Origin of the sequence: Shewanella sp. H8 (genome assembly GCF_040285065.1) — a bacterium.
Taxonomy (GTDB): domain Bacteria; phylum Pseudomonadota; class Gammaproteobacteria; order Enterobacterales; family Shewanellaceae; genus Shewanella; species Shewanella polaris.
The window spans coordinates 1,499,457-1,557,127 of record NZ_CP157213.1 but is presented as its reverse complement, the minus strand read 5'-3'; the positions used below and the strand labels follow the sequence as shown (position 1 = coordinate 1,557,127).

Genomic DNA, 57,671 nt, shown 5'->3' with positions numbered 1-57,671 from the left:
CCGATGACTTATTATTGAGTTTAGCCATGGCGCTCAGCCAAAATCCGATCACCCTAGCCTATGCCATTGCTAAACGTTTTCCGGTAGCATTAATTGATGAGTTCCAAGACACCGACCCATTGCAATTTACTATTTTTAATCAGGTGTATCAGCAACCACTGGCATCACAGCTGGACCTAACCGCAGATACAAGGGTGAATAGCCCAGATGACATTAGTAATGACAACAACGATGATGACGCTAACAAGGGTCGCTTAAGCTTATTAATGATTGGCGATCCTAAACAGGCGATTTATGCCTTCCGTGGTGCCGATATTTATACCTATATTGCTGCGCGCCAACAAACACAGGCCCATTATAATCTTGATACCAATTACCGTTCATCAACCCAGTTGGTTAATGGGGTTAATCAGTTATTTAGTCAACACCAAGATCCGTTTATTAGCCAAGCTATACCCTATGATATTGTCAAAACGCCGTCATCGGCTGCGAATAAATATCTCAGCGAAGCTAAGCCAAACCCTGCTGCACTGCGGATCCGCCTATTAGCAGAAGACGATGAAAACGGCCTCAATAAAACTACCGCAAGACAACGCCTAGCCGTAGATGCTGCCAGTGAAATTAAGCGCTTACTCACCGAATCACAACAAGGGTTATGCCGAGTTAATACCAGCCTTGAGCAGGAAGCTAAACCGCTCATTGCCAAAGACATCGCCATATTAGTGCGCGATCGAAACGAAGCCGCGGTGATGAAAGCCGCGTTATCGGCCCGTAAAATTGGTGCGGTATTTTTAAGCCGAGACAGTGTATTTAACACCATTGAAGCCCGTGAAATGGCTATTTTATTGTATGCGTTAGCCACCCCTAAAAATGAACGTGCTATCCGCGCTGCACTCGCCACCGAGCTTGTCGGTTTTAATGCCCAGCGTATTCATCAATTTAACCAAGACGAAGAACAACGTCAGCTGGTATTAGATCAATTCACTCATTGGCATCAGTTATGGCAACAACGCGGCGTAATGCCAGCGCTGCTTAACTTTGCCAGCGAAACCCAATTAATCCACCGCTATTTGTCGCAATCTGTCACGACCGACATTAATAATGACAGCAGTTACAGCAGCAAGGGTGACAATAGCGTTAATGATGGTGATGATGACAACTCAGCAGATGCTAAAGCATCAGGCGAAAGACGCTTAACCGACTTTAGGCATTTAGCCGAATTACTACAGCAAAAAGCCACCGAACTTGATGGTAGCAGTGCATTAATTAACTGGTATGAGCAACAACTGATTGGTAATAGTGGCGGAGACGAGCAACAACTGCGCCTAGAAAGTGAACAAAACTTGGTGCAAATTGTCACTATTCATAAAAGTAAGGGCTTAGAATATCCGGTGTGTTTTGTGCCGTTCGTCAGCCTAGCCCGCGGCAATAAAAAACGCCCTGCACCTATGATGTACCATAAAAATGAACAACTTATTTGGGACATCGACGCCACCGACGAAGGCTGGGAACAACTCAAACAAGAAACCCTCGCTGAAGATTTACGCTTACTGTATGTGGCGTTAACGCGACCGGTTTACGTGTGTTATTTGTATATTGCCAACCAAAGCCGTCAGTTAAAGACGGGGATCAGCAGCCAATTACATGAAACGGGTATCGGTTATTTGTTGGGCATTACCGACAAGAAAACGGACTTTGCCCTTATTCAAGCCAAAGTGAATGCAATTGCCACCTTGCCGGCGATGAGTGTGGAATGCTTAGGCAATGATATTGACGATTCTGTGCTCGCTGATATCCACGATAACAATGACCCACTAGCGGCCAAAATAGTGACTCGGGCAAAGAGCCTAGCTTGGCGAGTGGGCAGTTATTCAGGCTTAGTGAAACATTTACCCCACGAAAGAGTCGCGCCCGGTGCCGACGATGAAGATTTTAGTGATGAGTTAATCCAATTACAGTTACAAGATGAAGTTCTCACTGAACCGGTACTGGATCGTTTTAGTTTCGAGCGCGGCGCCAATGCCGGTAGTTTTATGCATTTAGTGTTAGAACTGTTTGATTTTACTCAAGCCGGCACCGAACTGCCACCAGCACTGGCCAAAGCCATGAAACAATATGGATTTGACGAAACCCTGTGGCAACAGCCGCTAATGGACTGGTATCAGCAAATATTGCTCACGCCACTGTTTATCGAGCCAGCGTCAGAGGACACATCACTGACATTCAGCCAATTAGGCATGCAGCAAAAAATGGTCGAAATGGAGTTTTATTTACCTATTTCTACCTTACAAGCGTCGCAATTAAACCATATTTTGCAGCAGCATGGTTATGTCGCAGGGCTCGACTTTGACACCTTAAAAGGCATGTTAAAAGGCTTTATCGATTTAACCTTCGAGCACCAAGGTCAATTCTTTATTGCCGATTATAAGTCCAATCATTTGGGTGATAAATATAGCGATTACACTCACTCGGCTATGGCCAAAGCCATTGATGCTCATCGCTATAATTTACAATACATCTTATATACCTTGGCATTGCATCGTTACTTGTCGCTTAGATTACCAAACTACAATTATCAGCAGCATATTGGCGGCTGCTATTATCTGTTTTTACGCGGTATGCATCCTGATCATCCTGGCGCGGGGGTGTTTTATGACAAACCGCCACAAACATTAATCGAACAACTCGACTACTTATTTTCAGGACAAACAGACAATCGTGCGCCGGAGACGTCATCATGCTAACACTCAGCCACCCGATCACGGAATTACTCCCGCTTTGGCAACAACAGCGACGCCTTACCGCACTCGATAGGCATTTTGCTTTAGAGCTGGCTAACATAGAAGCTATCGATAACAACCCAAACATCACCGAAGCACAATCGCAGCTTTTTTTACTGGTTTGCGCCTTGCTCAGTCAGCAATTGTCTAATCAGCACAGTTGTTTAGTCATCGAGCAAATTGATCTCACTAATCCCATGGCAGAAGACAGCCATCGTCACGCTGAGATCAATTGTTGTATCACACTCAATCATCAACAATTGATGGAGCAAATTTGTTTATTTGATGCTGTGGGTCAGCTGGGTGACAACACCCCGATGATTTTTGAACATGGTCGCCTATATTTAAATAAGTACCATTTTTTTGAAACTCAAGTCGCGAGTAAGTTAACCCATCTAGCCCATAAACCGCTTGAAAACGAGTTAACTCACAGTAATCTGCCGCAACTAATCGAGTGCTTATTTGCCGCAGAAAACAACAATAACAGTTCGTTTAACTGGCAAAAAATTGCCACTGCCACAGCCTTAGTAAAAGCATTAGCGGTAATTACTGGCGGCCCAGGAACCGGTAAAACCACCACAGTAACCAAGCTATTATTGTTACTGTTAACCCAATCGCCGCTAACCATTCGTTTAGTTGCGCCCACGGGAAAAGCGGCCGCTAGGTTAAGCGAATCGATTAAAGCATCCAAACAGCGCTTATTGAAAGAATTAAGCCAAATAGCTGAGCCTTCATTGAAGCTGATATTAAATAATGCACTGAACCAAATTCCTGAAGACGCTTCTACATTGCATCGACTGTTAGGCGTCATCCCCAATTCGCATCAATTTAGACACCATCAAGATAATCCACTGCGACTAGATTTACTGGTGGTCGATGAAGCCTCTATGGTCGACTTACCCATGATGTATAAATTACTTAGCGCCCTGCCGTCCCACGGTCGCTTGATATTATTAGGTGACCAAGACCAGTTAGCTTCAGTAGAAGCTGGTGCAGTACTGGCGGATATTTGTGTAGGCTTAAAACAAGTCAACCAGCATGAGGCGTCACCCTGGTCAATGCGCTACAGCGCCGCACAAGCTAAATTAATACAACGATTAACCCAACAGGATGTCAGCCAGTTTATTGATCCACAGCCCCAAATAGGTGACAGCTTGTGTATGTTGATGCACAGCCATCGCTTTAAAGGCGATGCGGGTATTGGGTTATTAGCCAGTGCGGTTAATCAATCTAATATCAGTGCCATTCGCCAAGTATGGCTGCACAAACATGCCGAATTAGACTGGTTTGAACATCAGCTTAATGCCCAAGGTGATAACAGCGGTAAACAAGCGTTATTGGCATTATCGGTACAGGCTTATGGTGAGTATCTGAGTTTAGTTCAAGAGAACCAACGGACGATTGTGGAGCAAGCTAGCTCGAAACAAACAGAGGTACAAGACAGCGCCATAACAATGCCGCATTCAGAACAAACCATCATCGACAGCTTTAACCACTATCGAGTGCTGTGTGCCATGCGCGCCGGCGAATTTGGGGTTGAGGGCATGAACATTGCCATCACCGACAGTCTTAAACACGCCAAACTGATTAATCCCCAAAATGAGTTCTATTTAGGCCGACCGATCATTATTCAAAGTAACGATTACAACCTAGGCTTATTTAATGGCGACATTGGGTTAATCTTACAAGACAGCACTAAGCCAAGTCGCTTAATGGCCCACTTTGTTATGGCCGATGGCAGCCTACTTAAAGTATTACCCGCACGCTTACCCAGCCACGACACCTGCTACGCCATGACCGTACATAAAAGCCAAGGCAGCGAGTTTGATAAAGTCAGCTTTGTATTGCCCCACAAACCCAGTCCCGCACAATGGCAGTTACTCAGTAAAGAACTGCTTTATACCGCCATCACTCGCGCCAAAAACCATTTTTATTGTTTAGGCACTAATATGGTATTTGAAAAAGCCAGCAAACAAGCCACATCGCGGGCGTCGGGGTTAGCGTGGAGATTGTGGGGCTGATTGTTGAGCTAATGGTGTGACTGATTGTGGGGTTGATTATAAAGATAGTAGTGAGCGCTATTTCAGGGTAAGCAAGTACTCAATAACAAACAGATAATGACGCAATAATATCGATGGGAAAGAGAAACTCATAGTGCAGATGATTAAGCGAGACGCTGGCGGTTGATTTTCAAAATCAGCCTCCATGTGAGCTTAGCCAAAACATCCATGTTTTGGATACTCGCTAACTCATCGGCATCTATTATTTTATTATCTTTGATTTGGCTTTTTGGATTTCTACAGGTAAAGCATTTAGGTGCTAGCAATAATTTTAAAAATTCAATATAGGGTTAGTTCATGGTTTTATTCGGGAAATAAGGTATCTAGAATCAGAATCGTTAACGTTTTTGTTGCGGGGTGGTGAAGCGTAGCGAGGAACAAGAGAAGTATAACCATCCCCCTAACTGATTGTTAGAGCGATTACTTGAAGCCTTGATGAACATTCCCAGTTACTTCAAATTGACTTTGCTGAAACTCTACCGACGGAATATCAACATGCTCTCCTAGCCAAGGCCACACTTCATTAGTTTTACCATTAGCCTGATGAGCTACATAGAAAAATGATATTACGGACTCTGTACAGTTGATAATGTTAAAAATCGAATCTTTAAAGTAGGTTTTATAAAATTCAGTCGCAGCAATAGATTTCTGATGGATTATCTCATTTCGGTACTCTTCAAGGATAACGAACTTTCCCCACCATTTTTGCTTTTCAACAGCTGTAGTTTCATACAAATCTGGAAGTATATATTTGATCTTTGTTTTTAAGCTAAGCCAACGTTCAATGGCTGCTTTATCATGTGACTCTGTAATACCTTTCGAGTTTTTCTTGGCTTGGTAAATATAACTCTGAGGTATACTAAGATTCGCAAATGCCTCTAACGCAGTATAAGCAAAGACGATTGCAGATTGAATTTCTTCTATGTAGTCGTAAACGTCTTTGGAAATAGCACCTATCGCTTTGCTTTTATTTCCACTTAGTTTGGTAATATCCAACTCATAACTGTTGCTTTTGAATTTTCGATCGAAAATTTCTTTTGCTCGACTTGATGCTTTGGTGCTTACACTCATCAATATTCCGATGTTATTTGGCACGAAGTAACTAATCTTTCTAGATCGATTGAGTTTGACTGTATCAATATCTTGAATCAACATCGAGCCGCTATTATCTTTAGCGAAATGAAACGTAGGTTTCGTCATTCTCAAGTCAAATATGTTGTATTCCTCAGGTGTCAAACCAACCACTAACGAACTTTTAAATTTATTGTCACTCTTCATTGCTCGCCTATCGTTATGAAAGATTAATCGTACCACCCATTTTATGATAATTAACATAACTTCTTTTAGCTTTAATTGCGATAATATTCTGTACGATTCATATGTATAAATTGAATAAGAATTATCAACAAACTGAGTACTAAATGGAAAATAGTGAGCAATACGGAAAGTTAACTATGCCACCCAATTTTATGATAGTTAACATAACTTCTTTTAGCTTTGATTGCGATAATATTCTGCACGATTCATATGTATAAATTGAATAAGAATTATCAACAAACTGAGCACTAAATGGAAAATAGTGAGCAATACTGCAAATCCAACACAGCACTAGTCGCTTGATTGATATCAAGCTGGAAAGGAGGTTATTATTTTGTTTTTGAGATTAAACCTTAAGCACACAACCAGCGCTGGCAGTTTGATGCGCCTTGTCGCCGCTTTCGCTCTAGGTGTTCACAATATTGTGTTAATGCAGGTAAAGCCCCTACCGCACCTTTGAATAATGCACCAAACTCTGTGGTGATTTTCAACCAGTTTTCAGCAGGAATATTTAATCTATTAAGAATGTCTTGGCTACTTGCGCTAATAGCGCCTCGCTTATCTTCTCGAATAATCCGACCGGTATCTTCGACTAGTACTATGTAATCTTTCACTCTGAACATTAGCCCGTTAGGCATGTTTAGTCGTTCATTACCCACAAACGGTAATAGTTCTGCTGGTTGCTCACCTTTAATCGCTGAATTTATACGTCGTTGAATACTGGTGTAGCCTGAGTTTTCAGGGGTGGTAGCAATTCTGGCACGAATAGGATTTAAATCGACATAGGCCATACAAGCTAACACTGCGGCTTCATCAAGCAAAGCTTGAGATTTAAACCGCCCTTCCCAGAAACGGCCAGTGCACTTATCTTCTTTATTGGCCTGTCTGGCAATCGGTTCATTCAAGGAGCGCATAAACCAACTTATATCGACTAAGCGTTGTCGGTATTGGCTGATACAGTCATTTACCGTCTTTAACTCAAATTCATTCAGTTCTTCACCTTTTACAAATCTATGTGTCAGTAAGGTACCTTTAAAACCTTTATGCCACTGTATCAGCACATCTTTATCTGACCAGTGTTTTGCTTTATCTGCATCGACTTTAACAACGACATGTAAGTGATTGCTCATCACTGCATACGCACAAATATCAATAGCAAAGATGGTAGCAAGTTCAAGTATACGAGAATCAACCCATTCACGCCGATGCTCAAAATTCTCGCCTGTCGAGTTATCGATACCACACAAAAAGGCTTTACGCACAACACGCGAACAACAATGATAAAAAGGAGTGTCTTCTAAGCTAACGATAGTTTGTCTTGGTCTGGCCATCATTCATTACCTACAAGTAAATAAAGATAACTAAAGACTAGACCAATGCTTAAATATTCGCCAACAAACTTGGGTGGCTATATAAATTCTTTTTATCTGACCAGTGTTTTGCTTTATCTGCATCGACTTTAATAACGACATGTAAGTGATTGCTCATCACTGCATAAGCACAAATATCAATAGCAAAGATGGTAGCAAGTTCAAGTATACGAGAATCAACCCATTCACGACGATGCTCAAAATTCTCGCCTGTCGAGTTATCGATACCACACAAAAAGGCTTTACGCACAACACGCGAACAACAATGATAAAAAGGAGTGTCTTCTAAGCTAACAATAGTTTGTCTTGGTCTGGCCATCATTCATTACCTACAAGTAAATAAAGATAACTAAAGACTAGACCAATGCTTAAATGTTCGCCAATAATCTTGGGTGGCCATATAAATTTGTTTTTGCTTCGTTTAGGTAGTCAGCCATCTTTTTAATATGGCCATCTCCCTCCTCACAGAACGCCATGACATATGCGCCCGACCAATTGTCCCAGCCTAATCCAAGCTTGAGACCAGACAGTTCTATTTCAGCTACAACTTCGCTTACAAATACAGTTGGCTCGCCCACAGGAGTAAAACCAAAATGTTTCCGTAGCAATTCGCCAAGCACGGACACAAATTTAGTATTAGCTCTTTCTATCTCGAAGCTAAGGTGACCATTTTTAGCGGTAATGGTATTACCTGATAAATATTTCATCTTACTCATAGCATGTAACGTTTTAGTATTTATGCGTTGCGCTGTTTGCAAATCAACCATGCCACCCATTTTTATTCTTGTTAGCTGCCAGTTACACTTTTTTCTGAAGATACAAAGAACAGCATAAATACACCAAGCATGATAGCGATGTCAGCAACATTAAAGATGCCTGTTCTTAACGAGCCTATACCTATATTTAAAAAATCAACGACAGCACCATTATTTACTACACGATCATAGAAATTGCTTAACCCACCTGAAAAGATTAAAGAAAGTGCAATTAATGATGATAAGTTCTGTTTAGAGTTCTGAATTAAATATGCAAGTAAGCCAAATAAAAAAGCACCAACTAAAACAACGAAAATCCAGAAGCGAGCACTATCTGATAAAGTGTTACCCAACCCAAGAAATGCACCTATATTTTCGGTATAACCAATTCTTAAAATATCATTAAGATAACTCGTCATTTGACCTTTTGGGAGATATTCTGAAGCTAATATTTTAGTGCCTTGGTCACAACCAACGCATGAAAATGTAACGACTAAGATAGTTAAAACTCTTTTCCAAACATCCATATTACGACTAACCCCTTTTTGGCTGCTAACGCCCGCTTAAGCGGACAAAAATTGTTGAAAAATCAACCATGCCAGCCATTTTTATTGCCGATAAACAGGATGGCTTGTTTAGCTTCAATTCTTGATCTGTTATTGACTCGCTCAAGAGTAGCATCTCAAGTATTGAGGCTCAAAACTTGAGATTAGGACGCGGCTTAACGCAGCCGCTCCTTATTAGTTAGACTTTTAAAATAACCAACCAGTAGGGTTCTCAATGGGTTTTTCCAGCTCAAGCGCTTTCATGCCCTTGAGTGAGCGGATTATTAGCCAGACAGCCCAAAATAAGAGTACAAACCACCCAATGATAACTAAGGATAAAATTGAGCCTAAGAAGATATAAATAGCACCAATCCAAAAAGTTCTAATTTGAAACTGATAATGGGTTTTTAACCACTCAGGAGCATCACCTTTATTGATGTAAGCCATTACTACACCGATGATACCTGTAATACCAAACAGTAAACCTACCATATAAAGTATGTAAACTATTTTGGCTTGATCCTTAGTCGCTGGTACATGTTCTACTTCTTCACTCATCTATTTTCTCCTTTGATTTTGATGAATTTTATAATTGATTCTTCAATCTTTACTTAACAAGAATCTATGCCACTCATTTTTAAGGCAATTAACATAACTGCTTTTAGGGTTGATTGCGATAGCTTTCTGATTATTCAAATGTAAAAATTGAACGAAAATCATCAACAAACTGAGTGGCATATGGAAAATGATGAGCAATACGGTAGAGTTAAAGCCGCACTCGCGGCTTGATTGATATCAAGCGGGAAAGGAGATGATTGTTTTAATGTTAGTTTTAGTGCTAGTTTCGAAGATTAAGCCTTAAGCACACAATCAACACAGGCTCAACGCAGGCAGTTTGAAGCACCTTTACATAATGAACCAAAACTACTTGGTACATAGCGTTTTTAATCCATTACATCAATGTTATAACCTGATAAAATATCTAGCTAAATTACTTAGTTAAAATACTTAAAAGGACTTATTTTGAAAAAAATATTGTTTATAGCCTGTGTGCTTTTGTCATCTAACAGCTTTGCTTTAGATCTCGCCAAATATCCGATAGAGCTGAGTTCTGGTGATGGTGTTAATGTGGTTATTGCACCAACAACAGACAAAAAACAGGCGTTAGTAAAAGTAACCGGCATTAATCACGAGATTGATGACATTACATTTTTGACCGATTTTAAACCTCACGGTAGTAACAACGCTTATAAATATAGTTATGATGGCTCTGAGCGCAGCCTCGTAAGTGTCGATGACGGATATGGTTGTTGCTCGTATACCCTCTATATACCTGAAACACGAGAAGGCACTTATTTATCAAAAAAAGAAGAGTCTAACCCTGCAATAGTTGCCGAGTTAAAAGCACAATACGAACAGCAATTAAGTAAAGGGATTCAAGCTAAACTAGCGGATTTTAATCGTGATAAACACTTAACTTACCAACAGAAAAAAATCTCTGCGGCCAATAGCGAAATTGATAAACAGTGTGGATTAAAAATAGAAACGATTGTCGATTGGAAAACTATTGATGATAAAACATTACAAAAATACGCAGTAGGTTCATTTTGCGCACAGGTCGCCAGCGAAATGGTTTCTATGTGTGAAAACGATCCAAGCTTTAAAAATAAAATCGCTCAAATTAATACTATTGAATGTCAATTTACCAATGAGTTAAAACTGCGTCAAAACAGTCAAACCCTAACATTTAAAACGGCACCTAAAGCGCCAAATCAACCTCAGTTCATTAAGTCTTATTTACTAAACTTATAATGCAGGTCTAACAACAAAAAAGCACCTTAAGGTGCTTTTTTGTTGTCGATATGAATCAAATACCATCAAACCTAATGAAATAATTAGCTCAAAAAATTATCAGACTAATTAACAGTAATGGTTTTCTCATAGTATTCAAGTTGTTATAAGCATTTATGGCTGTCCAATTTCAGTTTACGGCTGTCTAGCTTTAGTTTCGTTAGCCATTTAACTCTACTCTATATGGGACTCTTTTAAAGATGCCGATCTGCTTTCACTGTTTGCACAAATACATGATCATGATAAAAAGCTGCAATGACATTTACGCTTATGCATAAAATGCTAATTTATTTGTAACTACTGCAGTCTATCCCCAAATTAACCAAAAGCTAACCATTGCGATCCATTTTTATCGCCACATTATTGAACACCACTATATCAATAGGTTGAATTGGGAGTGCTCTCTGGATTCACCTCACCATAAATTTCTTCAGGATCAACATCATTAATCAATAATATTTCTCTAACAGTTTCAATATGATCTAATATTTTTTGGTAATTATCACCATACTCATATTTAGTCACTTCAATGGATTTAGGCATGTACGTAAACGCGATTTTTAATGCGTTTAATGCAGACTCACTCATTTTGTCACTCTTTACTTCATTATTTGCATCACTTATCTCTTTACTCATAACTTCCCCCATACAAACAGTCCTTATTTAATAGTCTGAATTGATAGCACTTTACTCAACTATTCTGCCACAAGACAGACTTGCAATTGATTGTATCAATAAGCACACAAGCGGTGCATGACTCCAACTATGCCGCTCTTTTTATCGCTAATCAACTTAACGGCTTCCGACTCAGATTACGATAGATTTTCACGATAGCGAACTAACAAAATATTCAATTTAATCATACACTTGAGCACAAACAACCGATGAGACATTTAAAAGTATAAAAGATAGAAAACTTTTCATTCTACAAAACCCCAATACTAGGACCATTATTAAATAACTGTAAAATCAACCGCTTGATAGGTATACACAAAACTGAAACCCATTTGTCAATAAATTGTAACCCTAGTGTTACCTAATGTTCATTGTAACCCACTATGTTATAGCCACGTTCTAAAATAACTTAACTACAACATAGGGTAATATGAATATGCTCAAACAAGGCTTATCAGTGGTTATCGCTAGTATATTGTCTTCGGCAACATACGCAGGAGCTGCAACCGCAGCGACAACGACTGACACACAACTCAATAATGCTTGGTATAAAGACGGCCAAGCAACCATCACAGAAAAATTACAACAATCAAGATCAACAAGAGCAAAAAATGTCATCTTGTTTGTTGGCGATGGTATGGGTATTTCTACACTTACCGCAGCTCGAATTTTAAAAGGACAATTAGCCGGTAATTCTGGTGAAGAAGGTTACTTAAGCTTTGAAACATTTCCTTATTCAGCACTGGTTAAAACTTACAATGTAGATGCACAAACACCAGACTCTGCAGGCACCATGACAGCCATGATGAGTGGCTTAAAATCAGACGCCGGTGTTCTAGGTGTTGATGAAGATGTTGTTCGTGGTACTTGTGCCTCAGTCAAAGGCAACGAAGTAGTAACAGCCTTAGAGTTAGCCGAAATAAAAGGCTTGTCGACAGGTGTGTTATCAACTGCGCGTATTACTCATGCAACGCCAGCCGCCACATATGCAAAATCAGCAGACCGTAACTGGGAAGATATCTCAGACATGGATATTGAAAATAATGCTGAACGTGCAGATTGTGAAGATATTGCATCACAACTGGTTAACTTTGAAAAAAATCTAGAACAACGTTACACCGGAGTTGATGTAGACGGCATTGATGTTGTTATGGGCGGCGGACGTCGTCATTTTTTACCTAAAGATGCCACATTTAATAGTGCCGATGCTGTAAGCGATATTGAAGGCGACCGTACAGATGGTCGTGATTTGACCGCAGAATGGAGTGCTATGTATCCAAATGGCCAATACGTTATTGACCAAACTGGATTTGATGCCATTGACACAGAAACCTCTGAACGTGTTTTTGCTTTATTCAATGAATCTCATATGCAATACGAAGCCGACCGAGCCAATGATATTGCTGGCGAACCAAGCCTTTCTCAAATGACAGAAAAGGCCATTAAAATACTTGATAACAATCCGAAAGGTTACTTTTTAACGGTTGAATCAGGACGAATTGACCATGGTCATCATGCTGGTAGCGCAAGCACAGCACTAAATGATGCGATTGAGTTTTCAAATGCAGTTCAAGCTGCATTAGATGCAACAAATGATGAAGAAACGCTAATCATTGTCACCGCCGATCACAGCCATGTGTTTACGATTGCTGGTTATCCAAAACGTGGTAACCCTATTTTGGGTAAAGTCGTTGGTATTGGTGCTACTGACCCTAGCGAAGATTCAGATGGTAATCCTTACACCACATTAGGTTACAGCAATGGACTTGGTTTCAGAGACTTAGGCACTGAAACAGATGGCGATGCATCTTATGCTTCTGAAGCCATCGCAGGCCGTCAAGACATCACTGCGATCGATACCACTACATCAGGCTATCACCAAGAAGTTACTGTTCCATTAAGTAGCGAAACTCACGCAGGAGAAGATGTTGCTATTCATACATCTGGTCCAGGAGCGCAATTAGTTCAAGGTACTGTTGAACAAAGTGTTGTATTCCATTTAATTAATCGCGCTCTTGGTTTAGTTGGTCAATAGACCCTATAAGGTTTTTATGATGAATAAATTTATACTATCAACAATAACAGTTTCTTTGGTTTGTGCATTATCAGCTTGTGGCGACGACGGTGACAATGGTACAGATGGAGTAAACGGTACTAATGGTACTAACGGAACCAACACATTAATCACACAAACACTTTTATCAGTAGGTAATGAAAATTGTATCAATGGCGGTATGCAAATTGACACAGGTATAGATACAAATGCTGATACTGTTTTAGATGCGTCTGAAATAACAGCAACTCAATATGTATGTTCACCTGCTGCGACCACAGTAAATGATACCGAACTATTAACCAGTTTGAATAATTCATGGTTTAGACAAGGCGCTGCCGAAATAGAAACGGCAGACGATATTTGGAACAAAATAGATAGCCAATTAGCAAACAATGCCAAGGTATCGATTGCAAAAGTATCTAGCACGGAAGAAATAACCGCACTTAAAGGCTCAGCTAAAAATGTGATTTTATTTGTTGGTGACGGTATGGGTGTTTCAACCGTAACCGCAGCACGTATTTTAGATGGCCAAAATAAAGGCATGCAGGGTGAAGAAAACCAATTAAGCTTTGATAAATTCCCATTTTCTGGTTTAGCAAAAACTTACAACGTTGATGCACAAACGCCTGATTCTGCTGGAACAATGACAGCCATGATGTCGGGAGTTAAAACAGATTCAGGCGTGTTAGGTGTTGACGAAAATGTGGTTAGAGGCAACTGTGCTAGTACTAAAGGCATTGAAATGATTACTGCACTAGAGTTAGCTGAGATTGCAGGAAAATCAACGGGTGTAATCTCAACCGCACGCATTACTCACGCGACACCTGCTGCGACTTATGCAAAGTCAGCAGAACGCAACTGGGAAGACATCTCAGATATGGATATTGCCAACAACCCTGAACGTGCCGATTGTGAAGATATTGCATTACAGTTAGTTAATTTTGAAGCCAACTTAGAAGCTAGATATGCCGGTGTAGATGTTGATGGCATTGAAGTTGTGATGGGTGGTGGCCGTCGTCACTTTTTACCTAAAGATGCAGCCTATAACAGCAATGATGCAGTCAGTACCATTGAAGGTGACCGTACTGATGGCCGTGACCTAACCGCAGAATGGCAAGCTCAATACGCAACAGGTGTTTATGTCGTTGACCAAGCTTCATTTAATGCTATAGACACTGAGGCTACACCACGCATATTTGGTTTATTTAACGAATCACACATGCAATATGAAGCTGACCGTGAAAATGATATTGCTGGTGAACCTAGCTTGTCAGAAATGACAGCCACTGCCATTAAGGTGCTTGATAATAACGACAAAGGTTTCTTCTTAACGGTAGAATCTGGTCGTATTGACCATGCTCACCATGCCGGAAATGCATACAATGCACTAAATGATGCCATCGAGCTTGCTAAAGCTGTACAAGTCGCAGTTGATGCAACAAGCGAAGAAGACACCTTAATTATTGTTACTGCAGATCACAGCCATGTATTTACCATTGCTGGCTACCCTAAACGTGGTAACCCAATATTAGGTAAAGTGGTTGGTATTGGTGCGACCGACCCAAGTTTAGCCTCAGACGACATGCCTTATACAACGGTAGGTTACACTAACGGCCTTGGCTTTAGAGATTTAGGGACCGAAACTGATGCCGATGCAAGTTATGCAGCGGCTGCGGTAACCGGCCGTGTTGACTTAACCGATGTTGATACATCTACAGCGGGTTTCCACCAAGAGTCATTAGTACCATTAGGCAGTGAAACTCATGCGGGTGAAGACGTTGGAGTTTTTGCAGTAGGACCTGGCGCTCACTTAATTACAGGGACTAATGAGCAAAGCTTAATATTCCATGTAATGGATTATGCTGGCAACCTTTCTGGCGCAGCCGAGTAAATACCGCTAAATAAGTCATCATTAAAGAATAGGGGTTCGCCCCTATTCTTTAACTTTTAGCCTCAATCTTGATACTTAATCAGCCAAAAAGACAAAACACATGAAAACTCTATTATTAATAACCGCTATCATTTTCCCGTTATTTGCATCAGCAAGTGACATTTGCCAATCAACTGCCCTTATGGCGACCTATAATATTGAACCAACGACTAATGACTTAGCACCAAACAAACAAAACCAACTGGTTTTATTAAGAGCCCAAAACTCTGTATTTCATATCAGCAATCACGAAGTAGCAACACAGTGGACAACACTGCCACATAATCACATGAAAAAAACCTCATACTTTATTGATGACAAACGTGCCATTGAATATGAAGCAACCAAAACGATATCTAATCAAGCATGGCAATATCATGCTCAATTACTGCACCCATTATTTCAACAGCAGTCAACACTCATTAAGACGACTGGACAAGGTTGCGATAAACTAGAACATTATCAACAACAAACAAATACAAAAACGGTTGATATATGGTGGTTTCCTGCAAAAAAATTAGTACAACGCATTAGTACTATATTGTCAGATAAAAGTGGACCTGCAGATAAAGCCATAAATTGGCAGTTATCCGAAATGACTTACGACAACAAAGTGATTCAACAACAGTTAGATACATTCTCTGCATACCAATCGACCGACTTTGCTGATATTGGCGATAATGAATCTGACCCGTTTTTTAGAAAAATGATCAACTTAGGTTTTATTGAGCACAGTGCATCAGGATTTTATGATAGTGAAGGTCATTCATTATCGTCAGCACATCAGCATTAACAGCGTACTGATGTGATGAGTGAGATTTATCGACACTCTACACTTATATCGCAAATGCAGAGAACGTCGTCCTGAGTTTGTAAATCTGTCATATCCTTTTTCATATCAATGTGAAAAGGGATAAGTTTGAGTCATTATTGAGGTCGGTGCGAATGGGGGTTTCTGTTATGAGTAAATCTTGCGATTAACACTACTTTTAACCTAAGCACTAAGCACTAAGCACTAAGCACTAAGCACTAAGCACTAAGCGATTATAACAGTTGATAAAAGTAGAAAAACAAGGTCATCACCTATCAATTATTCTTTGATTGAATACGCACTAGGTGATAAACATGATCCAGATAGATAGACGTATATTTTATTGTTCTTCAGCCTTATAACCAATTCTAAATCCGCCCCAATGCTTACCGTTAACGTATATAGGCGCCGAAAGGTCATGCATTACTTCACCGGTATCGCGCTTATAAGTTTGCAATAAAAAGCTTTCGGTATTACTACCACATCGTTTACCAGTTGGATCATCAAAAATACGTTTGGTGCGATTACCAGCAAGATCTTGTTCACGATCTCCGGTTAAAGCTTTGGTAAATTTAAGGTTATGAGTAGGGAAATACCCTCTTACATCAACAGCTCCCGCGTAGATGATATCAGAATGATTTTTTAGAATAGCTTCTTGAATACTCGGTAAATTGGAGTCTGTAAAACGGTCAAAACCGGTAGTGAATTTTTGAGGATCAGTTTTTGGAATCGGTTGGTAATTTGAGTCAAATAATTGTGCTTGTGTTAGCGAGCCATTGATAATGGCCTTTTCAAAAACAGTTCCAATCTCGGCAGCGGCATTAAGTGCGACATTAGCAATAACTGAATGTTTATCCGATAATTCAAAATGTTGCAGATGACGAAATATCTGTTCAGCAAAGCCACTTAGCTCAAGCACTCTATCTGAAGCTTCAATCAAATCGGTATCAACTTTGAGTATAGAAGCGCCAATGCCTTCAATATTTGCACCTATACCATTAGTGTTCTCTACGGTAAAACCTACCGTTTGATCCATTTGTAGCATTTCGCTTGCTGCACTGGCCATGCTCTCTTGGCTTGCTTTAGTGAGAATATAAATCTCATTCATACGCTTAGAAAGTTTTCCGCCCATATCACTAACTCGTTGCATGGCTTCAACAGAGTGAATGCTATTTTCGCCTATTTCTGTCAGTAATAACTCGATACCTTGCGTTGCTTCGGCCGTTTTATGTGCCAGATTACGAACCTCATCGGCAACCACTGCGAATCCTCTACCTTGCTCACCTGCTCTAGCAGCTTCAATAGCGGCATTGAGTGCCAACAGATTTGTTTGATCAGATAATTTGTTAATGGTATCGGTGATACTGCTAATGGCGTTTGCTTTATTTTTGAGTTCGATTAATAGCTCTGCAGTTGATTCAATTTCAGTAGACAGGCTACTTTGTTGTTCATCGACTTGTTTAATTTCGCTAGCATAACTTGACGCTTGTGTGTTTGCCTCCTCAACCAATATTCGTACTTTGGATGATTGGCCTAGAAGTTGTTGAGCACCTTGCTCTAAATGACCTGCTCGTTCTGATATTTCGCGAACATGCTGAACTTGTAACCCCATTGCATGTGCCAAGTTTTCAATAAAAAACGACACTTCCGCTCCGCCAATTGCAATCCGTGTGGCGGAGTTACTGATAGCATTAGCATCTTGTTCATCTTGTTTAGGTACATCCAGGGCTTCTGTGTTTATTTCTTGGTATTGGGTAAACCGTAATGTGACAATTGAGGCGACAGCGATGAAAAATGCAAATAACCAATTAGGTAGGGTTAAATAGCTCAGCAACAGTGCGATTGCAAATATCACTAACCCATTAATCAAACTCATTTTATTTAACATGAATAATCCAATCCTTTTTTTATTCAGGTTAGCACTCTCTATATCATTGTATGCTATCTACTTTGGTCTAATCTTGAACAGTTACCTCAACATATCTGATTTAGTTGTTGCCTAGTTATTTAGCTATGGTTAAAAGCTCACATAGCCTTTCTTCCCCATATGCAAAACACTCTTTAGGAGAGAAATAAGTTAACGTTTACTCTTTAAATTCATCCTTCACATTACAAGTATTATCAATACGCTCTGAAACACTCAAAAAAATTGAAGTCAGCCCACTCTAATTAAATGGCTAAAACCGGTATTCACTTCTTTAGGATATTGAGTAAAGATTGATTACAAGCATTTACTTTGATTTTCAAATAGTATAAATTCTATATTACTTGATAATCAAACTAAATTATTATGAAAAATATTGCCCCAAAATATATTCACCAACACAATTTCACATCAGTTAATGAGCAAAATGTAAGACGTACCTGGTATGTACTTGTGATAACCGTTATCACTATGGCCATAGAAGTTATAGCTGGTACTATTTATGGTTCTATGGCCTTGCTCGCTGATGGTTGGCATATGGGGACTCATGCAGCTGCTTTTTGTATCACACTATTCACTTATAGTTATGCAAAAAAGTATGCAGCTAGTGACAAATTCTCTTTTGGCGTGGGTAAAGTTGGGGTTCTCGGTGGATATACAAGTGCAATAGCATTGGGTATTGTCGCAATCATCATGTTAGCAGAATCAGTACATCGTTTATTATCACCCATCGAGATCCAATTTAATCAATCCATTCTAGTTGCTATTATCGGGCTAATCGTAAACATCGCCAGTATGTTTATACTTGGCCATGAACATCACGACCACAGTGATCACCATAGCCATGGACATGAACATGAACATGAACACCATGATAACGATCACGATCACCATGAGGAGCATCATAATCATGACCATCACAGTGGTCATGATCATAATCTCAAGGCGGCTTACTTCCACGTGCTAGCAGATGCATTAACTTCGGTTTTAGCCATTTGTGCACTGTTAGTCGGAAAATTTCTTGGATGGTATTGGTTAGATCCAATTATGGGCGTCGTGGGTGCGGTAATTATTACCAAATGGGCATTTGGTTTAATGAAGCAGACAAGCCCAATTCTTTTAGATGAAAACATCGACAAAAAATATCAATCAGAAATAATTAAAACGATTGAAAATGAACAAACAAAAGTCACTGATATCCATATCTGGAAAATTAGCGCTGATCATTATTCTGCTGCAATAGCTGTGTGCACAACAACAGATGCAAATGTCGAATCAGTTAAACACTCTCTGACTAAGTTTGATAAGCTAAGTCACTTAACTATCGAAGTGAATTACTGCTGAGGCCCTTTATGCATTCTTTGAATAACTTAATCATCGAGTTTTACGACAAACTGTCTTCTTGGGAGCAGTCTGTCGTTAAAGATACGGGATATTCACTAGCACAAGTGCACACTATAGAGGTGCTAGGTTCTCATGGGCCGATGAGAATGAAAGAGTTAGCTGACAGACTTGGAATTACCACTGGAACATTAACCGTTCAGGTAGAAAAGCTGGTTAAGTTTGGCTTAATTACCCGCTCTCCACATGAAGAAGATAGGCGTTCAATATTAGTTGGATTAACAAGCGAAGGGACTGAGCTTCATACACACCATAATCGCATGCACATACAACTGACAGAAGACATTACTCGCCATTTAGACCAAAGTTCAATTGATGTATTAACCCAATGTTTTGACAAAATGAACCGAGAATTTTGATTTTAAATTAAAAAAAGTGGTTATTGATAGGTGTAAAATCAGTGAGTTAATGTTATTTTGCTGCGAATAATGGATTTTTACCGTTTAAACAAAATAAATTAAAAGGATGTTACTCAGTATGAAAAACAAAATCATCGCATTATCACTGGCACTCGCTATTGCACCTTCGGTTTCTTATGCCCGCGACGATGTCGCCAGTTATTCGGTAGCAGATGCACTGAGTACAGAACATGCAAAAAATAAACTCGGCAGCAACGTAACCTTCTATTTTGGTGATCAAGCTTATTCTGAACCCGTTAAAATTATGGGTGAGTTTAGTTCTAACAAAAAGACCAATGCTTTGAATAAATCTGATATCGAAGCCTGTCACTGGGTATTTTTATCGGCAATGATCGCGCTTAAAGAACGAGCGGTTAAAGAAGGTGGCAACGCGGTCGTTGAAATCAAATCAAATTATAAAAATAATCTGACAAGCAGTAATGACACTTTCCGATGTGGTGCAGGTACCTTTGTTGCTGGCGTTGCATTAACCGGTAAAGTGGTTATGTTATAATTTTCAACAGCCAAGCGCTCATTGAGTTTGCTTGGCTTGTTCCAATCTCATGATTATTTGCACTAAGATAACGTCAACACCGCTAAATTACGGTATCCTTAGCCCAAATGTTCAACAGCAGCCCTCAAATGCCCACCAATATCATTACCATGTTCCCTGAGTCGTCCGACAAATCATCGACTACCACAACGATAAACTCTGTTGAGCAACCGGCTGTGACTTGTTCAAATTGCCAAGCTTGTTGTTGCCGCTTAGAAGTGATGTTAATAACCGAAACAGGTGTGCCTAAAGTGTATATAGCCAAAGATAATTGGGGCGGAGAAGTGATGCGCCGTCTTGATGATGGTTGGTGTGCTGCCCTAGACAGAGATACTATGATGTGTTCGATTTACGAACTTAGACCGCTGATTTGCCGTGAATTTGAAATGGCCGAATACGAATGCGTATCTGAACGCGAAGCCTTTGGCATTTAGCCATGGGAGTGATTGTTACGATAATCGTCTTAACATCGACAAACCGCTCAATAACCCCCCAATACACCAAAGACTACAATCGTTTAGTTTGATGACGAATAAAATGTTTCAGGCAGCGGCCAACTAATGACTTGTTGCTGCTCTTGCCAATTTTCAATAGTTAACCAAATTTTGTGCTCAGCACTAAAGGCTTCTGGCGCAATAGCATGAACTTCTTGTCCATGTTGGCTGCCATGTAAGATGCCTGCATCACCCAACTCTAGTGTTTCCAATGGCAAGGGCTCAGTGCCGATAGTTAAATATGCTTGGCGAATAGCATTAACCTGCCCTTTGCTAAACAATAATAAAAAGTCTTTCGTATAGGTACCATCATGAAGATATGGTGGCTCTAAATTATACGGTATCGGTGTTATTTCAAACGCACCAAGCTCTTGAGTAGGCAGTGCGTCAGGAAATTGTGGAAATAGTGACTGATATAAAAAATAACAAATTAGCACTAGCATCAAGCCATTTATTTTATACTTGTAACGATTCCAAATATTGTTTTGAATGCGGGCCATTAGTTACCTTCCTGCTCGACTAGCGGTGGGTTATAAATTGTCGACGTATCGTCTAGGTCAGTTCTAGCGGCTTTTACGGTTCGGCTTCCCCACATTAAAAATCCTGTTATAGACATACCTGTTAGAAAAACCCCGAAAATAAACCAAATAACTTTAGTCCATAACCCCCCTATTGTGCCGTAATGTAACGGGTCAGCAATATGCGATAGCGTTTGCAACGTCGTCATTTTCGCCGGCGATCTTTCACTTTCAATATTGCCGCTCCATGGGTTAACTGTCACACCATAAGCGTATTGGTCATAGAAAATATGATCGCCTTGACCATACACTTTGTATGTATCTCGCTGGTGCTCAGGAAGCATAATGTAGGTACTTTTAAAGTCAGGAAACTTTTCTTCAGCCACTTGTAGCGCATTAGATAATGTATACGGCCTAACGGGAACACCATTTAATGATGTAGGCACTTGGCTTGCTTCAATTAAGGGAGCATGGGGCTCTAAGTCTATGTGATTGTGCCACATAATAGCTTGAGCCAAATACCACAACCCAGTAATGCTCATTAACATTAAAAACCACATAGACCACACACCAGCTAAACGATGTAAATCAGCAAGCAGTGTTTTTTTACCTTGAGTGACACGTAATTTTGGCTGAGTAAAAGCGCGCCAAAACTTTTTATAAATAACCAGCCCAGATATAAGCGCCCCCAACATGACAATGGCCATACAACAGACAATATAATAACCAACGCTGTAGTTACTATGCCAAGGAAACAACAACCAACCATGCAAGGAACGCATAAAGTTAGTGAAAGTCATGCCAAGATTAATTTCTTGAATTTTGCCTGTGTATTGGTTGACGTAAGCAATGGCAAACGGGACATCTTTATCATTAAAAATAATGGCATTGACCAAATAAGATTCAAAGCTCATCACCGTTGTAATGCTTGCCGTTGGGTGCGCTTGCTGAACAATGTCTACGAGTTCTGACATCGATTTTTCAGCCAAATGTTGCGGATTACTAGCACGAGATTCAGGATTAGTGAGCCAGGTTAATTCGTGACTTATCACTGAAATAGTCCCTGTTAGGCACACAAAACAAAAAATTATCCATACGGGTAACGAAAACCAGCCATGAAGCTTAAACCAAAATTTATTACTAAGTTTTGCCATCAGTTTTCCAAATTTGTCCATTGTCTTTATAGAGATGAATATCTCGCACATGCTAATACGATTGATAACTAATCTCAATAACTATTGAGTGATAATTATTATCAATTGTAAATTTTGCGGTTATCTTCGCATTTTCATCAAAATGGCTACCTTATCGGTTGCTATTAATCATTATTAGCATTTGAAAAGCATCTGTCACACGTGTTGTCGCTTAGAAGATTATGAGAACCGAAGCCTGTGAAGCCAAAACTAACATTGCCAATTAATACAATCGCTTCGGGAGGTAATGGAGATGTGATAACTGTTTATTCTCTCGTTAAGGTTATTTAATTGAACTACATTCGATAATAAACCTAAATAGTTGAAATATTATTAACTCTTACTTGCACTGCATGGCTATGGGTCTTTATCATAAGCGTTACTTATTTAGGGCTAATATAATCCGATTTAGCTCATTTCATTGGTCTTTCAGGAGCAACCATGCCAAAAATTAATCTGCTGTTATTGTGCGGCGGAGGCAGTGCAGAACATGATATTTCGTTGATGTCTGCGCGTTTTTTTGAGTCATCACTGGCAAAGTCAGATAAATTTTCAATACTTAAATTAGTACTTGATCAACACGGGCACTACCATACAGAAGATGGTAAATTGTGCGATTTAACCAATCGTCGTGAAATCCGTTTTGAAGATGACAGCACACCCACTTGGCCTGTTGATTATGTTATTCCATGTATTCATGGATTTCCTGGTGAGACTGGTGATATCCAATCTTACTTTAACTTAATCCAACTGCCCTACTTTGGTTGTGAGTCGGAAGCATCGAGTAATTGCTTTAATAAAATCACTGCAAAAATGTGGTTTTCCGCTTTAGGTGTACCCAATACACCGTACATTTTTTTACACCAACTTGATGATGATGCAATTAAGCAAACTGAAGCCGCATTTGATAATTGGGGCTCGGTATTTGTTAAAGCTGCTTCACAGGGTTCATCTGTGGGATGTTATAAAGTCGATGTTAAGGCCAATATTGCTGAGGTGTTAAAAGATGCCTTTAGTTATGCGCCTTATGTGGTGGTTGAGCAAACTATTCATGCGCGTGAATTAGAAGTGGCTGTTTACCAATACCAAGGGGAAGTGATAGCAACCTTACCAGGTGAGATTATTTGCGACAGCAATACCTTTTATTCGTTTGACGAAAAGTATGCTAAAAATAGTAAGGCCCGTACTGATGTTGTTGCTAATAACCTTAGCCCTGAAATCAGTCAACGGATCCGTGATTACGCGGTAAAAGCCTTTAAAGGGATGAAGTTACGTCACTTATCGCGTATCGATTTCTTTTTAACCGAAGATAATGAAATCCTATTGAATGAAATCAATACCTTCCCTGGGTTAACACCTATTTCAATGTTCCCAAAGATGTTGCAAAACCATGGACATGATTTCACTGAGTATTTAATTGATGTGATTGGTCAACAAGTTGATTTAACCTAAACTGCTTCAATTCGAAATGCATAAAAACAAAAGGCCAGCAAATTTGCTGGCCTTTTCTATACGCTTACAATATAAAATTGCCTAGAACCCTTCTACACCCGCCATATCAGGTAAATGATGTGCAATCCCTTTATGACAGTCGATACAGGTTTTATCTCCACTAGCCAGAGACGTTGAATGCATTTGTGCTGCACGCGTAGACTGACGAGTGAAATCCATATAATCAAAGTTATGACAATTTCGACACTCTAGAGAATCATTGGATTTAAGACGCTTCCATTCATGCTCAGCCAATTCGCGACGCTTAGCTTCAAACTTTTCGCGAGTATTAATAGTGCCAAAAATTTTGCCCCACACTTCCTTAGACGCTTGCATTTTACGGGCAATTTTGTCAGTCCAGTTATGTGGTACATGACAGTCTGAACACGTTGCGCGTACTCCGCTGCGGTTAGTAAAGTGAATCGTACTTTGTAACTCTTGATAAACGTTACTTTCCATTTCATGGCAACTAATACAGAATTTTTCACTGTTACCAAGTTCTAGAGCAGTGTTAAATCCACCCCAAAAAATAATTCCAGCGATAAAGCCGCCAATAGTTAAGAAGCCAAGACTGTAATGGACACTCGGACGACGCAGTACTTTCCACACTAGCTTTAGTTGCTCAAACAGTTTTGCAAACATAATTGCTCCTAGTGCTTCTTAACTGCGGCTTTCGCCTTCATTAAATGATCAATATCGACAAAGTCATTTTCGACTAGTAACTTGGCATCTAATTGCGGTGCATGACATTGAGTACAGAAATAACGACGTGGTGATAACTCAGCCAAGAAATTATTGTCACGATCCATATAGTGAGTCACGCTCACCATTGGAGCCTGTGAATGTCCTGTACTAGTACGTGCATGGCACTGGAGACACTTATTTGCCTTTAGATCAATTTGATAACCATCAATCTTATGTGGGATCACCGGTGGCTGCATTGGATAGCTACGTACCTGTTTAACATCGGTATTGATCACTGCTTGCATCGCAGGCGGTGTCGGTTCGACATTGATCGGTGCTAAACGTAATGTGTCGATTTTGTCTTCAGGTACACTGGCAGCCATTACACTTACAGAGAAACCCAATAACGCGATAATCGATAATAATTTACCTGTTTTCATGGTCTGTCTCCTTAAGCCTTAACAATCTTAATGGCACATTTTTTAAAGTCTGTTTGTTTTGACAAAGGATCTGTCGCATCTAACGTCACTTTATTAATGAGCTGGCTGGCATCAAACCAAGGCACAAAGACTAAACCTACTGGTGGTTTATTGCGGCCACGCGTTTCCACTCGAGTTTTAATTTCACCACGACGAGAAATCACTCTAATCTCATCACCACGACGTAAACCACGCTTTTTAGCATCTTCTGGGTGCATAAAACACACAGCATCTGGGAAGGCTTTATAAAGTTCTGGGACACGTTGTGTCATTGAACCAGAGTGCCAATGTTCAAGTACACGACCTGTTGATAACCATATATCGTATTCTTCATCTGGCGACTCAGCAGCTGGCTCGTAAGGTAATGCAAAGATAACCGCACGACCATCTGGCTTACCATAAAACTCATAGTCTTTACCGGCTTTAACGTATGGATCTGACCCCTCACGGAAACGCCATTTGGTTTCTTTGCCATTAACCACAGGCCAACGTAAACCATGCTCTTTGTGGTACATATCGAAGTCAGCTAAATCATGACCATGGCCACGGCCAAATGTAGCGTATTCTTCGAACAAGCCTTTTTGAACATAAAAACCAAAATGTTTAGCTTCGTCATTTAAGTACTTAGGATCAGCATCACTTAGCGGGAATTTTTCAACGTTGCCATTTTGATATAGCACTTCATATAAGGTTTTACCTTTAAATGAAGGATTAGCGGCTAACACGTCTGCAGGCCAAACTTCGTCAGTTGTGAATCGCTTAGAGAATTCCATTAACTGCCATAAGTCAGACTTTGATTCACCTGGCGCTTTAACCATTTGATGCCAAAATTGAGTACGACGCTCGGCATTACCGTAAGCACCTTCTTTTTCGACCCACATTGCTGTTGGTAAAATCAAATCGGCGGCTTGGGTGGTAACAGTTGGATAAGCATCTGACACTACAATGAAGTTTTCAGGATTACGGTAACCCGGTAAGCCTTCTTCGTTAATATTGGCGCCTGCTTGGATATTGTTGTTCACTTGAACCCAGTAGCAATTTAAGTCGCCATCGGTTAAACGACGGCTTTGCTCAACCGCATGGTAACCAGGTTTAGGCGGAATAATACCACTGGGAATATGCCAAATTTCTTCAGCATGTTTTCTGTGTTCAGGATTAGTGACTACCATGTCAGCAGGTAAACGATGTGAGAAAGTCCCCACTTCACGTGCTGTACCACAAGCCGATGGTTGACCTGTTAGTGAGAATGGGCTGTTACCTGGAGTAGAGATTTTACCTACTAGCAAGTGAATGTTATAAATCAGGTTATTACACCACACACCACGGGTATGTTGGTTAAAGCCCATGGTCCAGAATGACGTCACTTTACGATCTGGATCAGCATATAACTCAGCCAGTTCAATTAACTTATGTTCAGGAACACCAGACAACTTACTGACTGATTCAACATCATAATCTGCAACAAATTTAGCAAATTCGTCAAAGTCCATCGGCGTAGAATCGCCAGCGGTATCGACGTTTTTAGCTTTCATTTCTAATGGGTGTGTTGGACGCAAACCATAACCAATGTCGGTCGTTCCCTTGCGGAAATTAACATGCTTTTTAACGAAATCTTTATTCACTTTATCGTTTTGAATAATGTAATTAGCAATAAAGTTAAGCATCGCCAAGTCGGTTTGTGGCGTGAATACAATCGGTAAATCGGCAAGGTCGAATGAACGATTTTCAAAGGTAGACAACACAGCAACTTTAACGTGTGGCGCACTTAACCGACGGTCGGTTATACGAGTCCACAAAATTGGGTGCATTTCAGCCATGTTTGAGCCCCAAAGCACAAACGCGTCTGCCGCTTCCATATCGTCATAACAACCCATTGGCTCATCAATACCAAAAGTACGCATAAAGCCACCTACAGCAGAAGCCATACAGTGACGAGCGTTAGGATCGATGTTATTTGAACCAAAACCAGCTTTCATTAACTTAACCGCAGCATAGCCTTCCCACACGGTCCACTGACCAGAACCAAACATACCAACAGCAGTTGGGCCTTTGGCTTTAATGGTGGCTTTCCAGCGTTCAGCCATAGTGTCAAATGCTGTCTCCCATGTAATAGGAGTAAATTCGCCATGTTTGTCATATTTGCCATCAGTCATACGCAACATAGGGGTTTGCAGACGATCGCGACCGTACATAATTTTAGAAAGGAAATAACCTTTAATACAGTTTAAACCACGGTTAACTTCACTTTTTGCATCACCATGGGTGGCAACTACTTTACCGTCGCGGGTGGCAACCATCACAGAACAACCTGTACCACAAAAACGACAAGGGGCTTTGTTCCATTCTAATTTGGTTTGTTCTGAGCTAGTGATCAGGTTACTTGCACTTGTAGGTAGTGCTAAACCTGCAACACTTGCCGCTGCGATAGCGGCATTCGCTTTCATAAAATCGCGGCGATTCATTTTCATACTTCACCTTCTTCAAGATCTTCGCTTTGGTGATAAACCATGGTGGCAGTTAACACACCAGGAATGCCGTTAATTGTTGAGATATCATCCATCAAAGATCGTTGACTGCTACCTTCTAAAACAACAACTAACTTAACGTCGTTATTCGCTGACAGCTCAGCATTCTTGATGGCCATAATTTGTTGTCTTACTTCAGCCATTTTCTCAGGGTGTACTTGGACAATCAGGCTGGTTACGTGAAGTTCATTGCTCATACATCACTCTCGCATTATTTATTTTATTATTAGGTTAACCTGCGCCTGGTGGCCCAGTTAAAATTTGGCTAAACCAGATGGTAAAACCTAGTGCGCTAACCAGTAACACAGATAAAATCGGGGCTAAAAAAACGGTTAAAAAAATAAAAATTTTTAACTCTAAACCCTTTTCGCTTTTGATTTCATTACTCATGGATCCTCCAAGAGTGGATGGAAAAACAACGAATCATCATCACTTCATTGCTTCTTTCATTAAGATTCGTAAGAATTTTATCTTTAAACCAGTGACAAACTATATACTCACAAATTGGTAAACCGAGGTTAATATGATCTAGATCATCAATTTAAATAAATCATTAGCTAGATCATGATTTACAAGCTTAAATATCGATTAAATAAAGGAATATTTAACGATTTCTTGATAAATATCACCCTTTACTAACATAAAGTATAAGTCACAAAAAGTTAACTTGCCCAAAACTCATGTTGATTAATTGTTGAGCGAAATTAAACGATAGTATTTTTATTACCACAAAAAAAACCGACAGCCATTGACTATCGGTTTTATGTAAAACACTCATAAATTAGCTTAAGCGGTAACGCAATACCTTTAACGATTTTTGCTCATCAACATCAGCAAAAACTGACGGATTGGCAATTCGCTCTATATAAGTTAATTGTGGAGCAGTGCTCGCAACTTGTTGCATTAAAAAATCACAACCAAGCTCTGGAGCATTTAAGCACAGCAACACTTCACCTTGAGGAGCAAGCAAGTCAGGTAGACGTTTCAATAAACGCTCATAATCTTTAGTCGCAACAAAGCTGCCGCGCTGATTACTGGGTGGATCAGCCACAATCAAGTCATAAGGTCCAAGCTTGGTTAGCTTACCCCAAGATTTGAAAATATCGTGACCTAAATAACGGGCTCCTGCAGGTAAGTCGTTTAATACATGGTTTTGCTTACCAATGCTTAACGCACCTTTACTCATGTCCATGTTGACCACTTCATCAGCACCGCCTTGTAAAGCAACCACAGAAAAGCCACATGTATAAGCAAATAGGTTAAGCACTTTTTTATGCTTTGCATGTTGCTTTACCCATCCTCGACCATTGGCCATATCTAAAAATAAACCGTGGTTTTGTCCGCGTAATAAATGCACTAAAAAACGTGCACCATTTTCGCTGACGATATGCGGTTCAGGCACTTCTCCATACAATAAATCACTGAATGTTTGCCCACCTTGACGGTATTGGTAGACTAAATTGAGAGGCTCATTTGGGCGTTGTTGCAGCCAAAGTGCCTTTATTGCAATCACTAATTCATCCAGTTGCTCGGTTTCGAGCATCTTAAAACTGGTGAGCAATAATACTGGCTTATACCAATCTAAACACAGGTGTTCATCGCCCACATATAAACCACCACGACCATGGAATAACCGGCAAACATCATCACCGAATGTTAAAGTGGGGACTAGTTGTAAAAAACCTTTCATACTCTCTCTTAACTAAATACAATTAATTGGGTTATACATCGGTGGTTGATGACTTGGTTTTAGCATCATTATCCACGTTAGTATCATTATCAGCACCACTATCTAGCTCATTTTTTTCATCATTATTAACATAATGGCCATCGTCACTATTGCATTGCTCTTCAACCGCCACTTCGGCTTCAGCTTTAACACTATTGGCTTCTTCAACGGGCAAGTCATCACCAACATCTGACAATAAAATAGCAAGCCAATTGCCCGACTCGCTCGATTCAAGACCGATTTTAACAATCATAGTTAAAGGTACTGACAACAGCATTCCAACAGAACCAAGCAGCCAGCCCCAAAAAATTAATGATAAAAATACCACCAAGGTAGACAAGCCTAAGCCTCGCCCCATAAAGCGCGGTTCAATTACATTACCCATCACCATATTGGTACCGACATACAGTAAACCGGTAATACCCGCAGCACCGGGGCCCATTTGAATAAAGGCCAATAACACTGCAGGAATTGCCGCAATAATAGAACCAATATTAGGAATATAGTTAAACAGAAAAGCAACTACGGCCCACAACAAGGCATAATCAACGCCGATAATGGTTAAGCCAACGCCAATAACCACCCCAGTAGCCAAACTAACGAGCGTTTTAATCACCATATATTGATTAACCGACTGCAAAAATTTGTCGATTTGCTTTAAACGCTTGTCAGGAGCATCTAGTGCTAAGTGAAACTTTCGAGGCATAGATTGAGCTTCAAATAACATAAACACGATTGTCAAAATGATCAGAAATAAATTGGCCATTACATTGCCGACACCAGACAACATGTTGGTGGTCATGGATAACGCCATGCCAGGGTCAAAGTAGTCGAGCACTTTTTGTTTTGAAATCTGAATATTAAAGTCTTGGAGTTTTTCAAGGATCCATGCAAATTGCTCAATCAATTGCTCGCGGTATACTGGCATTTGTTTGGAAAACTCTGTCACCGAACTACCCACTAAACTGGCCAGCCACAGTCCCATTAATACAATAAATCCCATGAGTAAAATAATCGACAGCCATTTAGGGATATGATATCGCGTCATCAACATGATGGCAGGATTACAAATGACCGCTAAAAATGCAGATAACACAAATGGCACCACAATAGGGCTAGCCGTTTTAATCCCAGCTAAAATAACCACAACACAAGCCATTACCACAAAACTGCGCACAGCCATTGAGGGTTGTTGTATTCCTTTCATAGGGCGAAAATCCTTATTGTTGCTTATTTAAATGCTTCGATATGCTAAGCTAAAATCAGTAACATATTGCAAACTAAGTTAAAATTATTGTCGATTCACATATCAGTTGATGGCAATATGAGCTTACAATGACTTTTTAGGACCCACTGACATCATATGAAACCAGAAACCGCCATTATACGCATTAAAAATTTACGTTTACGTACTTTTATCGGCATTAAAGATGACGAAATCAATAATCAACAAGATGTCATCATTAACGTGGTTATCCATTATTGTGCAGACAAAGCACGTGATAGTAACAATGTAGAAGATGCATTGAATTATCGCACTATAACTAAAAAAATCATTGCCTTGATAGAAAATAATCGTTTTTCTTTACTCGAGAACTTAACCAGTCAAGCCCTTGCTATTGCCAGCGAACATGATTGGGTTGAATTTGCCAGTGTCGAAATTGATAAGCCCCATGCACTGCGCTTCGCAGATTCTGTGTCGATGGAGTTATGCTACCAAAAAACGCAATAACAGTTATGTTTCCGACAATTTGTGATCATTTCTATGCTAACCGTCGTATATTCAGATAGAAAATAAAGGGGAGTTTGCATGAAAATATTAATCACTGGCGCAACAGGTTTTGTTGGCAAGCAACTCGTTAAATCGCTTACCGATCACCAACTGGTTATTTTAACGCGTAACGTTAGCGACGCTAAAAACATTCTCGGCAGCCACCATGAATACTGGCAAACCTTAACCGATAAGCCACACCTTAACGGTATTGATGCTGTAATCAACCTTGCAGGCGAACCCATAGTCAGTAAGCGCTGGACCAACAAACAAAAAATAATAATATCCGAAAGTCGTTGCAACATCACGGCAGAGTTAACTCAACTCATGAGTAAAAGCACCACACCACCGCATACTTTTATTAGTGCTTCTGCAATTGGTTATTATGGGCGGCAAGATAAAACACCCGTTGATGAATCCAGTGGTTTCCATGCCGAATTTAGTCATGATATTTGTCAACAGTGGGAAGACCTTGCACTGCAAGCCCAATCACAACAAACCCGTGTGTGCATTACTCGTATCGGTATTGTGCTTGGCAAAAAAGGGGGGGCATTAGCCAAAATGCTTCCGCCCTTTAAGCTCGGACTAGGTGGACCTATTGGCAGTGGCGAACAAGGTATGAGCTGGATTCATATGGACGACTTACTGGGACTGATTAACTATCTACTTAGCCACAATGATTTACAAGGCGTGTTTAATGCAACGGCACCTAACCCAGTGAGTAATGAAGAGTTCTCTCAGACCTTAGGAAAAGTGCTCAATCGCCCCGCTAAAATCACCACACCGCCTTTAGCACTTAGACTGGCTATGGGTGAAATGTCACAATTGCTCACCGAAGGGCAATTTGTCTTCCCTACAAGAGCTCTTGCGGCAGGTTATGAATTTATCTACACAGATATCGAAACCGCACTCAATAACATTGTCAGTTAGCACCAGCCATTATTATTGAGTGTTATCGACCCTCCAGCCGAGGCTAGATTAGCTGTTTAATCGTCTCAATAATCGGTTGGTAACGCTGGGCCAATGGCCGGTGTTTCTTATGGATTAACAATAATGGCTCGTTTACGCCCTGCTTTATCTCCTTTGCCCCAATAAGCTTCGCTACGCAAATGTGTTGTGGCTTAGCAAAACTGTCCACAGCAAACTGCGGTAATACCGCAAAAGCTAACCCTTTCGCTACCGGCACTAATATTTGATGTAATTGGTTAACGTAACTGCGTATGGGTACCTGCTGGGCAGCGGCTTGCTTATCGTTAAAATAATGACTGACTATTTGTAGCCAATAATGCATTGCATCAGGGTGGGAAACCATCCCTAACATCATTAACTGGTCAAAGTCGACTAACTTATCTTGATAGGATTTTGGCATCACAATACACAATGCTTGTTGACCTAATGGTATTAACATTAGGTCGTCCATGTGAACGGCTTGAGTAATGATGCCTATATCGACTTGATTGGCCAACACACTGTCGATAATACGTTTATTGGGTGCTGCCTCTAAAGATATTTGTAATTGTTTATGCGGCAACTGGTAATCGATTAAGTGCGGATACAGTAACAATGCCATCGAACCAGAACACGCAATACGGCAATCCCCAACATAGACATCATCTACCGCTATTTGCGACAACAGTTGTTGCTGCTGTTGCTGCCAAATCAAGGCTTGTTGGTGCAAATGAATTCCGGCTTCGGTCAATTCAAAGCTTTTACCCACTCGATATATCAAAGCAACCCCAACTTGTTGCTCGAGCTTTTTAATATGTTGACTCACGCCTGGCTGAGTCATAAATAATTGCTCAGCCGTATGAGTGAAATGTCCGACTTCGACTAACTTAATAAATGTAGTTAACCATTGCTGATTTAACATGGTTTCCTCTGGATGCGATTAGCCTATTTGTTGAATATAATAACAGGTGTTTGATAATTTTAAGTTATCAAAATCAGCAATATTTATAACTCAATGTAAAACTTAAACGTCATCGACTTTTGTTCCTCTAGCCTCTGCTGATGAAACGGTTTCTATAAAAAAGATTGAATTTCATCTGTCGTTAAATAACGCCAATCTCCTAACTCAACATCAAGATTCACAGTACCTATACTTTGTCGATGAAGTGACACCACTTTATTGCCGATAGCAGCAAACATGCGCTTAACTTGATGAAACTTGCCTTCCGTTAACGTAAGTAATACTTCTTGTGGTGCTAAAACCTTTAATTGTGCAGGTAGCGTTAGCCCTTGTTCCCCTTGTAAGGCAATGCCTTGTAAAAAGCGCTCAGCAGCATCTACAGCTATCGGTTTGACCAACGTTACTCGGTAGACTTTATTGCACTTTTTAGAAGGTGAAGTGATAGAAAATGTCCAGCGGCCATCATCGGTAATTAACACTAATCCAGTGGTATCAGCATCTAAACGTCCAGCAATATGCAGCTCGGATAGTCGATCTACATCTAATAGCGAAAACAATGACGGATATACACCATCCGCATTAGAACAAAGAGTATTGGCGGGTTTATTGATTAAAATATAACGAAAAGGTCGAGTTACCAACTTTTGACCGTCTAATTGAATATCATTATTTTCGTGTACTTGGATGGCTTCATCCACCACAGCGACATTATTAATGTAAATCTTAGCTTGATGAATTAACTCAATGGCCTGCTGTTGAGTTAATTCAGTACTTTTCACTACAAATCGATCAAGACGCATCACATACTCACGCTAAATAATGTATTTAATTGGATTTAAACAAGGAGGTGAAATGGATAGTTTGGTTTATTCTAAAACTTAACATACATCTAAAATAACCAGATAATATAATAAGGGAGATAACTGTGTATCTCCCTTATTATTAACAAACCCTTAGGGTTTGCTTTAACCCTCTTTGAGCATGTCACTGCACGATTTATTGAGTAATTGACGGCATCGCCATACGCCAAGCGTCGACACAATTAACGCGCCGGCAATTGGAGTTATGCCCCACCAAGGCCAATGCATATAAACCACCAGCTCAAACACTTGGGTTTTAAGCATATATAAAGCAAACTCAGCCACGATGACAGCCAGTAAACCAGCAATAGCACCAAGTAAAGCAAATTCAAACCCAGTCGACGCACGCAATAACCAACCAGATGCACCAAAAGTACGCAGTACCGCGAGCTCTCGCTGCCGAGTCGCCATACCGGCTTCAGTTTGCGCAATCAATACTAAGGCACTGGCCAATAACACTAGTACCAACACCAATGATAATGACAACGACACTTGATCGATAATTTGCCGCAATTGTTCGACCATTGCTCCGACATCAATAATCGATACTGTTGGAAATTGTTGTATTATTTGCAGTACCACTTGATTGGCACTCAGTAAGCTACCATCAGCCGCTAATTGCGCATCATTAAGATGGAAACTGGCCATAGAGGTGTAAGCAAATGGTGCTAATGCTTCAGGAGTAAAAATCATGAAAAAGTTAGGTTGTAGGGTTTCCCACTGAACTTTTCTAATACTGGCAACCTTGACCGAAAAGGGTTGGTTATCAATGCTGTAGGTTAACTTATCACCCAACACTACCCCTAGCCGCTTAGCAACACCAGACTCAACCGACACATCATCTTCAGCTTGATTAAACACGCCTTCAAGCAACTCATTATTAGGCGGTAAGGTTTTTCGGTAAGTTAAATTTAACTCTCGTGAAATGCCCACTCGCCCTTCAACACCTGCATCGGCTTGTTTTCCTGATATCAACTCTTCATCGTTAATATGAGTGAGACGGCCACGAACCACAGGATAAATATCGGTAGCGTTAATATGATTAGTGGTTAAAAAGTCATTGAGTGGCTTAGCATCTTCAGGGGCAATATTGACTAAAAAGTAATTTGGCGCATTTTCAGGCAACTGCTTTTGCCACTCGTTTAGTAAGTCTTGTCGTAACGCTAAAATGGTTAATAACAACACTAATGCACTGCTAAACCCAACCAATTGCACAGCATTTTGGCGTGCTCGACGACGAAGTCCTGCTAATGCCAGTTGAAAAGGATTGGTGGTTTTCATACCAATTCCATGACCGAAACGGATCATCACAAATCCGAGCACACTCAATAAAAAACCTAATAACAACACCGCAAGTACGACTGTCATGGTTAAGGCTAAACTTCTTGAATATAAATAGCCTAATAATGCCATGGCAGCCAAACTCAATAACAAATGGAGCCACATACCCAGCTTTAAGCCTTCTAATTGACGCTGCAATACTCTTAAAGGCGGAATGGCTAACAAACGCATTAACGGATAAGCCGAAAACATGAATGCACTGATCAATCCGGTGCTAACTCCTAATAATACTGGACGTAAATATGGTGGTGAATAAGCGGCTATCTCTGAGGGTAAAAATGCGGTGATGCCAAGATCGAGTAATAATCCGCCCACAAGGCCCAAGGCAATACCCAATAAAGTGACTAACGATAGATGTAGACCAAATAGCACCCGAATTTGTTTGCCCGACGCACCAAAGGTTTTAAGCATAGCAACAACATCGTAATGACGCTGGCAGTAACGTTGTGCAGCAATACCTATCGCGGCACATGCTAAGGCAATCCCGAGTAAACTGGCGAGTAGCAAAAAGCGCTCAGCACGTTGCACTGCCGAGGCTATCGGTGAATCTCCCGATTGCACATCCACCCAGCGTTGACTGTTGTTAAGCAATGGTTTTGCTTGCTGCTCAAATACCGACAGTTGTTCAGCATCACCGGTAAATTGGTATAAATAAGTAACTCGACTACCCGGCTGAATAATGCCTGTCGCCGCCACATCATCTATACGGATGAGCAACACTGGCGAGGATGCAAATGGATTAAAACCAGCATCTGGTAAACGACTAATTTCTTCTGTTAGCGCTAACTCACTATTACCCAATTCAATGGTTTTAGGATAGCCGAGTAACCCGCCTAAACGGTTTTCAAACCACGCTTGACCAGTCTTAGGCAGTAATCGCGTCGTACCGCTACTCAGTTCTATATCGCCTTTTAATGGATAACCATCACCAACCGCCTTAACGGTAACTAACTGAAATTGCTCCCCCGAATACACCATCGAGTTAAATTGCATATTAGTGACGTGAGCAAGACCAATCTCATCTGCAATCACTAAGACTTTGGGGTCTAATTCTACTGGGGAATCGATAATACGATCGGCGGCAATAAAATTAGCCGCTTCACCATTAATCGCAACTTGTAATCGCTCGCTAACCCGCGCAAGCCCAGTCACAGACAATACTGCCAAGGTAATTGCCAATACAATTAATATCAACTGACCTTGGGCAAGCTCACGCTTAAATAAACGCCAAGCAATTTGCCATTCCATTAATTGACCTCCACAGCAAGTTCAAGGCTTAAATCTTCGATGATACTGTTATCTTCTGCATAGGGTTCTGATAAGTGGCCATTTTCCATCACCAATTGACGAGCGCAGCGTCTGGCCAAATGTAAATCATGAGTCACTAGAACCAGGGTGGTATCGCTTTCTTGGTTTAGCGCAAACAACATATCAGCAATTTTGTCGCCATTGACACTGTCTAAATTACCCGTTGGCTCATCTGCAAACAGCACTTTAGGTTCGCAAATAAAAGCTCTAGCGATGGCGACACGTTGTTGCTCACCACCAGACAATTGTTTAGGTAAATGATTTAACCGATGCGCCAAGCCAACACGTTCAAGCATGGCTTGAGCTTTTTGTTTGGCGTCTTTTACGCCAGCAAGCTCAGCAGGTAACATCACGTTTTCAAGCGCGGTTAATGTGTCAACCAACATAAATGATTGAAAGATAAAACTGACTTTTTGTTTACGGAGCGCGGCTTTTTGTTCTTCATTCAAACCAGACAATGCCACACCATCAAGCACGATTTCACCAGATGTTGGCGTGTCTAAAGCAGCGAGCAACCCAAGAAGTGTTGACTTACCAGAACCTGATGGCCCCAAAATGGCAATACTGTCTCCTTGCTTGACTTCTATATTAATGCCGTTGAGGATAGTCAACTCTCCCTCTTGGGTCACAACAGTTTTATTGAGGTTAGTTACCGTAATGGCATTGGTATTTCGATCAGTATTATTAGACATACAATCCTTCTTGTTTTTGTCGCTTAAACGCATGTTAGTCACTGCATTTACGCTGATATTAATGTGCGCGCCTACCCATGCTGCCACGGTTTTGATCTTAGGTGATAGCTTAAGTGCAGGCTATGGCATGTCAGAAGACCAAGGTTGGGTACAATTACTCCGTAACGAATTGCCTCAAAACAAGATTGTTAACGGCTCCGTCAGTGGTGAAACTACTGCTGGAGGGTTACGCCGACTCCCTAATTTACTGGAGTCTAGCCAACCAGACCTTGTGGTCATTGAGCTTGGCGGCAACGATGGTTTACGTGGTTTCCCACCTAATCAACTGAAATTAAATCTTACAAAAATCATCGAAATTTCTACAGCTCACGGTGCAAAAGTCTTGTTGACAGAAATTATGGTGCCACCAAATTATGGTCCTCGTTACAGTAAATCTTTTACACAGACTTATCATCAATTAGCTGAAGAATATAATATTAAGTTAATCCCTTTTTTCATGCAAAAAATTGCCACAGACACAAACTTAATGCAACGTGATGGTATTCATCCAAATGAACAAGCGCAAACAAGCATTACGCAATGGATGCTACCTTGGATCACCCAAGAATTATCTGATTAAAAACTTCAATTTATATGATGTTAACTGCAAATGTTAAAAACAATTTACTAAACTGAACGAAAGTTATTTTAATTTAATCAGCGATGTTTAAAATGGACATGCAGTAAGCACATTAGATAACCATAAATAACGATAAACTTTAGACAACAACCAAGGCAATAAGGAAATAATATGTCCGTCAGTCGTCAAAAAAAAGTATACTTGCCCACCGCAACACGTAAAAATCAATACATTACCATTGGTTTCCCATTAACCGATGAATATCTTAATGCTTACAGTGATTTAGAAACTTGTTACGATGAGTTCAGTAAATTGGTTTATCAATTAGCTGAAAAACAAGAATTGTACAACGTCCACGTTGTTACCACTGACAAATTACCTATGGTACGCTTCCACAACGAAGCTTATTGCTTAAACTCAGAAGAGCAAATACGCTTTTTTTATAATCCAGCCCATCATGAAGCCAACAGTTTACATAGCGTTGCAGGTTTTCGAGCAAGAAAGCTTAGAATAGTATTTTTAGCCACGGGTCATGATCTTCGTAGTAATTCAGCTGAATTCCATTCGCATGTGCAAAAATTTATCGCTGAATTAAAACCGTTATTACCTGTTAAAGATGTGCCCATTAAAGTCCGTGACCACCAGCATATTTCTTATGACTTTTTTGCCAAAGCAAAGGGACTCAAAGAAACGTACGGATATAAATTGCGTGCTGTAGACAGCCGTTATCATCGCCGCCACTGTGAGCTACCAGAAAATGTGAGTACGCTCAATTATGTCACCATCAACATTCCGGTAGAACGTCGTATTAAAAAGCAATTACTTGCAAATGATACCACTGACTTTTCAAGTGTTTATCAAAATTTATGCGACAAGTTTATCAAAGCAACAGCAAGTAAGCAGTTAAAGCGTGTTGCCGTTGTCGCTAACGGTAAATTACCACTTGTACGTAACAGTAAGTATGAGCAATTAACCAGTACCAACGAATTTCAGATGATTGGATTTGACCCTCACGCTGAGTCGCCTGAACCTATTTGCCATTGGGATGCCAATAAGCTTGTAGATGCTTTTCGATTTGTCATTGTCGCAGGTAAAAGTGATGAAACGGATGAAGGTTATGGTCGCTTCATGAATCAAGTAGAAGAAGCGATACGTCTATTTACTAATGAACTTGATATCGATAAAGAACATGCTGATGTTATTTTACGTTTTCATCAACACATCAGTTATAGAGCCTAAACCTATTTAGGTTTACTATATAAGAAACGACAGCTAAAGCTGTCGTTTTTTGATCTATCTCATCACTCATAATGTAACATTACACTGACTGGTTACGCTCAGCTAAACGATTCATCACGGTATTAACAGCTAACGATGCGCCATGGGCAATTTTGTCAGCCAGTTTTTTCTTCATTTGATATTTTATTTTGATCACTTGATGGGTCTTAACTAACGTTAAAATCACATCATCACTGGTAGATACCTCATCAATTAAACCTAAATCAATAGCTTGTTGACCATACCAATGTTCACCTGTTGCCACTTTGGTAATGTCCATATGAGGACGATAGCGGCCAACAAACTCTTTAAATAATACATGTGTTTCTTCGAGTTCTTGTTGGAACTTAGCTCTGCCTTCATCGGTATTTTCACCAAAAATGGTTAACGTACGCTTAAAGTCACCTGCTGTATGTTGTTCGTAGTCAATGTCATGTTTTTTCAGCAAACGATTAAAGTTAGGCACTTGTGCCACAACACCAATCGATCCAACAATAGCAAAAGGAGCTGCATACACTTTATTAGCCACACACGCCATCATATAACCACCACTAGCGGCTACTTTATCAATGCAAATTGACAACGGAATATTGGCTTGACGTAAACGATCTAACTGGCTTGAAGCAAGGCCATAACCATGCACCATGCCACCGCCACTTTCAACATTAACCAAGACTTGGTCGTCTTTGTCTGCAATGGTTAAAATTGCGGTCACTTCTTCACGTAATGACGCTACTTCGTGCGCATCAATACTGCCTTTAAAATCAATAACGAACACTTTTCCTGTCGTTAGTTGCTGCTTTTCAGCCGCTTTTTCGTCTGCTTTTACCTGCTTTTCGTAAGCTTTAAATTGCTTTTTAGGCAGTAACTCTTCTTTTAACTGATGCTTGAGCTGTAGCAACTCATCTGAAATATCAGTGAGTCTTAACTCACCTTTATCAGATTTGATTTTCATGCTGCTCGCCAACACTAATACTACTACCGCTAAAATAGCGGCAACAATGGTAACTGCTTTAGCTAAAAACAGACCGTATTCATATAAAAATTCCAAATCTCGCTCCATACAGGGATGACAATCTCGCAGTATATTAACAGCAATAGTCGATAAATAGAGAATAAAAAACCCAGCTAATTGCTGGGTTTCTTAAGAAGTTGTGCACTAATTTAGTAAGGATTAATTACAGCTTTGAATCACATCGCTGTTAGTCACAACAATTGTTGCTTGGTCTAAACCAGCTGTTTTCGCAAAACCAGCTACTTGAGACTGCATTTCAACCGTTGCGGCAGTAGCCATACCATCGGTAACACCTTCTACTTCACCAGGGCTAACAATCGAACTGTGATGGCCTTTAGAGAAGCGTACAGCTCCAGAACCAGGCGTAGTTGCATCAACACACCCAAGACCTAGTGAAGCAATCAACGGCTCAGTACCCGACAAAGGGAAACTTTCAACACTGTTTGGCAATGTTTGGTCTGGTAAGTTTGTATCATCGCCAACAATTTCAATGACGTGAACAGGAAGTTCCGTTGCAGCGAGCATTGCGCCATGGTTTAAAGGGTCTGCAGAATCTATTGCGGTTTGTACTGCAAAAGCAAATGTCGGAATAAATTCAGCATACACAGCTTGAACTAATGCAGCATATTCAGCACTACCTTCTTCATAACCTGGCGTATTTGCTGCTGTAACTAAAGCCGCAAACGTACTCGATGCTGTCACGTTGGCAAATAACTGTGGACCAAACGCAGCAGAACCTGCAAATGCCCCGGCTAAACCACCAGCAGGTGCGACTAACGACGCTGCATTGATTGCATAAGCATTTGGCAATGCATCACCAGTCATAGGATTAACTAATCCAGTACTCGCATAAGTAGAGAATGTCGTCCCCACAATGCCACCTAAACTTAGGCCTTGCATACTGATTTTAGACACGTCGAATACTTGATCGTCACCGTCTGCGGCTAATTGTTGTGCCATTCCGGTCAATAATAACCTCAGACCAAGTTGATCTAAGGTTGCTTGACGGAAATTATCACGGACAGTCAATGTACTGGCAATGTTAACAAACACTAATGGATTACCATTAGTGAACGCATCAGGCGTGCCCACAACTGGCCCAAATGCAGGTGCGGTAGCGGAAATCTCATAAGTGCCATCATCGTTTGCGTCATATGAACGAGCACCGTGTAATGGCATATCAATCGCGATGGTAGCGACACCCGCGGCAGCATAGGTACCTGCATAGGCTAACGCCATTTCTTTACCACCACCTAAACCATGCATAGCGATGGTTGTCGGCCAACCACTTGCTGGCGGTACAAATGTTCCACCTTGTGCAGTTGTAAATGCAGCTAACTTAGCCGCGTTAGGCAAGGTAATTTGAACAGGAATAATTTCATAACCTTTAATCGCTGGAATAGGATTAAACTTAGTCAAATGCTTAGTTGGATCTGCCGAAGTGCCATCATCAAGTAGCCATTGCTTGCCTGCAAGTAATGTCGGAGTAGAAAGCGCTGCTTGTGGGTCTACACCGTTAGCAACAGCTTGGGTAATAAAGTTTTCTTGGCTTAATGTACCTGATTGTAATGCCAACAAGACAGATACTGGGCTATCGCCTTGTGCAGACCAATGGCCATTAGGTGCCGTTGGCGCACCATCAACAATTGGAATAACACAGCTTGCTGATGAACAATCACCGTAGATTGGCAGTTTAATTTTGGCAGTATAAAGATCAGCCATATCCGCAACAACATATGCTGCACCGTCTTCTACTGTTAATCCGGCTGCCTGAGCAACAGTGTATCCCGTTGGCGTTATCGCTGCTGCAAATGCCGGCATATATGCAGCATTAGAAGCCATTAATAACTTAGTAGTTTCATACACATCCGCTACTGATTGAGTAGTGAACAAACCTGAGAAAGTAATTGATTCAGAGTCAACGCCGTGAGTTTCAGCCAATCCCTTTTCATAACTATTAACCAGATACTGCAATGTTTTTTGGTCAGCTGTTTCTAATTGTTGTGTTTCGAAGTCTAACTTTAACAGGCCATAGGTAGTCGACGCTGCAATACCACGACCTAACGAGTCTTGAATGAGATCTGTAGTCGCATATATATAAGACTGACCCGCTTTTAATGGCTTAATCGGTACTATGGCGACTTTATTTCCTGATGCTTTAGAGACGAAATCAACACCAAACTGAAGTTCGTCACCGACTTTACAGGCTGAAACTGATGGTACGGAGGTGCACTCTGCATCACTTGATAACGCACCACCAACAGTTGCTTCAAATACACGAACGGCACCAGGTTGGAAAACTGAAGCCGCATCAAGTGTTAATGCATTACCTTCTAAATCGTCTGCTAACTCCATTGTTATTGAAATTGGTGAGCTAGTTGACCATCCGTCTAATGCGCCTAGTGCAATTTGAGGGTTTGTGTAATCACCGTCTTCTTCGTCAGGTATAGCGAGTGTCCCATCAGTAGTACCACTGAAGAGTAAATCGTTTGGTAATGGTAATAAGCTATTAGCAGGATCAAACTGAACGTGTGACAACGGCACTAACGGTTCAGCATTGTCTTTTGCTTCGTTAAAGCTGTCACCACCACAAGCCGTTAAGCCAAGAGCAGATGTTATTGCAACACCCAAAATGAGTCTTTTCATCTTTTTTTCCCCAAATCTTGTTTTAATAATTTTGTTTTCCCCAAGAATTGGTCACAATAGTCCAATCATGCGACCAACAAGGACTTATGTTAGTCCTTAACGATTATCAAGTTAACGTAAAATTATTGAGTTAGCTACAAGTTTGTTACATACAAATGACCTATTGGCATACAATTATCAATCATTTGTTTCAAACGATCGTTTATTTTTTATCCGGTACTAGATTTGACGGGCTATTGCGCCAAGAGGAATTAACCAATCATGTTGGAATATCAAGCAGCAAAAGATTTACTCAATAACAAAACTATTTTAGTTACGGGTGCAGGTGACGGTATCGGCCGTGCAGCATCTATCGAATTTGCCAAACATGGTGCAACCGTGATTTTGCTCGGTAAGACCGTTAAAAAACTAGAAAACGTATATGATGAAATAATAAATGCAGGTTATCCAAAACCAGCCATTGTCCCTTTAGATATGAGCGGTGCGACAGAACAAAACTATATTGATATGGCTGATACCATTGTAGAACAGTTTGGTCATTTAGATGGCTTGTTGCATAACGCATCTCAACTGGGAGCATTAGGCCCATTTGAGCATATTGATTTAACCTCTCTTGAAGCTATTTTAAAGGTTAATGTGACCGCTCAAGTCATTATGACAAAATCGTTATTACCTATTATGCGTAAAGCGGATCACGCTTCAATTATCTTTACTTCAAGTGGTGTTGGTCGTAAGGGTCGTGCTTATTGGGGGCCTTATGCCTTTTCTAAATTTGCTACCGAAGGAATGATGCAAGTATTAGCAGATGAGTGTGACAATACTTCTGTTCGAGTGAATAGTATTAATCCAGGTGCAACGCGCACCGAAATGCGCGCAAAAGCTTATCCTGGCGAAGATCCGAAAACATTAAAAAAAGCTGAACAGATTATGCCAACTTATTTATTTTTGATGGGTGATGACTCTATCGACACTAATGGTCAAGCATTAAACGCTCAGTAATGAGTCTTGATTCAGGTGGATTAAACACTCGCAAATATCAAAAAACGGAAGCAATTGCTTCCGTTTTAGTTTTTGATTGCGGTATTACTTAGAAACTCATATTTTTGCTATTCTGATTAACTAACTTCTCGCCAATACCAGTCACCATAGTCAACTGTTGCAAATCAGTAAATTTGCCATTTTTTGTACGATAATCAACGATTGCTTTGGCTTTCGCTTGGCCAATACCTTTGAGTGTTTGTAACTCTTGAGCACTAGCCTTATTAATATTAACCTTTTGCATATTGGTTGATTTGTTATCCATTACTTTTGTGACTTTCTTGGTGGATTCAGACTTTGCCGTATCTGCGGCGAGCGAATGACTACTGATAAAACAACATAAGCACACAAATAATGCCGTTACTGTTAATGATAATTTCATAAAAAATCTCCTTTGCTTCCTTAAGTTTGTTGGTATGCATCCTGCTCCATTACCAAGCTCAAACGATTCAGAACGCCATATCGTTTCTGAATCGAAAGCTAACTGTAGTCAAAAAAGTTGAATTGTACAAAAAAACCACACAATTTTTATTCACTATTATCGACTGACTGGGTTTGTTTAGATTTATTTTTTGCCATCATTGACGAGGTAAACTGCTTTAATTCTCCCAGTAAATGTTGATGAACGTGGGACAACTTAGGCTTATTCTTTTTATTAAAAGCAACTGGGCGACACAAGTTCATTGCTTGATAACCTAGTCTGGCGGTCAGTAAACCGCCACCAAGCCCCTGAGCAATCCGAGCCGATAATTTACCAGTCATTTCAACTGATAATAACTGAGTACCTAAGTCGGTGATCACCTCAGTACTGCCAGCATAAATAATATTCACCACAATGCTACGAATAAGCTTTATCCGGCTCCAATAACCCAACTCGATAGCATAAATAGCAGCGACTTCGTTGATCATTTTTTGATTACGCCACAAAATAATAGCCATATCCAGTGCCGCTAGCGGACTTGCTGCCAATAATAATGCCGACTCAGCAGCAAAGCGGTTAACACGTTTTTTAGCCAGTAAATCACGTTCGGTTAATACGATGTCTTCAAATAACAACACGATTTCTGCATCGTTATGTTCATGACTACAGGCTTGTAAATATTGTTGTTTGGCTTCGTTATTAGGGTATTTAGCCAGTATTGGGGCCAAAAACGTTTTAGCTTCACCCATTTGCATACTTTGCGATAATCGCTCCGCAGTATCTTGATGATCACTTACCTTTTTAAGATTAACTAATTTACGCCATTCTTTGAAAGTAACCACTGTCGCCCATAAGCTCACAATGGCTAACACAACCGCGTAAAACCCAAATAACCACGGGCTTTGTTGGAAAGAGTCAATTAACCCCATCACGGTTTGTACTATAACCAATAACACCAAACTAATAACCGATAATGTTGCCAATACTGACCACCGCTTGGCGTTAACTGGTTTAATGCTGTCTTCCATTTCAGCGGGTAATTCTATTAAGTTTTGATCACAAATAAAGTCAATATCGTCGAACGATTTGTTCGGCTTGATAGGCTCTTCTGCCGAATGAGCTTCTTCAGTGACAATGAGATCTGATTCGGTAAATAGTTGGGATTTTTTTATTGACGAACTGTTCGTAGGTTCATTCATAACTCATGCTCACATTAATGCTGTAATGATTACTCTGGATAAAGCGATTAAGACAATTTATCGCCCAATAGGAACTCTAAGAGATGATCGAGACGAATATGTTCAAATTGCGGATTATTTGCATCCATATGGCTCAAGTTAGGCGGTAAGAATGCGCTAAAACTGAATCCTTGTTGTTGCCAAAATTCGGCATCGGGTAATGATGTAGGCACATCCCCGGGATATAGAGTCACTTGTTTACCGTCAAGCCCAGTGCCTTTTACCACTTCTTGTTGAACACCCTCTACATTAACCATTCCATGTTGAGTCGCTTTAATGGCACTTATTGCCATGGTTTCAACTTCACTGCCTTCAAAATTGGCGTAATGCTGGCTTTGCTGCAGCATGGCGGTTAACAAACTGAGTACATGACTTTGTTGATCACGGGTCACTCGATCGACTTGGCTAGCAGCAAATAGTACTTTATCAATCCGCGGTGAAAACAAACGTTTTATCAAACTCGACTGACCAAATTGAAAGCTTTCCATAATGCTATTAAGTGCGCGCCCCATATCATTAAACTGAGCTTGACCATGATTAAGTGCATTTAAACAATCAACTAATACTAACTGACGATCAAAGCGAGAAAAGTAATCACGATAAAAGGGCTTAACCACTTGTGATACATACTCTTCATAACGACGTTTAAGTACGTGATAACTTGAGTCACTTGGGCTTGCAGACAATTCCGAATGTTGAATTGGGCTTAGTGACAATAACGGAAAGAATGTCAGCAACGGAGTATTTTCATATTCGCCTGGTAACAGCATGCGCCCGGGTTGAGCATGATAGAAACCCTGCACTCGAACTAAATCAACCAGCAATTTTTGATACAAATCAGCAATGTGCTTAAGTTGCTGTTCATCGGCTAGTTGGCTTAAGTCTAACTGCTCTACAGTCTGATTAAATGCCGCAAATAAGGGTGAATGACGTAAACACGCCACATTAACCTGTTGCGACAAACACCATTGAGTAAAGTCTTGTTTCAGCATGGGTAAGTCAAGTAACCACTCACCAGGATAATCAACAATATCCACATACAAGGTGGCAGTATTAGTCAATTTGGCTAACAAGCCTTGTTGGGGTTGATACTTAATCGCTAAGCGTAATTCGGTAATGTTTTTGGTCGAAGCGGGCCAATGAGGAGGTGATGAGCTTAACGCATTCATTGCGCCTTTATAGTCAAAACTGGCAATGTCTAAATCGGGTTGCATGGCACGGTTAACTGCAATTAATCGACCTTCACGGGCCACTTGCCATAATGGTAAGGGATTATGTTGAACACTTTTCCCTGCATGTAATAACTGGTTAACTAAACCGCTGATAAACGCCGTTTTACCTGCTCCTGATAACCCTGTGACAGCAAGCCTAACATGACGATCTGTACTACGATGAACCAAAGATTGTGCGGTTTGAGTCACGTGAAACAAGGAACGATCTAAAAATCTCATGATGGCTAATGGCTCCCAAAAACAAGGGCGGTAAACCGCCCATTAGAAGGATTAAAGACTATTAATTTGGCGTTTAAGATCAAAGTTGTCTGAGGTGACATGTTCTTCGAGTCGACGTAAGCGGATTTCTAATCCATTAAACTGACGATTAACATCAAACAACGCTTGCTTTGCAGGCTCACCCGCTTGCCAAACTTTCTTTTTGATTTCAATATCTTTGTGCTGCTCTTTTTGCGCTAAGTTAAGAGGCTTAATATCTAATATCATCCATAAGGCGATATAAATAACAAGCACAACTCCTGTTCCACCCAGTAACAATATAGACACAGCGATAACGCGCACTAGCCATGTTTCAAAGTTAAAGTAATCAGCGATACCTGAACACACCCCAGCCACTTTACCACTTTTGGGGTTGCGGTATAGAGTACGACCATTAGCTGAGCCCATGTTTTGCCCTCCACTCCGGTGATTCAGTATCTAAAATCGCTTCTAACGTTTCGATGCGACCACTCATTTTTTCAGCTTTAGCAATTAAATCATTAAGTTGATTAAATTCTTCCTCAGTGAGCCCCTGGCTCACCTGTCGCTTACTGCGATAATGAAGAACCAACCAGATAGGTGCCACAACCACCATAAAGATGATAATTGGTGCAATAAGAAGATCCATATCCATAACTCACCTCTGAATAAATTTACGCTTTAGATTTAGGTTGTGCTTTTGCACTCATTTTTGCTTTTAATGCTGCTAATTCATCGTTCACAGAATCTTCTGCTTCTAATGCTGCAAACTCGTCAGCTAGAACGTTCTTTTTACCTAAATCATATGATTCTACTTGTGCTTCAAGTCCTTCAACTCGACGTTCGTATTGTTCAAACTTCATCATCGCATCATCGATTTTGCTTGAATCAAGCTGCTTTTTAACTTCTAAACGCGAAGTGGCAGTTTGCTTACGCATAATGATGGTTTTTTGACGAGCACGAGCATCATTCAATTTTTCTTGAAGTTGTGCGATTTCATCTTTTAATCGAGCAACATGCTCTTCAACAACTTGCAGTTCCATCTCAAGTGTGTGCAATAAACCCACTGTTTTTTGCTTTTCACTCAACGCGGCTTTAGCTAAGTCTTCACGATCTTTCGATAAGGCTAACTCAGCTTTATTCTGCCAATCTTGAACTTGCTCTTGAACACGAGCAATCCGGCGAAGTAATTCTTTTTTCTCTGCCAATACTTTAGCGGAGGTTGAACGTACTTCAACAAGTGTATCTTCCATCTCTTGAATGATAAGACGGACCATTTTTTCTGGATCTTCGGCTTTATCAAGTATTGCGCTAATATTTGAATTAACGATATCTGCGAAGCGAGAGAAAATTCCCATAATGTGTTCCTTAAAATTAACGTGGTTGTCGCAGTTGGTATTACACATTACGTGCCAACATTTACAAAATCAACAACATCATGCACTTAAACAAATATTTAACTTTTTCTTTCTTTTAATGCTCAAGCCATTTATTATGATTTTCACTAATTATTAGTCTAATTCACTAACAATTTTGCGAGTAAACTAACTTTGAGCAAACAATTCCAGCAAGATAATCTAATCGGCCAATCTAATGCATTACTTGAAGTATTAGAACATGTGTCTAAAGTCGCACCATTATCTAAGCCGGTGCTCATTATTGGTGAGCGCGGCACAGGTAAAGAGCTCATAGCCGAACGACTACACTACTTATCTCCTCGTTGGGATCAAAGCTTTATTAAACTCAATTGTTCTTCCCTGAGTGAAAATTTATTAGAAAGTGAACTTTTTGGCCATGAGTCTGGTGCATTTACCGGCGCAAAGGGTCGCCACGAAGGCCGTTTTGAACGTGCTGATGGCGGAACACTTTTTTTAGATGAACTAGCCAACACCTCTGGATTAATCCAAGAAAAGTTATTACGCGTTATCGAGTATGGTGAATTTGAAAGAGTCGGTGGCAGTAAAACCGTTCAATCTGATGTTCGGCTTATTTGTGCCGCCAATGAAGATTTACCAACCTTGGCTGATAATGGTGAGTTTAGAGCCGATTTGCTCGATCGATTAGCCTTTGATGTAATCACCTTGCCACCATTACGTCATCGCACCGAAGACATTATGCCATTGGCAGAATATTTTGCTGTTAGCATGGCAAGACAACTATCACTGGAATATTTTAGTGGTTTTAGTCCACTGGCGGTAGAACAATTAATGATGCATAGCTGGCCCGGCAACATCCGCGAATTAAAAAATGTCGTCGAACGAAGTGTCTATCGCGAAGGGGGGGATGGCCAAGAAATTGATCATATTATTTTGGATCCTTTTGCGTCCCCCTATCGTCCTGTAAACCGAGTAAAAACCCGCGAACGTCAATTCACTCCCACTGAACACGTCCCAACAGCGGTGTCTGAACCGACAGAACCGAATATTAACACCACAACATCTGTGGTGCTTAATAGCATTGAATTCCCAATAGATTTTAAAGAATACACCGAAAACAGTGAAATAGAATTGTTACAACGCGCATTGGCTGAGGGCCAGTATAATCAGAAAAAAACCGCAGATTTATTAGGCTTAAGTTACCATCAACTCCGAGGTATTTTGAAAAAATACAACTTACTCGATAAGAGCTGAGTCAAGCTCGGATATGTTCATTGCCCCAATGCATTGAACCCTGTTAAAATGCCCACTCAACGTCGATAAAATATGATCACACAATGCCTGTTATAGTAAAACGCTGCTATCAGCTGATGTCTTTATGTCTCTCCAGCATCATGTTGGCGGCATGTGGACCAGTGCAATTGCCTCCAGGTCTTGTGTATTGCAGTGAAGGCAATCCCGAAAGTTTTAACCCACAACTTGTGACATCGGGCACCACTATTGATGCTACCTCATACCAAATTTACAGTCGATTAGTTAACTACAGCCAAGAAAAAGCCGATATTACTCCTGGCTTGGCAACGTCATGGCAGGTATCCGATGATGGCTTAAGCTATCAATTTACCCTGCGTGAGCATGTGAGTTTTCATAGAACGGACCATTTTGCCCCCACAAGAGACTTTAATGCCGACGATGTGCTGTTTTCATTTAATCGCATCATTGATACTTTGCATCCATATCATTTAGTCAGTAGAACGGGTTATCCATTTTTTCAAAGCATTGGTTTTGCCGAATTAATTGACTCCATTGAAAAAGTAGACGATCACCAAATCATCTTCCATCTAGTCCGTAAAGACGCATCTTTTTTATCGAATCTCGCCACCGATTTCGCAGTAGTGCTATCAGCGGAATACGGTTATCAACTTTTAGCACAAGGGAACCCTGAAGACATTGACTACTACGCCGTAGGCACAGGACCTTTTCAGTTAAGCCAATATGTTAAAAATGAATATATTCGCTATAAAAAGAATCCAGTATATTGGGGACCCACGGTCGAGCTCGATCAATTAGTATTTGATATTACGCCAAGAAGTACCGCCCGCATTGCCAAATTAATTACTGGTGACTGTAGTGTGTCAGCATTACCCAAAGCCGGTGAGTTAGCCATACTTGACCAACATAAAGACATTATTGTTGATGCCAAGCCCGGATTAAACGTTGCCTTCTGGGCCTTTAACACCCAAAAGCCGCCATTAGATGATGTAAGAGTAAGACGCGCACTCGCACATGCTATCGATAAAAATAATATTCTTGATGTGGTTTATAACGATACCGCTGTTGAGGCCTCTGGTGTTTTACCACCAGCATCTTGGGCTTATTCAAAAAACTTATCTCCTAATGAATACAACCCCGAAAAAGCCAAAGCATTACTGCAACAAGCGGGGATATCTAATTTATCAATTAATGTATGGGCCATGCCAGTGGCGCGAATTTATAATCCTAGCGCACTGAAAACCGCAGAACTTATTCAAGCGGATTTAGCCCGTATTGGGGTCAAGCTGAATATTATTAGCTATGATTGGAGTGTGTTTACTCAAAAATTAGCCAGTTCTAATTATGATTCGGTGCTCATTGGTTGGAATGCAGATAACAGCGATCCAGATAACTTTTTTACCCCATTATTAAGTTGTGCAGCGTTAGCCTCTAACAACAACCGCTCTCGATGGTGTAACAAAGATTTTGAACATTTATTAACACAGGCACAAACGGTATCAACTCAGCCTGAACGTAAAGCTTTTTATCAGTCCGCTGAAGCCATTATTAGCGATCAAGTTCCTATGGTAACGTTTGCCCACGCTAAAAAAATTGTGTTGAAAAAGAGTAATATCACTACAATGAAAATTAGACCTTATGGCGGTATTTCGTTTGCCCGAACAACTCAAACAATAGAGGGAAGTCAATAAATGTGGCGTTACCTTATTAGTCGCATAACCCTGTTTATTGCCACATCACTGGTAATGATCGCCGTGCTATTTATGGCGTCGGGCCAGTTTCCTGTCAGTAAAGCCTACTCATTGTCGGGGATTCAGTACCCAACAATCGAGCAACAACAACAAATTGAACACGATTATCAATTACATGATAACCAATTGTTACAGTTTACCGCCTATTTACGTCAACGTTTGTCGGGTAATTTCGGTATTTCGAGCAACTCTCAACAAGAAGTAGTAGAAGAGCTATCCGCGGTATTACCCGCATCTTTTGAATTATCACTATTTTCTGGGTTTATTGCTGCAGTGTTTGGCGTTCCTCTTGGAATACTGGCCGCCTTAAGTACCAATAAAGCACTGCAAAATAGTATTTTAGCCGTTACGTTGACAGGCTACTCTATCCCGGTATTTTGGCTTGGTTTAAGCTTATCAATGTGGTTTGGAGTTAATCTAGGCTGGCTACCGATTTCAGGTCAAATCAATTTACTTTATGAAATAGAACCTGTAACGGGCTTTATGTTAGTAGACACCTTACTATCCGATTCAGCTTATCGCGTTCCGGCTTTTCATGATGCCTTGCTCCACTTGATATTACCCGCGGTCACTTTAGCGGTACTGCCTTTCACATTAATAGTAAGGATTACCCGACAAGCTATTTTAAATGTAATGAATCAAACCTATATTCGCGCTGCAGAGGCTCGAGGTTTGCACACAGCTAAAATATTATTTCGTCATGCATTACCTAATGCGTTAATTCCAGTGTTAAAAAGTATCGGCTTGATGCTAGGTTCATTTGCTAGTTATGGCATTGTAGTCGAAGTTATTTTTTCATGGCCAGGTGTGGGTAGTTGGCTGGTTTCGGGCATTTACCAGCGAGATTATACTGTCATACAAGCCGGTATATTATCCGTCTCATTATTGATTATATTGTTAAGTATTTTGATTGATTTGCTGCATACCTCAATTAATCCAATGAGCAGAAAGGAATTGTATGCCTCGAATTAAAATATACCAAGAAGACCATATTGAGTCTCCTCTCTGGCGGATATGGCAAACATTTTCCTCCAACCCCTTCGCAGTAATAGGTTTGTGGGCAGTGATATTTTTATTAACACTCACAATTTTCGCGCCTTTTATTGCGCCATATTCGCCCGAGATGCAAGACCAGCAAGTGTTACTATTACCGCCATCATGGGATCCCGCAGGCACAGTAGAGCACTTTCTAGGAACTGATGATTTAGGACGAGATATTTTTAGCCGCATCTTACACGGCGTCCAACTGACGTTTGGTATGTCATTATTAGTGGTGGCAACATCGCTATTTTTCGGTTTTATTATTGGTTCCCTGTCAGGGATGATGCGCGGCATAAAGTCGAGTATTTTAAGCCACTTGCTTGATTCATTGCTATCGATACCATCATTATTAATGGCCATTTTAGTGGTGGCTGTGATGGGCCCAGGGCTTAATAATGTATTTTGGGGTGTTGGGATTGCGATGGTACCGCAATTTGTTCGTACTATTCACAATGCGGTCCATGAAGAGCATAAAAAACAATATGTTACAGCAGCCAAATTAGATGGTGCTAACTCATTACAAATTTTTTGGTATGTCATTATGCCCAATGTCTGGGATGTGGTGATTATTCAGGTCACTATGGCCATATCAGCGGCAATATTAGATATTGCAGCACTCGGCTTTTTAAACCTCGGTGCTCAAGCGCCTAGTCCAGAATGGGGCGCGATGGTGGCACAAGGGCTTGATAACTTATTACTTGCCCCTTGGACAGTAACAATTCCAGGTGTCGCGATTCTGTTTACCGTATTATCGGTCAACTTAGTCGGCGATGGTTTACGCTCTGCGCTCGCACCGATAAGAAATTAACCTATGCCTTTACTCGATGTTCGTAATCTCACCATTGAATTAGATACACCTGAGGGCACGGTCAAAGTGCTTGAAAAAGTCAGTTTGACTATTAATCCAGGCGAAATTCATGGGCTTGTGGGTGAATCAGGCTCAGGACGAAGTCTATTTGCTAAAGCAATTTTAGGTGTTCTAGGCCCTAATTGGCATGTTATAGCCGACCGAATGATGTGGGATGGAAAAAATTTATTAGAAATGAGTGCTAAACAACGACGTTGTTTAATGGGCACCGAAATAGCGATGATTTTCCAAGATCCTTCCGGCAGTTTAGATCCAGTTAAAACCATTGGTAGTCAATTGATTGAAGCCCTAGTGACCAATAAAAATATTCCTTTTTGGCGCCGCGGACGAGATACTTATTTAAACTCGCTAAAATGGTTACATAAAGTCGGCATTAAAAAACCGAAACAATTAATGAAGCGTTTCCCGTGGGAATTGTCTGAAGGAGAATGTCAAAAAGTCATGATCGCCATGGCCGTTGCCAATCATCCTAAACTGCTCATTGCTGATGAACCAACCAATTCAATGGAGCTCAATACTCAAGCGCAAATTTTTAGATTATTATCCCAACTCAATCAATTACAAAATGTGTCTATTTTATTAGTTAGCCACGAGCTTGAAACCATGGTGCATTGGTGTGATAACTTAACGATTTTGTATAGCGGCCAGGTAATGGAGTCTGGACCGGTTAAACAAATAATAGCTATGCCGTACCATCCATATACACGGGCATTATTTAAAAATCTACCTGAACATACAGCAAAAATGCGTCATAAGGCTAAACTACCAACTCTGCCTGGTTCAGCTCCCTCTTTACAGCATTTACCTGCTGGTTGCCGACTCGGTCCTCGTTGTCCAGAGGCACAACGAAAATGCGTAAAACAGCCTAATCTTGAACATATTAAAGATCGCTATTTCGCCTGCCATTTCCCTTACAAAAGTGAGCAAGAAGATGACGACACCATTGCTTAAAGTTGACGGGTTAAGTAAACAATACTTAACCGGTTATAAGCACTTTAAACCACAATACTATGAAGCATTAGCGCCCATTTCATTTGAACTGGGTCAAGGTGAAACCATGGCTATTATAGGTTCGGTGAGTTCTGGTAAAAGCACCCTCGCCCGCATTTTAGTCGGTGCAGAACAACGAAGTGGTGGCGAAATATTCTTCGAAGGTGAAGCCTTAGATGCACGGAACTTAAAACAACGTTGTCGTTTAATTCGAATGATTTTTCAAGATCCAACCACCTCGCTTAATCCGCGATTGTCGATTGGCAACTTACTTAAAGAACCATTGAGATTTAATACCCAATTAAATTCACATGAACGAAAAGTATTAGTTATTGAGACCTTAAGAAAAGTCGGTTTATTACCCGAACATGCAGATTTTTATCCCCACATGATTTCCGAGGGACAAAAACAACGTGTAGCCGTTGCGCGAGCATTAATGCTTAATCCCAAAATCATTATTGCCGACGAAGCCCTAACGGCATTAGATCTATCGGTCCGTTCGCAAATAGTTAATCTATTATTAAAATTACAACAAGAAATGGGGCTATCGTATATTTTTGTGTCACATAACCTCAATATTGTCCGTCATGTCAGTGACAAAGTAATGGTTTTGCAAAATGGTCATGTGGTAGAAAAAACCACCACGGAAGCCTTATTTAATGCACCTCAACACGAATACACCCAGCGACTCATTCAAGAACAAAGTCAATTCATGCAAAAACGCTAAACTGCTCCAACCACTGCCATTTTGAGGGGTTTTTAGCAAAAATGAGTGCCATTTGACCGTCGAACTATTTATCCTAGAGCCAATGTTAAAGGAAGAAGCTTAAATATGATTATTAAACCTAAAATTCGTGGCTTTATTTGTACCACTACTCATCCTGTAGGCTGTGAAGCAAACGTAAAAGAACAAATCGAAGTCATTAAAGCCAAAGGCAAAATTGCTAATGGGCCTAAAAAAGTATTAGTTGTCGGGTCTTCAAGTGGTTATGGTCTTTCGTCACGTATCACTTCAGCATTTGGTAGCGACGCTGCTACCATCGGGGTGTTTTTCGAAAAACCGAGCTCTGAAACTAAGCCTGGTACCGCAGGTTGGTACAACACTGCTGCATTTGATAAATTTGCAAAAGCAGAAGGCTTGTATTCAAAAAGCATTAACTGTGATGCCTTTAGCCATCAAGCAAAACAAAAAGTCATTGAGTTGATCAAGCAAGATTTAGGTCAAATCGACATGGTGGTTTACTCACTGGCTTCTCCAGTACGTAAATTGCCAGACACTGGTGAAGTAATCCGTTCATCACTTAAGCCAATTGGTCAAACGTATACTGCCACGGCTGTTGATACTAACAAAAACACCATTATTGATACCTCTGTAGAGCCAGCTACTGAGCAAGAAATTGTTGATACCGTTACAGTAATGGGTGGCCAAGATTGGGAATTATGGATGAGTGCGCTAAGTGATGCTGGCGTATTAGCAGACAATTGCAAAACGGTTGCCTATAGCTACATTGGTACCGAATTGACTTGGCCTATTTATTGGCATGGCGCCTTAGGTAAAGCCAAAATGGATTTAGACCGTGCAGCCCACGCACTTGACGCCAAATTATCTGCTACTGGTGGTTCTGCTAATGTTGCGGTACTTAAAAGCGTAGTCACTCAAGCCAGTTCAGCTATTCCAGTAATGCCGTTGTATATCGCTATGGTGTTTAAGAAAATGCGCCAAGAAGGCTTACATGAAGGCTGTATTGAGCAAATTTATCGTTTGTTCAGTGAGCGTTTATATCGCGTTGATGGCCAAGCACCAGCCGTAGATGACGAAAACCGTTTACGCCTTGATGATTGGGAGCTTCGAGAAGAAATCCAACAACATTGTCGAGATTTATGGCCACTAGTGACCACCGAAAATTTAAGCGAACTCACTGACTACGATGAATACAAAGAAGAGTTTTTAAAACTGTTCGGTTTTGGTATTGATGGTATTGATTATGAAGCTGAAGTTGATCCTAGTGTGACATTTGATGTAATTGAGTTATAAGCTCAACTTCAACAAGTGTTGCAACGAAAAGCCATAATTTTCTAAATTATGGCTTTTTTATTAGCGTGCATCAAGATGTCATATGGCTAAGCAGAGATAAACAATCGTTTTATTACCTGATGTATTTCAGGACTAAATTCAACGATATTGTTTTTATAATACTCATTAATCTAACTCAATGATGAACACATCAAGGCTTACCTGCTTGTGTTAAACAATAGGTAAATAAATGAGCATATGTTGTGGATATACCGGTTGTATTGGCTCATGATTCGCAAACTCATTTTCACCAATATCGAATCGTTCTAAATACACCGGAAAATCTCTTAACGTCACATCGTTAGCATTAACCCAATCGCGATACAGATAGGTTATTACCGCCGCAATACCATTATTATCATCACCACTGTATTTAATCATCGCACATCGTCCTTGAGGGATTGATTTGAACTTAATCTGACTCAACTCTGACGCTAAAGGGTTCAACTTGGCTTGTGTTTCGGTATTTAACGATACACCTATATCGATTCGATATTGCGTTTTAACAGATAACTCAGGGGTTGAGTAAAGCAGGTTAAAGGTTCTACAGCTATTAGGAGATAAGCCATGCTGTCGACGCCAATCAATAAACAGCCCAATGGTTTGAGGTAATAAAGCCGGATCACCGAGATGCTCCATCACCGCTAATGTTTGCTCATCAAACGATACGACCTCAACCGAGTAAGATGGCTTATTTTGCTGACTAACGTCTGCTTGAAATGATTTAAGCGGTTGCTGCTTAGCGAAAAAATTGCCCCAATCAGGCGCTTGCTGAAACGATTCAGGGCTTTGACCAATACTGCGAGTAAACGACTCGATAAAGTGCTGCTCATTACAATACCCCAATTTAGCCGCTATAGTGACCAGAGAAACTTGCTGACCAAACCCTAATAAATGGGCAGCTTCTAGGCTTTTTAGCAGTTCAACGTAAGCATCAATAGACATATGGTACAGCGCAATAAACAATGGGTCGAAATGACATCGCGGGATTTGGGCAATATCGGCCAACGCTTGTAGCTCAAAAGGTTCATTTAAGTGTTGATCTAAATAGGCTAACGCACGCTCAAATGCCTGATCAAGTCTGTGGCTCATGCCCTCTCCTTTTGGATAAAATGGTCACAACTGATTATTTAGCATAACTAATGTAAATTAACG

General features: G+C 40.5%; 52 protein-coding genes and 1 pseudogene (1 of these 53 only partly in view). 23 read left to right on the top strand and 30 right to left on the bottom strand.

Annotated features, from left to right (window positions below):
- Positions 1-2,744: the 3' portion of a UvrD-helicase domain-containing protein gene (locus ABIS04_RS06845; protein WP_350432983.1), read on the top strand. Its footprint begins 1,054 nt before the window's first position; the window shows 2,744 of its 3,798 coding nt (coding positions 1,055-3,798); its start codon lies off the left edge, out of view; the stop codon is at positions 2,742-2,744.
- Positions 2,738-4,801: an exodeoxyribonuclease V subunit alpha gene (gene recD / locus ABIS04_RS06840; protein ID WP_350432982.1), complete on the top strand. Its 2,064-nt coding sequence runs from the start codon at positions 2,738-2,740 to the stop codon at positions 4,799-4,801. Before ABIS04_RS06845 ends, recD begins: the two co-directional genes overlap by 7 nt.
- 459 nt (positions 4,802-5,260) lie before the next feature.
- Here the strand turns inward: recD and ABIS04_RS06835 are convergent, their stop codons facing one another.
- The 6 genes and pseudogenes from ABIS04_RS06835 to ABIS04_RS06810 all read right to left on the bottom strand — a co-directional run bounded on the left by ABIS04_RS06835 (position 5,261) and on the right by ABIS04_RS06810 (position 9,385).
- A complete protein-coding gene (locus tag ABIS04_RS06835) occupies positions 5,261-6,118 on the bottom strand; it encodes a hypothetical protein (protein ID WP_350432981.1) in 858 nt (285 codons plus the stop codon).
- Between the two features lie 392 nt (positions 6,119-6,510).
- A complete protein-coding gene (locus ABIS04_RS06830; RefSeq protein ID WP_350433401.1) occupies positions 6,511-7,488 on the bottom strand; it encodes a transposase in 978 nt (325 codons plus the stop codon).
- Between the two features lie 91 nt (positions 7,489-7,579).
- Positions 7,580-7,846, bottom strand: a pseudogene (locus ABIS04_RS06825) (transposase); the annotation flags it as partial.
- Positions 7,847-7,895: 49 nt separating this feature from the next.
- Positions 7,896-8,303 (bottom strand): hypothetical protein, encoded by a 408-nt coding sequence (locus ABIS04_RS06820; RefSeq protein ID WP_350432980.1) that lies wholly within the window; start codon positions 8,301-8,303, stop codon positions 7,896-7,898.
- An 11-nt stretch (positions 8,304-8,314) separates the two neighbouring features.
- Positions 8,315-8,809, bottom strand: a complete 495-nt coding sequence (gene lspA, locus ABIS04_RS06815; protein ID WP_350432979.1) for a signal peptidase II — start codon at positions 8,807-8,809, stop codon at positions 8,315-8,317.
- A gap of 225 nt (positions 8,810-9,034) precedes the next feature.
- A complete protein-coding gene (locus tag ABIS04_RS06810; protein ID WP_350432978.1) occupies positions 9,035-9,385 on the bottom strand; it encodes a hypothetical protein in 351 nt (116 codons plus the stop codon).
- A gap of 465 nt (positions 9,386-9,850) precedes the next feature.
- On the opposite strand from ABIS04_RS06810, the gene ABIS04_RS06805 reads away from it, so the two are divergent.
- Complete coding sequence (locus ABIS04_RS06805; RefSeq protein ID WP_350432977.1) at positions 9,851-10,639, top strand: hypothetical protein; 789 nt, start codon at positions 9,851-9,853, stop codon at positions 10,637-10,639.
- Between the two features lie 417 nt (positions 10,640-11,056).
- On the opposite strand, the gene ABIS04_RS06800 is transcribed toward ABIS04_RS06805, so the two are convergent.
- Positions 11,057-11,314 carry a penicillin-binding protein gene (locus tag ABIS04_RS06800; protein WP_350432976.1) on the bottom strand — a complete coding sequence of 86 codons (258 nt, stop codon included), beginning with the start codon at positions 11,312-11,314 and terminating at the stop codon, positions 11,057-11,059.
- Between the two features lie 469 nt (positions 11,315-11,783).
- Here ABIS04_RS06800 and ABIS04_RS06795 point away from each other — a divergent pair, with 469 nt between their 5' ends.
- The 3 genes from ABIS04_RS06795 (at position 11,784) to ABIS04_RS06785 (ending at position 16,132) form a co-directional block, all read left to right on the top strand.
- On the top strand, positions 11,784-13,388 hold the full coding sequence (locus ABIS04_RS06795) for an alkaline phosphatase (protein ID WP_350432975.1): 1,605 nt from the start codon (positions 11,784-11,786) through the stop codon (positions 13,386-13,388).
- 19 nt (positions 13,389-13,407) lie between these two features.
- Positions 13,408-15,300, top strand: coding sequence for an alkaline phosphatase (locus ABIS04_RS06790; RefSeq protein ID WP_350433400.1), 1,893 nt, complete (start codon positions 13,408-13,410; stop codon positions 15,298-15,300).
- Positions 15,301-15,400: 100 nt separating this feature from the next.
- Positions 15,401-16,132, top strand: coding sequence for a hypothetical protein (locus ABIS04_RS06785; RefSeq protein WP_350432974.1), 732 nt, complete (start codon positions 15,401-15,403; stop codon positions 16,130-16,132).
- A gap of 358 nt (positions 16,133-16,490) precedes the next feature.
- Here ABIS04_RS06785 and ABIS04_RS06780 read toward each other — a convergent pair whose 3' ends face one another.
- Positions 16,491-18,038 carry a methyl-accepting chemotaxis protein gene (locus tag ABIS04_RS06780; protein WP_350432973.1) on the bottom strand — a complete coding sequence of 516 codons (1,548 nt, stop codon included), beginning with the start codon at positions 18,036-18,038 and terminating at the stop codon, positions 16,491-16,493.
- A 402-nt stretch (positions 18,039-18,440) separates the two neighbouring features.
- Between ABIS04_RS06780 and dmeF the strand changes: the two genes are divergently transcribed.
- From dmeF to ABIS04_RS06760, 4 genes are all read left to right on the top strand, one after another.
- On the top strand, positions 18,441-19,418 hold the full coding sequence (dmeF, locus tag ABIS04_RS06775) for a CDF family Co(II)/Ni(II) efflux transporter DmeF (RefSeq protein WP_350432972.1): 978 nt from the start codon (positions 18,441-18,443) through the stop codon (positions 19,416-19,418).
- An 8-nt stretch (positions 19,419-19,426) separates the two neighbouring features.
- On the top strand, positions 19,427-19,834 hold the full coding sequence (locus ABIS04_RS06770; protein ID WP_137221498.1) for a MarR family winged helix-turn-helix transcriptional regulator: 408 nt from the start codon (positions 19,427-19,429) through the stop codon (positions 19,832-19,834).
- 118 nt (positions 19,835-19,952) lie between these two features.
- Positions 19,953-20,387 carry an excinuclease gene (locus ABIS04_RS06765; protein ID WP_140233832.1) on the top strand — a complete coding sequence of 145 codons (435 nt, stop codon included), beginning with the start codon at positions 19,953-19,955 and terminating at the stop codon, positions 20,385-20,387.
- A gap of 149 nt (positions 20,388-20,536) precedes the next feature.
- A complete protein-coding gene (locus ABIS04_RS06760) occupies positions 20,537-20,860 on the top strand; it encodes a YkgJ family cysteine cluster protein (protein ID WP_371833634.1) in 324 nt (107 codons plus the stop codon).
- Positions 20,861-20,943: 83 nt separating this feature from the next.
- Here ABIS04_RS06760 and ABIS04_RS06755 read toward each other — a convergent pair whose 3' ends face one another.
- Positions 20,944-21,420: a hypothetical protein gene (locus ABIS04_RS06755; protein WP_140233831.1), complete on the bottom strand. Its 477-nt coding sequence runs from the start codon at positions 21,418-21,420 to the stop codon at positions 20,944-20,946.
- Positions 21,420-22,592 (bottom strand): PepSY-associated TM helix domain-containing protein, encoded by a 1,173-nt coding sequence (locus tag ABIS04_RS06750; RefSeq protein WP_350432970.1) that lies wholly within the window; start codon positions 22,590-22,592, stop codon positions 21,420-21,422. Before ABIS04_RS06750 ends, ABIS04_RS06755 begins: the two co-directional genes overlap by 1 nt.
- A gap of 480 nt (positions 22,593-23,072) precedes the next feature.
- On the opposite strand from ABIS04_RS06750, the gene ABIS04_RS06745 reads away from it, so the two are divergent.
- Positions 23,073-24,083, top strand: coding sequence for a D-alanine--D-alanine ligase (locus ABIS04_RS06745; protein WP_140233828.1), 1,011 nt, complete (start codon positions 23,073-23,075; stop codon positions 24,081-24,083).
- An 81-nt stretch (positions 24,084-24,164) separates the two neighbouring features.
- Here the strand turns inward: ABIS04_RS06745 and ABIS04_RS06740 are convergent, their stop codons facing one another.
- From ABIS04_RS06740 to ABIS04_RS06710, 7 genes are all read right to left on the bottom strand, one after another.
- On the bottom strand, positions 24,165-24,764 hold the full coding sequence (locus ABIS04_RS06740; RefSeq protein ID WP_137221510.1) for a cytochrome c3 family protein: 600 nt from the start codon (positions 24,762-24,764) through the stop codon (positions 24,165-24,167).
- An 8-nt stretch (positions 24,765-24,772) separates the two neighbouring features.
- On the bottom strand, positions 24,773-25,246 hold the full coding sequence (locus tag ABIS04_RS06735) for a nitrate reductase cytochrome c-type subunit (protein ID WP_350432969.1): 474 nt from the start codon (positions 25,244-25,246) through the stop codon (positions 24,773-24,775).
- Between the two features lie 11 nt (positions 25,247-25,257).
- Positions 25,258-27,747, bottom strand: coding sequence for a nitrate reductase catalytic subunit NapA (napA, locus tag ABIS04_RS06730; protein WP_350433399.1), 2,490 nt, complete (start codon positions 27,745-27,747; stop codon positions 25,258-25,260).
- A gap of 2 nt (positions 27,748-27,749) precedes the next feature.
- Positions 27,750-28,007 carry a chaperone NapD gene (locus ABIS04_RS06725; RefSeq protein ID WP_350432968.1) on the bottom strand — a complete coding sequence of 86 codons (258 nt, stop codon included), beginning with the start codon at positions 28,005-28,007 and terminating at the stop codon, positions 27,750-27,752.
- Between the two features lie 34 nt (positions 28,008-28,041).
- A complete protein-coding gene (locus ABIS04_RS06720) occupies positions 28,042-28,200 on the bottom strand; it encodes a periplasmic nitrate reductase, NapE protein (protein ID WP_137221516.1) in 159 nt (52 codons plus the stop codon).
- Positions 28,201-28,591: 391 nt separating this feature from the next.
- Entirely contained in the window at positions 28,592-29,500 is a 909-nt protein-coding gene (locus ABIS04_RS06715) for a class I SAM-dependent methyltransferase (protein ID WP_350432967.1), read from the bottom strand.
- Between the two features lie 31 nt (positions 29,501-29,531).
- Positions 29,532-30,746 (bottom strand): AI-2E family transporter, encoded by a 1,215-nt coding sequence (locus ABIS04_RS06710; RefSeq protein ID WP_350432966.1) that lies wholly within the window; start codon positions 30,744-30,746, stop codon positions 29,532-29,534.
- Between the two features lie 156 nt (positions 30,747-30,902).
- On the opposite strand from ABIS04_RS06710, the gene folX reads away from it, so the two are divergent.
- A complete protein-coding gene (folX, locus tag ABIS04_RS06705; RefSeq protein ID WP_350432965.1) occupies positions 30,903-31,271 on the top strand; it encodes a dihydroneopterin triphosphate 2'-epimerase in 369 nt (122 codons plus the stop codon).
- A gap of 78 nt (positions 31,272-31,349) precedes the next feature.
- Positions 31,350-32,240, top strand: a complete 891-nt coding sequence (locus ABIS04_RS06700; protein ID WP_350432964.1) for a TIGR01777 family oxidoreductase — start codon at positions 31,350-31,352, stop codon at positions 32,238-32,240.
- A gap of 43 nt (positions 32,241-32,283) precedes the next feature.
- On the opposite strand, the gene ABIS04_RS06695 is transcribed toward ABIS04_RS06700, so the two are convergent.
- The 4 genes from ABIS04_RS06695 to ABIS04_RS06680 all read right to left on the bottom strand — a co-directional run bounded on the left by ABIS04_RS06695 (position 32,284) and on the right by ABIS04_RS06680 (position 37,420).
- A complete protein-coding gene (locus ABIS04_RS06695; RefSeq protein ID WP_350432963.1) occupies positions 32,284-33,180 on the bottom strand; it encodes a LysR family transcriptional regulator in 897 nt (298 codons plus the stop codon).
- 152 nt (positions 33,181-33,332) lie between these two features.
- Positions 33,333-34,019, bottom strand: coding sequence for a pseudouridine synthase (locus tag ABIS04_RS06690; RefSeq protein WP_350432962.1), 687 nt, complete (start codon positions 34,017-34,019; stop codon positions 33,333-33,335).
- Positions 34,020-34,184: 165 nt separating this feature from the next.
- A complete protein-coding gene (locus ABIS04_RS06685; RefSeq protein WP_350432961.1) occupies positions 34,185-36,668 on the bottom strand; it encodes an FtsX-like permease family protein in 2,484 nt (827 codons plus the stop codon).
- Positions 36,668-37,420 (bottom strand): ABC transporter ATP-binding protein, encoded by a 753-nt coding sequence (locus ABIS04_RS06680; RefSeq protein ID WP_137221531.1) that lies wholly within the window; start codon positions 37,418-37,420, stop codon positions 36,668-36,670. Before ABIS04_RS06680 ends, ABIS04_RS06685 begins: the two co-directional genes overlap by 1 nt.
- Before the next feature lie 61 nt (positions 37,421-37,481).
- Here ABIS04_RS06680 and ABIS04_RS06675 point away from each other — a divergent pair, with 61 nt between their 5' ends.
- The gene (locus ABIS04_RS06675) at positions 37,482-38,039 is read left to right on the top strand and encodes an arylesterase (protein WP_350433398.1); all 558 of its coding nucleotides are present in this window, start codon (positions 37,482-37,484) and stop codon (positions 38,037-38,039) included.
- 171 nt (positions 38,040-38,210) lie between these two features.
- On the top strand, positions 38,211-39,278 hold the full coding sequence (locus tag ABIS04_RS06670; protein ID WP_350432960.1) for a DUF3083 family protein: 1,068 nt from the start codon (positions 38,211-38,213) through the stop codon (positions 39,276-39,278).
- A gap of 79 nt (positions 39,279-39,357) precedes the next feature.
- Here ABIS04_RS06670 and sohB read toward each other — a convergent pair whose 3' ends face one another.
- Together sohB and ABIS04_RS06660 are read right to left on the bottom strand one after the other, a co-directional pair.
- Positions 39,358-40,368, bottom strand: coding sequence for a protease SohB (gene sohB, locus ABIS04_RS06665; protein ID WP_167495991.1), 1,011 nt, complete (start codon positions 40,366-40,368; stop codon positions 39,358-39,360).
- 123 nt (positions 40,369-40,491) lie between these two features.
- Entirely contained in the window at positions 40,492-42,978 is a 2,487-nt protein-coding gene (locus ABIS04_RS06660) for a VolA/Pla-1 family phospholipase (protein WP_350432959.1), read from the bottom strand.
- Between the two features lie 261 nt (positions 42,979-43,239).
- On the opposite strand from ABIS04_RS06660, the gene ABIS04_RS06655 reads away from it, so the two are divergent.
- Positions 43,240-43,977 (top strand): YciK family oxidoreductase, encoded by a 738-nt coding sequence (locus ABIS04_RS06655; protein ID WP_140233816.1) that lies wholly within the window; start codon positions 43,240-43,242, stop codon positions 43,975-43,977.
- 88 nt (positions 43,978-44,065) lie between these two features.
- Here ABIS04_RS06655 and ABIS04_RS06650 read toward each other — a convergent pair whose 3' ends face one another.
- The 6 genes from ABIS04_RS06650 to pspA form a co-directional block, all read right to left on the bottom strand.
- A complete protein-coding gene (locus ABIS04_RS06650) occupies positions 44,066-44,398 on the bottom strand; it encodes a ComEA family DNA-binding protein (protein WP_140233815.1) in 333 nt (110 codons plus the stop codon).
- A 146-nt stretch (positions 44,399-44,544) separates the two neighbouring features.
- On the bottom strand, positions 44,545-45,636 hold the full coding sequence (locus ABIS04_RS06645) for a TIGR01620 family protein (protein WP_350432958.1): 1,092 nt from the start codon (positions 45,634-45,636) through the stop codon (positions 44,545-44,547).
- A 47-nt stretch (positions 45,637-45,683) separates the two neighbouring features.
- Complete coding sequence (locus tag ABIS04_RS06640; RefSeq protein ID WP_350432957.1) at positions 45,684-47,126, bottom strand: YcjX family protein; 1,443 nt, start codon at positions 47,124-47,126, stop codon at positions 45,684-45,686.
- 51 nt (positions 47,127-47,177) lie between these two features.
- Entirely contained in the window at positions 47,178-47,573 is a 396-nt protein-coding gene (pspC, locus tag ABIS04_RS06635; protein WP_137221550.1) for an envelope stress response membrane protein PspC, read from the bottom strand.
- Positions 47,560-47,799 carry an envelope stress response membrane protein PspB gene (gene pspB / locus ABIS04_RS06630; RefSeq protein ID WP_137221552.1) on the bottom strand — a complete coding sequence of 80 codons (240 nt, stop codon included), beginning with the start codon at positions 47,797-47,799 and terminating at the stop codon, positions 47,560-47,562. The genes pspC and pspB overlap by 14 nt, the downstream gene beginning before the upstream one ends.
- A gap of 19 nt (positions 47,800-47,818) precedes the next feature.
- On the bottom strand, positions 47,819-48,502 hold the full coding sequence (gene pspA, locus ABIS04_RS06625) for a phage shock protein PspA (protein ID WP_137221554.1): 684 nt from the start codon (positions 48,500-48,502) through the stop codon (positions 47,819-47,821).
- A 192-nt stretch (positions 48,503-48,694) separates the two neighbouring features.
- On the opposite strand from pspA, the gene pspF reads away from it, so the two are divergent.
- The 7 genes from pspF (at position 48,695) to fabV (ending at position 56,477) form a co-directional block, all read left to right on the top strand.
- The gene (pspF, locus tag ABIS04_RS06620; RefSeq protein WP_350432956.1) at positions 48,695-49,774 is read left to right on the top strand and encodes a phage shock protein operon transcriptional activator; all 1,080 of its coding nucleotides are present in this window, start codon (positions 48,695-48,697) and stop codon (positions 49,772-49,774) included.
- Between the two features lie 83 nt (positions 49,775-49,857).
- On the top strand, positions 49,858-51,483 hold the full coding sequence (locus ABIS04_RS06615; RefSeq protein WP_140233811.1) for an ABC transporter substrate-binding protein: 1,626 nt from the start codon (positions 49,858-49,860) through the stop codon (positions 51,481-51,483).
- Positions 51,484-52,515, top strand: coding sequence for an ABC transporter permease (locus tag ABIS04_RS06610; protein WP_137221561.1), 1,032 nt, complete (start codon positions 51,484-51,486; stop codon positions 52,513-52,515). It abuts the gene before it with no gap.
- Positions 52,502-53,392, top strand: a complete 891-nt coding sequence (locus ABIS04_RS06605) for an ABC transporter permease subunit (protein ID WP_137221563.1) — start codon at positions 52,502-52,504, stop codon at positions 53,390-53,392. Before ABIS04_RS06610 ends, ABIS04_RS06605 begins: the two co-directional genes overlap by 14 nt.
- Before the next feature lie 3 nt (positions 53,393-53,395).
- Complete coding sequence (locus tag ABIS04_RS06600; RefSeq protein WP_137221565.1) at positions 53,396-54,403, top strand: oligopeptide/dipeptide ABC transporter ATP-binding protein; 1,008 nt, start codon at positions 53,396-53,398, stop codon at positions 54,401-54,403.
- Positions 54,384-55,169 (top strand): ATP-binding cassette domain-containing protein, encoded by a 786-nt coding sequence (locus ABIS04_RS06595; protein WP_137221567.1) that lies wholly within the window; start codon positions 54,384-54,386, stop codon positions 55,167-55,169. The genes ABIS04_RS06600 and ABIS04_RS06595 overlap by 20 nt, the downstream gene beginning before the upstream one ends.
- A 105-nt stretch (positions 55,170-55,274) precedes the next feature.
- Entirely contained in the window at positions 55,275-56,477 is a 1,203-nt protein-coding gene (gene fabV, locus ABIS04_RS06590; RefSeq protein ID WP_350432955.1) for an enoyl-ACP reductase FabV, read from the top strand.
- A 210-nt stretch (positions 56,478-56,687) separates the two neighbouring features.
- Here fabV and ABIS04_RS06585 read toward each other — a convergent pair whose 3' ends face one another.
- Positions 56,688-57,608, bottom strand: coding sequence for a GyrI-like domain-containing protein (locus ABIS04_RS06585; protein ID WP_350432954.1), 921 nt, complete (start codon positions 57,606-57,608; stop codon positions 56,688-56,690).
- Between the last annotated feature and the right edge of the window lie 63 nt (positions 57,609-57,671).

Coding starts and splice junctions, on each gene's coding strand:
- ABIS04_RS06695 (WP_350432963.1), bottom strand. CDS start 33,180: ATGTTAAATCAGCAATGGTTAACTACATTTATTAAGTTAGTCGAAGTC.
- dmeF (WP_350432972.1), top strand. CDS start 18,441: ATGAAAAATATTGCCCCAAAATATATTCACCAACACAATTTCACATCA.
- ABIS04_RS06700 (WP_350432964.1), top strand. CDS start 31,350: ATGAAAATATTAATCACTGGCGCAACAGGTTTTGTTGGCAAGCAACTC.
- ABIS04_RS06675 (WP_350433398.1), top strand. CDS start 37,482: ATGTGCGCGCCTACCCATGCTGCCACGGTTTTGATCTTAGGTGATAGC.
- ABIS04_RS06750 (WP_350432970.1), bottom strand. CDS start 22,592: ATGGCAAAACTTAGTAATAAATTTTGGTTTAAGCTTCATGGCTGGTTT.
- pspC (WP_137221550.1), bottom strand. CDS start 47,573: ATGGGCTCAGCTAATGGTCGTACTCTATACCGCAACCCCAAAAGTGGT.
- ABIS04_RS06645 (WP_350432958.1), bottom strand. CDS start 45,636: ATGAATGAACCTACGAACAGTTCGTCAATAAAAAAATCCCAACTATTT.
- ABIS04_RS06795 (WP_350432975.1), top strand. CDS start 11,784: ATGAATATGCTCAAACAAGGCTTATCAGTGGTTATCGCTAGTATATTG.
- ABIS04_RS06685 (WP_350432961.1), bottom strand. CDS start 36,668: ATGGAATGGCAAATTGCTTGGCGTTTATTTAAGCGTGAGCTTGCCCAA.
- ABIS04_RS06755 (WP_140233831.1), bottom strand. CDS start 21,420: ATGGCCCGCATTCAAAACAATATTTGGAATCGTTACAAGTATAAAATA.
- ABIS04_RS06605 (WP_137221563.1), top strand. CDS start 52,502: ATGCCTCGAATTAAAATATACCAAGAAGACCATATTGAGTCTCCTCTC.
- ABIS04_RS06615 (WP_140233811.1), top strand. CDS start 49,858: ATGCCTGTTATAGTAAAACGCTGCTATCAGCTGATGTCTTTATGTCTC.
- ABIS04_RS06650 (WP_140233815.1), bottom strand. CDS start 44,398: ATGAAATTATCATTAACAGTAACGGCATTATTTGTGTGCTTATGTTGT.
- ABIS04_RS06785 (WP_350432974.1), top strand. CDS start 15,401: ATGAAAACTCTATTATTAATAACCGCTATCATTTTCCCGTTATTTGCA.
- ABIS04_RS06660 (WP_350432959.1), bottom strand. CDS start 42,978: ATGAAAAGACTCATTTTGGGTGTTGCAATAACATCTGCTCTTGGCTTA.
- ABIS04_RS06835 (WP_350432981.1), bottom strand. CDS start 6,118: ATGAAGAGTGACAATAAATTTAAAAGTTCGTTAGTGGTTGGTTTGACA.
- ABIS04_RS06820 (WP_350432980.1), bottom strand. CDS start 8,303: ATGGGTGGCATGGTTGATTTGCAAACAGCGCAACGCATAAATACTAAA.
- ABIS04_RS06670 (WP_350432960.1), top strand. CDS start 38,211: ATGTCCGTCAGTCGTCAAAAAAAAGTATACTTGCCCACCGCAACACGT.
- ABIS04_RS06740 (WP_137221510.1), bottom strand. CDS start 24,764: ATGTTTGCAAAACTGTTTGAGCAACTAAAGCTAGTGTGGAAAGTACTG.
- ABIS04_RS06770 (WP_137221498.1), top strand. CDS start 19,427: ATGCATTCTTTGAATAACTTAATCATCGAGTTTTACGACAAACTGTCT.
- ABIS04_RS06810 (WP_350432978.1), bottom strand. CDS start 9,385: ATGAGTGAAGAAGTAGAACATGTACCAGCGACTAAGGATCAAGCCAAA.
- ABIS04_RS06720 (WP_137221516.1), bottom strand. CDS start 28,200: ATGAGTAATGAAATCAAAAGCGAAAAGGGTTTAGAGTTAAAAATTTTT.
- folX (WP_350432965.1), top strand. CDS start 30,903: ATGAAACCAGAAACCGCCATTATACGCATTAAAAATTTACGTTTACGT.
- ABIS04_RS06735 (WP_350432969.1), bottom strand. CDS start 25,246: ATGAAAACAGGTAAATTATTATCGATTATCGCGTTATTGGGTTTCTCT.
- recD (WP_350432982.1), top strand. CDS start 2,738: ATGCTAACACTCAGCCACCCGATCACGGAATTACTCCCGCTTTGGCAA.
- ABIS04_RS06680 (WP_137221531.1), bottom strand. CDS start 37,420: ATGTCTAATAATACTGATCGAAATACCAATGCCATTACGGTAACTAAC.
- ABIS04_RS06690 (WP_350432962.1), bottom strand. CDS start 34,019: ATGCGTCTTGATCGATTTGTAGTGAAAAGTACTGAATTAACTCAACAG.
- ABIS04_RS06640 (WP_350432957.1), bottom strand. CDS start 47,126: ATGAGATTTTTAGATCGTTCCTTGTTTCACGTGACTCAAACCGCACAA.
- ABIS04_RS06725 (WP_350432968.1), bottom strand. CDS start 28,007: ATGAGCAATGAACTTCACGTAACCAGCCTGATTGTCCAAGTACACCCT.
- lspA (WP_350432979.1), bottom strand. CDS start 8,809: ATGGATGTTTGGAAAAGAGTTTTAACTATCTTAGTCGTTACATTTTCA.
- ABIS04_RS06715 (WP_350432967.1), bottom strand. CDS start 29,500: ATGAAAGGTTTTTTACAACTAGTCCCCACTTTAACATTCGGTGATGAT.
- ABIS04_RS06585 (WP_350432954.1), bottom strand. CDS start 57,608: ATGAGCCACAGACTTGATCAGGCATTTGAGCGTGCGTTAGCCTATTTA.
- ABIS04_RS06765 (WP_140233832.1), top strand. CDS start 19,953: ATGAAAAACAAAATCATCGCATTATCACTGGCACTCGCTATTGCACCT.
- ABIS04_RS06600 (WP_137221565.1), top strand. CDS start 53,396: ATGCCTTTACTCGATGTTCGTAATCTCACCATTGAATTAGATACACCT.
- fabV (WP_350432955.1), top strand. CDS start 55,275: ATGATTATTAAACCTAAAATTCGTGGCTTTATTTGTACCACTACTCAT.
- ABIS04_RS06745 (WP_140233828.1), top strand. CDS start 23,073: ATGCCAAAAATTAATCTGCTGTTATTGTGCGGCGGAGGCAGTGCAGAA.
- pspB (WP_137221552.1), bottom strand. CDS start 47,799: ATGGATATGGATCTTCTTATTGCACCAATTATCATCTTTATGGTGGTT.
- pspA (WP_137221554.1), bottom strand. CDS start 48,502: ATGGGAATTTTCTCTCGCTTCGCAGATATCGTTAATTCAAATATTAGC.
- ABIS04_RS06790 (WP_350433400.1), top strand. CDS start 13,408: ATGAATAAATTTATACTATCAACAATAACAGTTTCTTTGGTTTGTGCA.
- ABIS04_RS06610 (WP_137221561.1), top strand. CDS start 51,484: ATGTGGCGTTACCTTATTAGTCGCATAACCCTGTTTATTGCCACATCA.
- ABIS04_RS06655 (WP_140233816.1), top strand. CDS start 43,240: ATGTTGGAATATCAAGCAGCAAAAGATTTACTCAATAACAAAACTATT.
- ABIS04_RS06710 (WP_350432966.1), bottom strand. CDS start 30,746: ATGAAAGGAATACAACAACCCTCAATGGCTGTGCGCAGTTTTGTGGTA.
- ABIS04_RS06800 (WP_350432976.1), bottom strand. CDS start 11,314: ATGAGTAAAGAGATAAGTGATGCAAATAATGAAGTAAAGAGTGACAAA.
- ABIS04_RS06780 (WP_350432973.1), bottom strand. CDS start 18,038: ATGTTAAATAAAATGAGTTTGATTAATGGGTTAGTGATATTTGCAATC.
- ABIS04_RS06830 (WP_350433401.1), bottom strand. CDS start 7,488: ATGGCCAGACCAAGACAAACTATCGTTAGCTTAGAAGACACTCCTTTT.
- napA (WP_350433399.1), bottom strand. CDS start 27,747: ATGAATCGCCGCGATTTTATGAAAGCGAATGCCGCTATCGCAGCGGCA.
- ABIS04_RS06595 (WP_137221567.1), top strand. CDS start 54,384: ATGACGACACCATTGCTTAAAGTTGACGGGTTAAGTAAACAATACTTA.
- ABIS04_RS06760 (WP_371833634.1), top strand. CDS start 20,537: ATGTTCCCTGAGTCGTCCGACAAATCATCGACTACCACAACGATAAAC.